This window comes from Actinomyces sp. HMSC075C01 (genome assembly GCF_001812965.1).
Classification (GTDB): domain Bacteria; phylum Actinomycetota; class Actinomycetes; order Actinomycetales; family Actinomycetaceae; genus Actinomyces; species Actinomyces acetigenes.
Genome location: NZ_KV811040.1, coordinates 57672 through 114419 on the forward strand (window position 1 = coordinate 57672; position 56748 = coordinate 114419).

Genomic DNA, 56748 nt, shown 5'->3' on the forward strand with positions numbered 1-56748 from the left:
CCGGCGATGACGGTCAGCGTGTGATCGCCCTTGCTCTCAGGATCGAGCAGTGCCTGGAGCGCGGAGCTGGCGGACATCTTCTTCTTGAGCTTGTAGGTGCCCGGCTGGATCGTCGTTCCCTTCGGGTTGTTCTTCGCCGCATTGGTGAAGGCCTTGCCGGAGGCGACGACGCCTTTGCTCTGGAGGATGTCGCCGATGTCCGCCCCGGAGGCCCCCTCCGGGATCGTCACGGTGACCTCGCCCTCGCCCTCGCCCTTGTAGTCCTCAGCGTGGGTCGCCTGGGCAGAGGCGTCGCGCATGATCCCGATGGCCTTGTAGCCCAGGACGCCGACAGCCATGAGGGTGATGATGATGACAAGGCTCGTCAGCCAGTGCCGGCGCCGCTTGCGCTGACGACGCTCGACCTTCTCCATACGCCGCTGCCTGCGGCTCTTGGGCTTGTCCTTGGCGTCACCAGCGTCCTCATCGCGCTGGATGCCGAGCTCGGCGAAGAAATCGTCGTGGCTCACGCTCTGCCTCTCTTGATCGGGTGGACTCGCTCACCGGCCGGAACCCCGGACATCCGCTCAGTTGTGATGGCCTGTTCGAGGATGACGACCGCCGCCGCTTGGTCGACGATACCGCGGAAGCTCCTCTCCTTCAGTCCGGCCGCGTGCAGATCCCGGTGAGCAGAGACGGTGGTGAGCCGCTCGTCGACCAGCCGGACGCACACCCGCCGCGGCAGGCGGCTCGCCAGATCTCGCGCCCACGCTCGGGCGTCCCTGGTCGAGCTCGAGCTGCCGCCGCCCATGTGCTTGGGCAGACCGACGATTACCTCGAAGGCACCGTACTCCTCGACGAGGTCAACGGCCTCGTCGAGGTCTGCACCATAGCGGTCCCGCCTGAGAGTTACCGCAGGAAACGACAGGATCGCGTCCTGATCGCAACGAGCGACACCAATACGTGCCTTACCAACGTCGAAGGCGATGCGCACACCGGGACGGAAGTCCGTCGAGGCCGGTTGAGCCGATGAGTCTGTCACGGGATCTGCCAGGCGGTACGGGGCGAGCCGGCTTACCGGATCAGGCCTGGATCTGCTGGGCGACGGCGCGCAGCGCCTCGTCCAGAGCATCTGGGTTCTGACCGCCCCCCTGGGCCAGGTCGTCCTTGCCGCCGCCACCGCCGCCCAGCACCTGAGCGGCGGTGCGCACGAGGGCACCGGCGCGTATGCCCTGGTCGCGGGCACCGGCATTGGTGGCCACCACCACGACCGGACGCGAGCCCACGACCGCGCCGGCGGCGACAACGGCCGGCTCCGCGTCACCGAGCCGGCTGCGGGCATCGAGGACCAGCGAGCGTACGGCGTCGGCCGAGCCGACGGTCCCGAGGTCGGCCGAGGCAAGACGGACGTCACCCAGCCGGACGGCTTCTGAGACGATTCCGGCGGTGCGCGCGGACAGCGCTGCCTGTTCAGCGGTGGCCAGGCGCTTCTCGGCGTTCTTCAGGCGCGTCATGAGGCTCTCGACGCGCTCGGGCAGGTCGTCGGGACGGCCCCCGACCATGGTGGACAGCTGGGAGACCAGGGCGTGCTCCTTGGCCTGGTAGCCGTAGGCGCCCTCGCCGACGAGGGCGTCAATGCGGCGCACCCCCGAACCGATCGAGGACTCGCCCAGTACCGCGATGCGGCCGATGTGGCCGGTGCTGGGGACGTGGGTGCCGGCGCACAGCTCCTTGGACCAGTCGCCTCCGATGGAGACGACGCGCACCTTCTTGCCGTACTTCTCCCCGAACAGGGCCATGGCGCCTGCGGCGCGGGCGGCGTCAATGTCCATGACCTCGTCGGTGACGGCCAGGTCCTCCGACAGCCTGGCGTTGACCCGTTCCTCAATGCCGGAGATCTGGTCCGAGGCCAGGGCGGAGCCATGGCGGAAGTCGAAACGCATGCGGGAGGGGGAGTTCTCGCTGCCTGCCTGGGTGGCGTTGTCGGAGACGATCTCGTGGAGCGCCTTGTGCACCATGTGGGTGGAGGTGTGGGCACGTGCGATCGCCAGGCGGCGCGCCGAGTCGATCTGGGCGAAGGCCTTCTCCCCCACCGCGATCGTGCCCTCGGTCAGGGTGCCGCGGTGGACGTGCAGCCCCTTGACGGGGGCCTGGACGTCGTTGACCTCGACGGTGCCGCCGTCGGCCAGTCGGATCGTACCCTGGTCGGCGAGCTGACCGCCCATCTCGGCATAGAAGGGGGTGCGGTCCAGGACGACCTCGACCTCGGCCGGGGCGGTGACGACGCTCTGCGGGACGCCGTCGACGAGGATCCCGGCGACGGTGGCATCGGCGGAGGACTCGGTGTAGCCCAGGAAGGTCGAGCCGCCGCCCATCTCCTTCTCCAGCTCGCGGAAGACGCGGATGTCGGCGTGCCCGGTCTTCTTGGCGCGCGCGTCGGCCCGAGCGCGCTCCTTCTGCTCGTTCATGAGGCTGCGGAAGGCGCTCTCATCGACGTCGACCCCTTGCTCGGCCGCCATCTCCAGGGTGAGGTCGATGGGGAAGCCGTAGGTGTCGTGCAGCTCGAAGGCGCTCTTGCCCGACACCAGCGGGCGCCCGGAGCGTCCCGCCTCCTTCTTGGCCGAGGCCACCGCGGTGTCCAGGATCGTGGTGCCGGCTGCCAGGGTTCGACGGAAGGCGTCCTCCTCGCCGTAGGCCACCTCGGAGATGGTGCTCCAGCCGGCCTCCAGCTCGGGGTAGGAGGCCTTCATGGCGTCCTTCGAGACAGTCAGCAGAGTGGGCATGGCGGCCTCGTCGAAGCCGAGCAAACGCATGGAGCGCACGGCCCTGCGGATGAGTCGGCGCAGGACGTAGCCGCGGCCGTCGTTGCCGGGACGCACGCCGTCGCAGATGAGCATGAGGGCGGAGCGCACGTGATCGGCGACGACCCGCATGCGCACGTCGTCGTGGTAGGCCTCGCCCGCCTCGGGGCCGGCCGAGCCGCGGCCGTAGACCTTTCCGGACAGCTCCTCGGCGGCCTTGATGACAGGGAAGACCTCGTCGATCTCATACATGTTGGGCTTGTCCTGCATGATGAAGGCCAGGCGCTCCAGACCGGCACCGGTATCGATGGCCGTCTGGTCGAGCTTGCCCAGGAGCTCGAAGTCGTGCCCCTTGCCCTCCCCACGCAGGAACTCGTCGAAGACGAGGTTCCAGATCTCCAGGAAGCGGTCGCCCTGGGTGTCAACGGCGGGACCGCCGTCGGGCCCGTAGGCGGGTCCGCGGTCGTAGTGGATCTCGCAGCACGAGCCGGCCGGGCCGGGCTGGCCCGTCGACCAGGAGATGTCCTTGAAGGGAAGGAGCTGGATTCGCTCGGAGGGGACCCCGATCTCGCGGGTCCAGTAGTCGAGGGAGACCTGGTCCTTCTCCCAGATCGTCATCCACAGCCGGTCCCCGTCCAGACCGTAGCCGCCCTCCTCACGGCTGCCTGTCAGCAGGCCCCAGGCGTAGGAGATGGCTCCCTCCTTGAAGTAGTCGCCGAAGGAGAAGTTGCCGTTCATCTGGAAGAAGGTGCCGTGGCGCGTCGTGATACCGACGTTGTCGATGTCATTGGTGCGGATGCACTTCTGCACCGAGGCGGCCCGGGGCCAGGGGGCCTCCTCGGTCCCCAGGATGTAGGGGATGAAGGGAACCATGCCGGCCACGGTGAACAGGATGGAGGGCTCGGGCGACACCAGGGAGACCGAGGGCCGGATCTCGTGGTCGTTCGCGGCGAAGTAGTCCAGCCAGCGGCTGCGGATCTCGGATGTGCGCATGGGGTCCTCATCCTGTTCGAGGTGTGCCCGGGCACTGCGGCTCTTGGGCCTGGTGCCGGGGCGTGTGGGCGGTGTGGTGTGGCCGACCGGCCGGCCCAGTGGACGGCGGAGACGGTGAAACCAGTCGCCTGTGGGCGCGGATCCGGTCGGGTTGCTCCATGGTGAGCGTACTCCCACGCCGGGGCGCCCCGAACCTCTCATGGGTCCGGGGCGCCCCGGCGTCAGGTGAGCGTGAGGGTCAGCGCGAGTAGTACTCGACGACCATCTGGACGTCACAGGTCACGGGGACCTCATCGCGCTTGGGGCGACGCACCAGCGTTGCCGAGAGCTTCTCGAGGTCCACGTTGAGGTACTCCGGAACGGGGGGCAGCACGTCGCGGTGCGCGCCGGCGGCGGCGACCTGGAAAGGCACCATCACCTGGGAGCGGGGACGGACCTGGATGGTCTGGCCGGGCTTGACGCGGTAGGAGGGGCGGTCCACGACCTTGCCGTCGACGAGGATGTGGCGGTGGACCACGTCCTGGCGGGCCTGGGCGATGGTGCGGGCGATCCCGGAGCGCAGAACGAGAGCGTCCAGACGCATCTCGAGCAGCTCGACGAGGGACTCACCGGTCAGGCCCTGACCGCGACGGGCCTCCTCGAAGACGCGCTGGAGCTGGGCCTCGCGGATGCCGTACTGGGCGCGCAGGCGCTGCTTCTCCTTGAGGCGGACGGCGTAGTCGGACTCGGTGCGGCGCCGGGCGCGGCCGTGCTCACCGGGGCCGTAGGGGCGGCGCTCGAAGTAGCGCACGGCCTTGGGGGTCAGCGGGATGCCCAGGGCGCGGGAGAGGCGCACCTGACGGCGGGAGCGTGAAGAGCTCATGTGTGTCATTCCTGTCGGATCGGTGGTCGCACGCCGTGGCTGGTGCCGACGGCGCGGGGTCAAGCCTCGGTTCGGGCCGGGACCCCAGGAGGTCCGCATCGTCGTCGGCCGGTGGCACCTGCAGGAGCCGCCAGTCGTCCCCGATGTGGACAACTCGAGAACTTTAGCGTGCTCACCGTCGAATACCTATGTCGGAACCGCCCGGTGTGAGACGGTCCTCAACCTCCGCTCGAGTCAGGACCCCGCGATGGGCACGCGCTATCGCTCATCGAGGATGCGCCGCACCGCGTCGAGGCGGGAGGCCAGCTGCTTCTCGAAGCCGTTGCCGGTGGGCCGGTAGTACCGAGTGCCCTCGAGCCCGTCGGGCAGGTACTGCTGGCCGACGACGGCGTGGGGGAAGTCATGGGGGTAGCGGTAGTCCTTGCCGTGCCCGAGCCCCTCGGCCCCGGCGTAGTGCGCGTCGCGCAGGTGAGCGGGCACGGCCGCAGCCTTGCCGGCTCTCACATCGGCCAGTGACTCGTTGAGCGCCATGGTGACCGCATTGGACTTGGGGGCGGTGGCCACGGCGAGCGCGGCCTCGGCCAGGATGAGGCCGGACTCCGGCATCCCGATCATGGCGACCGCCTGCTGGGCGGCCACGGCGGTGGACAGCACCGTGGGGTCGGCGAGCCCGACGTCCTCGGCTGCGTGGATGACGATGCGCCGGGCGATGTAACGGGGGTCCTCCCCGGCGGCAATCATGCGCGCCAGGTAGTGCATCGTGGCGTCGGGGTCCGAGCCGCGCATCGACTTGATGAAGGCGCTGATGACGTCGTAGTGCTGGTCTCCGGCGCGGTCGTAACGCACCGCGGCCACATCGGCTGCCCGCTCGACGTCGGCGACCTCGATGAGGGGCGACGTGCCGGAAGCCGGTGTCTGCGCCAGGACCGTGCCGGCGGCGGCCTCCAGCACCGTGAGCGCCTTGCGGGCGTCGGAACCGGCCATGCGCACGATCTGACTGCGCGCCTCCTCGCTGATGTCCACTGTGCCGGCCAGGCCCCGCTCGTCGCTCACGGCGCGATCAACCAGGCGCCCGATGTCATCGGCCCCCAGAGGCTGGAGCGTCAGGAGCAGGGAGCGGGACAGCAGCGGCGAGACGATGCTGAAGGACGGGTTCTCCGTGGTGGCCGCGATGAGTGTCACCCACCGGTTCTCCACGCTGGGCAGCAGGGCGTCCTGCTGCGAGCGGGAGAAGCGGTGCACCTCGTCAATGAACAGCACCGTCTCCTCCCCTGCTGCCAGACGGCGCCTGGCATCGGTCACGACGGCGCGCACGTCCTTGACACCGGCTGTGACCGCCGACAGCTCCACGAATCTGCGGCCGCTGCCCCGTGCCACCAGGTAGGCCAGCGTCGTCTTGCCGGTTCCGGGCGGTCCCCACAGGATGACTGAGGACAGGGAGGATCCGGAGGACCGTGCGGCGCCGCCCTGCTCGCCCGCACGGAAGCCCCGGTTCGCCTCGGCCGGCTCCACGAGGCGGCGCAGAGGCGATCCGGGGGTGAGCAGGTGCGTCTGCCCCTGAAGCTCGTCAAGTGTGCGCGGACGCATCCGTACTGCCAGCGGTGCGTGGGAGTCCACGGGAATCCCGGCGTCATCCGTGCCGGCCGACTCGAACAGGTCCATGAGCCGACCCTATCTCCCCGCCACCAGCACCGCGGGCGCACGATTTGCGGGTTCCTGCCAGACCTCACGTCGATGCGGACCCGGCGAGCAGCACGAGCGCGGCGATGGCCGAGTCGGTCACAGGAGGCTGATGTCTCCGGCCCCCTCACGCAGCACCTCGGGGACGTCGTCGGTCAGGTCGATGACGCTGGTGGGCTCGCCCTGCCCGACCGGCCCCTCGATCACGACGTCGATGAGGTGCCCCAGGGACTCCTGGATCTCCCAGCCGTTGGTCTCGGGCTCCTCCTGGCCGGGGCGGATGAAGGTGGAGGACAGGATGGGGGCGCCGAACTCGGCGACGAGGGACTGGGTGATGGCGTGGTCGGGAATGCGTACGCCCAGCGTGTGCTTCTTGGGGTTGAGCGTCATCCGGGGCACGTCCTTGGTGCCCTTGAGGATGAAGGTCCACGGCCCCGGGGTGAGTCGCTTGATGAGCCGGAAGGCGTTGTTGCCCACGATGGCCAGCGGCCCGACCTGGGCGAAGTCGGCGCACACGAAGGTGAAGTTGTGCTTGCCGTCGAGCTGGCGGATGGTGCGGATCCGGTCCAGCCCCTCCTTGTTGCCCGGTGCGCAGGCCAAGGCGTATCCGGAGTCGGTCGGGTAGGCGACCAGGCCGCCGTCGCGCAGCGTGTCGACGACCTTCTCAACCAGACGCGCCTGCGGGTTGACGGGGTGGAGCTCGATGTAACGTGCCATGCTCCAACCTTACCCTGGGTGACGGTTCTCACATAGCGTTCCGAGGGGAGGGGGCGTCAGCGGCGAGGGATCTGGTGGGCGACGTCGGAGAACACGCCGGTGACCCCCCAGTTGAAGAGCTCGTTGGCCCGGCTCGGCGAGTTGACGGTCCAGACGTTGACGCCGTAGCCCTCGGTTCGAAAGGCCTGAACCTGCTGCCGGGTCAAGCCGGAGTCCTCGGGATGGATGAAGTCGGCGCCCACGATCTCAAGGGTGCTCCTCCAGTCGTCAGACAGCGACCGGCTCTCGTAGAGACACCCCACGGGAACCTCCGGGGCGCGCTGCTTGAACAGGTGGAGCAGCAGGTGGCTGAAGGAGGAGACGATGACCTCGACGCCCGGACGCAGTCGCTCGAGCTGGGCGATGACGCCGTCGACGAGACGCAGGCTCGCCTCCTTGCCGGTCTCGTTGGGCTTGATCTCGATGTTGGCGTTGAGGCCGGTGTCGTTCATGAGGTCGATGAGATCCCTCAGGGTGGGCAGCGGCTCGCCCTCGAACCGAGGGGAGAACCAGCCTCCGGCATCGATGCCGCCCAGGTCGGCCACCGTCAGGTCGTCGTACCGACCGGCACGGTTCGTGGTTCGGTCCAGGGTGGAGTCGTGGCAGATGATGACCGTTCCGTCACCGATGACGTCGACGTCGGCCTCCACCCACGCCACCTGGTGGTCCACCGCGCAGCGGAAGGCGGCCATGGTGTTCTCCGGGGCGAGCGAGCTCAGGCCTCGGTGCCCGAAGATCATGCGCTCGTCACCACACGTGCGTCCACCACTGCTTGAGGTCACCGATGACATGGACGGAATGCTACACGGGCCGCACGAGCACGCTCCGCGGAAGGCCGCTTTGACATCAAGACACATTGATATAAAATCTTTTGCATGCGAAAGGTCGCCACACCCCCGGAGGCCCCTCTCGGAGAGGACTCGGCCGTGGTGCAGCTGTTCAAGGCGCTGGCTCACCCCATGAGGGCGAGCATCGTCCACCGCCTCATCAGCTCACCTGCTGACGTCACCGAGCTGGTGACGTTCCTCGGGGTGTCCCAGCCTCTGGTCTCCCACCACCTGCGAGTGCTGCGCAACGCCCACCTGGTCGAGTCGGTTCGCGAGGGAAAGCGCCAGAGCTACTCCCTCATTGACGACCATGTCGCATCCATCTTCATCGACACCCTTGAGCACACGAAGGAGTACGACCATGACTGCCACCATTGAGCACCGCCCCGCTGAGGCCCACCAGCACACCCACGGCCCGGACTGCGGGCCCCCCGCCGTCATCCATGGCGACCACGTGGACTACATTCACAACGGTCACGCCCACCACGAGGACAACGGTCACTACGACGAGTGCGACGTCTGCTCGTGCGAGCACTGCTCGGACTCCTGCGCCGTGTGCGAGTGTGAGGACTGCTCCTGCCCGACCTGCAACCACAACACCTGCTCGTGCGAGCACTGCTCGGACTCCTGTTCCTCGTGCACCTGCGAGGACTGCTCCTGCCCGACCTGCACGCACGCCGCCTGACGCGCTGCACCCGGCCCCCGCTCAGCGATACCGCGACGGCAACGCGCTCGCCCAGACTCTGACTCGGGTCGGAGACACTGATGACCAGATCGATACCGCAGGCGTCGGCCGGCGCCGACGTCAACAGGGAAGCCCCAGGGGCGGGTCACCGGCCGGTACCGGCGAAGACTTCCTCGATGAAGGGATCAACCAGCCCGTGGTAGGCCTCCGGGGCGTCCCGCCGCACGCAGTGGCCGACGCCGTCGAGCAGCACCAGGCGCACAAGCGGATTGGTCACCTCAGAGGGGTCAGGAGCCATGCTGCCGCGGCGGGGCGCCAGGTAGAGCGTCGGCATCCTCAGCCGGTTGACCGCGCTGATGAGGTCGGCCTCGCCGAGATAGGTACCCTCGCGGATGTAACGGCGGTCGACCTGCCTCTTGCACGCGGCCCAGCCCTCGATCTCGGATTCGCTCCATGAGGTCTCGAGCCTCATGCGTTCCCGCTCGGCAGCGCCGCCGTCGGCGAAGGCGTCCAGGAAGCGCTCCTGGTGCTCCACGAACCAGGGGGCCGGGGCCCAGTGCCCGGTGGGACGCGCGGCGTCCTCCAGGACCAGTGCCCGAACGAGCTCGGGCCGGGCGACGCTCACCCGCAGCGACATGAGCCCTCCCAGACTGTGCGCCACGACGACCGGCGGCTCCGAGAACAGGACCAGTGTCTTCTCAAGGTCCTCTTGCATGGTCTGCGGCGCCCGGGCCAGGGTCTCGTCGTCCCACCGCGGGGAAGCCCCGTGCCCCCGCTGATCGATCGCCAGGACGTGATACCGGGAGGACCAGCGGGCTACGGCGTCGGGCCAGGCGGTAGCCGATTCGGTCAGGCCGTGGACTAAGAGCAGCGGCGGATCCGCCGGATCGCCCCACTCGTGCAGCGCAAGCATCGTCACCTCATCGAGTGTAGGCGAAGAGCGGACGCGACCGGCGAACTCAGCTCTGCTTCATCCCGCCTTCTTTGCCCTGCGCCGCAGAGCCGGGCTCGTTGTCCGGGACGGCGTCGACCCCGGCCTCCTTGCGCTGCTCGGGCGTGATCGGGGCGGGCGCCTCGGTCAGCGGGTCGAAGCCGCCACCGGACTTGGGGAAGGCGATGACGTCGCGGATGGAGTCGGCCCGGGTCAGCAGGGAGACGATGCGGTCCCAGCCGAAGGCGATGCCGCCGTGCGGCGGAGCACCGAACTTGAAGGCGTCCAGCAGGAAGCCGAACTTCTCCTGGGCCTCCTGCTCGCCGATCCCCATGACGTTGAAGACACGCTCCTGGACATCGCGGCGGTGGATACGGATGGAGCCGCCACCGATCTCGTTGCCGTTGCACACGATGTCGTAGGCGTAGGCCAGGGCACTTCCCGGGTCGGTGTCAAAGGTCTCCAGGCACTCGGGCTTGGGCGAGGTGAAGGCGTGGTGGACCGCGGTCCAGGCGGACTTGCCCAGGGCCACGTCGCCGTCGGCCTTGGCCTCGGCGGAGGGCTTGAACAGGGGGGCGTCCACGACCCAGACGAAGGACCACTCGTCGTCGTCAATGAGGCCGCAGCGCTTGCCGATCTCCAGGCGGGCGGCGCCCAGCAGTGCGCGCGAGGAGTCCACGGGACCCGCGGCGAAGAAGATGCAGTCGCCGGGCTCGGCCCCGGCCGCCTGGGCCAGGCCCTCCCGCTCGGCATCGGTGATGTTCTTGGCGACGGGCCCGCCGAGGGTCCCGTCCTCGGCGACGGTGACATAGGCCAGGCCCTTGGCGCCGCGCTGCTTGGCCCACTCCTGCCAGGCGTCGAAGGTGCGTCGGGACTGGGAGGCCCCGCCGGGCATGACGACGGCGCCCACGTAGGGGTTCTGGAAGACTCGGAAGGTGGTGTCCTTGAAGTAGTCGGTCAGGTCCACCAGCTCGCAGCCGAAGCGCAGGTCGGGCTTGTCCGAGCCGTACCTCTCCATGGCGTCGCGGTAGGTCATGCGGGCGATGGGCGTGGGCAGCTCGTAGTCGATGAGGGCCCACACCTCGCGCAGCACGTCCTCGGCGACGGCGATGACGTCGTCCTGCTCGACGAAGCTCATCTCCACGTCGAGCTGGGTGAACTCGGGCTGGCGGTCGGCACGGAAGTCCTCGTCGCGGTAGCAGCGGGCGATCTGGTAGTAGCGCTCCATGCCGGCGACCATGAGGAGCTGCTTGAACAGCTGCGGGCTCTGCGGCAGGGCGTACCAGCAGCCCGGTGCCAGACGAGCCGGGACCAGGAAGTCACGGGCCCCCTCCGGGGTGGAGCGGGTCAGGGTGGGGGTCTCGATCTCCACGAAGTCGTGGGAGTCCAGGACCCTGCGGGCGGCCTGGCTGACCTTGGCGCGCAGGCGGATGGCGTGCTGCATGGCGCTGCGCCGCAGGTCGAGGTAGCGGTAGCGCAGTCGCGCCTCCTCGCCGACCTGCCCGGCGTCCTCGGCGTGGTCGGAGACCTGGAAGGGCAGCGGCGCGGAGGCGTTGAGGATGTCGACGTCGGAGACGACGACCTCGATCTCGCCGGTGGGCAGGTTCGGGTTGGCGTTGCCCTCGGGCCTGGCGCTCACCTCCCCGGTGACGGCCAGGACATACTCGGCGCGCAGGTCGTGGGCGACCTCCTCGCGGATGACGACCTGGGCGATCCCCGAAGCGTCCCGCAAGTCGATGAAGGCCACGCCTCCATGGTCACGACGTCGATCCACCCATCCGGTGAGGGTCACGACCTGGCCGATGTCTGAGGTGCGCAGAGAGCCTGCGGTACGGGTTCGCAGCACGGTGCTGGGTTCCTTCCGTGTGGGGCACTGAGCCGGTGCCCGTCGGGGCGCACCACGAGACGGGTGGGCGCCGGCGGCAGTTTACAAGGACCTCGGCTCTCAGGCCTCAGGCCATGGCCCGACGACGTTGATAGGCCGCCATCCTGCGACGGTTGATCGCTACAAGTACCGACAGCACCACCAGGATCACGCTGAGCGCGAGGACGGAGGCACCGATGATCGGAAACCCGGTCGACTCTCCAGCCGCCCCAGCGGCTTGGATGCCGGAGGCCGCGGCTGCGTTGGACTGCCCCATTGCCGCGACCTGACGGGGCGGCGGCGTGGGAGCCGGTGGAACGGTGGGAGGGGCGGACCCGCCAATGACCGTGACGCCCGATACTGTGAAGTAGGGGCTCTTGTTGGTGTAGTCCGCCGCGTTGCCCTCCTGGCCGCTCTCCCCCTGCGCCCCGAAGACCCGGAATCGCAGCCAGTGGTTTCCCTGCTCGACGTACTCGGGAAGCTCGAAGGAGCCTGCCGCAGTGCCGTCCTTCTTGACGGTGATCGTGGCGACCACCTCGGACTCCGAGGGGCGCGAGGCGACCAGCACGCCGTCGTCGATGAGGACCTGGACCGTCACACCACTGGGAAATCCTGAGAGCGTGTACATGATCGTTCCCCCGACGGCGACCGTCGAAGGGCTGACCGTTGAGGCGGTTCCTGTGGTGGAGGGACCGGTCTTGGTGTCCGCCCTGGCAGCGGGGCTCGTGGAGACCAGCGCCGCCAGGGAGGCCAGGAGGACAGAGCAGACGATGACGAGCACACGCGGTGACCCCTGGAGGCGCTGGAAGCCGGTCCGATACCGAGCCGGCGCAGGATGCCGCTCACGCCGTATGCGCTCAGCATTCCGGAACATCCGGATCATCTGCTCCCACCTCCTTTCCACGGCCGCGTGCTCCGGCCCCTTGACGATGTCATTGACGTTCTCCTACCACTCCGGCTCAGTGCCTGCGCGGGAGCCGCAGCTGCTGGGTGGTCCGTGGTGCGCGCAGCGGCATTCCGGAGAACGCGGCGACCAGCAGGCTCACGGCTCCGACGACCAGTAGTCCCCCAGCGGTCCCCAGGAGCATGTCGTTGGCGCTGAGGCCCTTGGTGGGCGCGGCCGCCGTGTCCGGGAAGGTCAGCAGCTGGGCCTGCGCCGGGTTGCGAGGATCGAAGGATGCAGAGGAGATCTCCAGCTTCGCCCACCCCAGGAGGCTGTTGTCTCGATCGGCCACCGCCAGCTCGTAGGAGCCGGAGTTGAATGTCGAGATATCGATGGAGACGCTGTTGGCATCATCAACCTGCACCCAGCCCTTGGTGGTGGCTCCGGGGAAGACGAACACCGAGACCCACTCGCCTGCCTGCACCTTGGACTTGGGCAGGACGAGGTTGACGATGTTGCCCTGGCGGGACCCGGACAGCGAGCCGGCGTTGTCCGCGCTCAGGTGCGCTGCACTGGTCACTGGGGCCACCGGGCTCCGGTCGGGACGGGTGGTGCGCTGAGAGGCCGCGTCGGCCTCAGGTGAGTCCTGCGCCGAGGCCGCGGAGTCTTCCGGGGCATGGGCGCCTTCGGCTCCTGAGTCTCCGGCGTTCGGAGCGGGCACCGCATCTGTGTCGGTCTGCTGGCGGGCAGAGCCGTCCTGCGAGGTCGAGGAGCGGGAGTCCGATCCGGCATCGGTTGTCTGTTGCTCCGAGGAGTCGTTCTGGCCTCCTGCGCCCGCGCCTGAACCTGAACCCGCGCCGGAGCCCGTGCCGCCACCTGGGTTGTTGCCAGGGGCATTGTCCGTTCCGGGGCGTCCGCCGCCATTGGGGTTCGGCCTCTGAGCGTTCTGATCGGGGCCGGTGGTGTGCGGCGCGGGGGACGGCTCCGGCTTGGGCTGCGGAGTGACGGCCTTGTTGAGGGCGAAGATGTTGGTGGCGGCCGTCAGCCCGGAATCGATGACCGAGAGCTGCAGGTAGTAGCGCCCCTTGTCAACGTTTCCCCCGGTGTAGAGGGCCGACAGGTTGAGCTGGGCCTCGAAGGACCCGTGCTGGAAGGTGACGGGAACCGAGAGCGTTCCCGGAACCACGTACCCGCCGTAGGCCGCGACCTTGATCTCGACCGGCTTCTCGCCGTCGAGCATCGTCCCCTGGGAGCACCAGCCCGTGCCGCGGACCTTGACTGCAGTATCCGGGTCGTAGGCGGGCTCTTCCCCCTGAAGGTCTGAGCCATCGGAGCTGAGCACCTGGACGGCGGGCTTGTCCTGGCACGTCTTAGCGGTGGCGCTCGGGGAGGCGCTCGGCTGAGCGGAAGCAGTCGGCTCGGGCTTGGGAGACTGGGAAGGCGAGGGCGATGAGCTGGGCGAGGCAGTCGTGGAAGGACTGGCCGACGGGCTGGGCGCCGCAGAGGGAGTCGGTGAAGGTGTTGGTGCAGGTTCCGGTGTGGGGGAAGCCGAAGGCGTCGCCGACGGTTCAGCCGTGGCTTGAGGAGTCGGTTCTGCGGTGGGTGCGGCCGTCGGCTCGGGTACGGGCGCAGCGCTCGGTTCTGAGGTGGGCTCCGCAGTCGGTTCGGGAGCCGGCTCCGGCGTGGGCTCGGGGGCCGGGGGGTTGATGATGTCCGGGTCCTGCTTGACGAAGGAGAACAGGCCCGTGGTCGCGCTCACCGTTCCGCTGGTGTAGGTGAGGCTGAAGACCTTCGTGCCGACCTCCCAGCCGCTGTCGCCAGTGACCTCACGCATACCCTTGACGAGGTAGTCAGTCGGGATGAACACGTCCTGCTCGCCGTTGTCGGGAGCCGGACGCTCGAGCTCGGCCTTGATGCCGGGGAGCAGGTAGGGGGTGACGGTCTTGCCCTCGACGACGTTGAGCGTGATGGTGGGGTCCTCCAGGACCTCCCTTGCGGTACTGCACCAGTCCGACAGGATCGATTCGACGCCGTACTTGGTCTCATAGACCGGCACCACGTACTCGGGTGCCGACTGCCCCTCGGGGTAGACCATTCTGGCTGCGGGGTGGCAGGCCGAGCTGTTCTCCGTGTCCTCAACGGCTTTGCCTTCATTCAGGAGGGGCATGGCGGCCACACCGGCAGTGGCCAGAACAATGCCGAAGGCTGTCAGAACAGCAAGAATCGCGCGCAGGCCGCCCCTGGTAGAAGGGAGGGCGGCGAGCAGCCGCTGAGCGTATTGCATGACGTGGTCTCGTTCACGGGCGGGGACAGGTGGACTTACTCGTACAGCACATGGTTGACAACCGAGATGCACGAGGAAAGGACGCGCCACGAAGCAGGCACGACGGCCTTTCGCGAACGATGATAGACGGACGCCTCCCTTCTAAGAATCCGCTATCACCCGAAAGCATCGTCCGCGTTGTCGATTCCGGGTTAAGTATACACAGCGGTAACCCGTCAACCGGTCGGGCTGAGACCGTTCAGAACCGGGAGCCTTGAGGAAACTCGAGCATTGGTAACGATAAATTGGGGTACGTGATCTCTTTGTAGCCAAGATTTCTTTTGTGTCACGGTTTTATTTGCGCAGTAGATCCGGCCCCCACAGCGCGCTCTCGCCGACGGCGTCGCGCACGAAGCACCTCAGGTGGCTCAGCCGCAGGACCCCAGGTCCTGCTCGTGAGCATCGAGCCCCCACGATCCGCTGCGCACACCATGGAGACTGACCGGCACCGTCCGAAGGCGAGCCGGTCACGCAGCCCGCTACCAGTTCTGCAGCGATCCGGCGATGGGACGCTCCCATCATGAGACGAATGGCAGGCTTGCATTGTTCCGGGGAGGGTGGCGTAGGGTGGCCTTCATGACGCACATCGTTCTGACGACCACAACCGCTCGAGGCGCACAGGCGCTCGCGGTCATGTGTGGTGCGCAGATGTGTTGTTGTCGGGCCTGTTGATCCCTTCCCCTCCCCCAGTGCTGAACCTGCCCGGGGATCGCGACGACGCCTCACTACAGCTCTGACATCGGCCGAGAACGATGACCGGCCCTGACTTCCCAGGCTCCCGTGCCGCGTATTCCGCTCGTCAGAGTACGGGGACGCCCTTCCACAAGCCCTGATGGCCTGAGGCTGCGTCCGCTCCTACCCAGCTCACTCTGCTCGGGCTTCTCGTGCTCCTCCTCCACCGTTTTCATAGGGACGCCTCAGCGTCTTACGCATCGCGGTCCGTTCCCACCACCACAGGAGAAACCATGTCCACGTCCTCGTCGTCCTCTTCTTCCTCCCATCCGCCCCAGTACTCCGACTCCTTGACCTCCGGTCCATCGGACGCCGAGGTCGTGGAGTCTCAGGAGGTCACAGCTGACAACGCCGCCGCGATTCTGGCAGCCGATGACGACATCGACGACCTTGACACCAACGAGGCGGACCGGTCGCATCACGGCAAGCCGTCACGGCGCACGCTGCTCACGTTTGGGGGGCTCGCAGCCGCTGCCGTGGTCGGCACCGGCGCGTACCTGACGATTCGGCGCACCAACCAAGGAGTCATCGGGGCCCACGAGGCACTCCCCCTGGTGATTGGCGGCGACATCTGCGCCGCACCACTGTACGCCGCCTACCACCAGGGTTTCTTCGACGACGCGGGACTGAAGGTCACGCTGGCGCGCACCCAGCAGACCGAGGACACCAAGGACGGCGTGGGCGCCGGCAAGTACATTGGCGCTCCTGGGATCTTCTTCTCCTGGCTGGAGCCGATCTACAACGGCCTCAATGCCAGACTCACCGCAGGGCTCCACGCCGGCTGCCTGCGCCTGGTGGTGCGCAAGGACTCTCCATATCAAAAGCTGGCTGACCTGAAAGGCACCACCATCGGCGTGCCGTCACTGTCATCATCCGCCTTCGCCTACTTCGCGATCGGGCTGTCGGAGGCCGGCATCAACGTCAAGCCGGATGGAGGCGACATCACATGGCGCACAGTCGATGCGGACTCCTTGGGGACCGCGCTGACCGACGGTCGGGTGGACGCCATCATGGGCTCCGACCCCGGACCGCTGCTTCCCGTCTTCAACGGGACGGCCCGTGAGCTGGCCAACAACGACGCTGAGGAGTTCTGCTGCTCGGTGGCACTCAACGGGGACTTCGTACGTCGGCAGCCCAAGGAGGCGAAGGCTCTGACCGAGGCCTGGCTGAAGGGCTCGGCCTACGTACCGGACCACATCGAGGAGATCGCCAAGATCGAGGTCGACAACGACTACGTCGCCGCGGACCAGGACGTCGTCGTCCGGGTGCTCAAGACATACGGGTTCAAGGCCTCGGCCTCCAGGTTCCGGGCCGCGATCGAGCCCGGCATCGAGAAGTTCAAGGGGACCGGTTTCATTGCATCCGACGTCTCCGCCCGGAAGCTGACCGACACCGTCGTCGCCGACCTCGGCATCAAGGACTGATTGACGATGCCCACTGAGGTGAGCCCCACGACCGCATCGACCACATCCTCCAAGCCCATCGACGACGGGCATCCACAACCGCCCTCCTCCACAACCAGGCAGAGCGCACCAAACGATCACCGTCCCAGCGCAGGCCCTCTTGTGAGCACCACGGCACTGTTTCTGTGGCTGGCCTACCTGGTCATCGTCGTTGCCTTGCCGCAGGCAGACCTTCTCCGCAAGGAGTCAACCGCTCCAGTCGCAGTCCTTGCCGGGACATGGCTGATCATCCTGATCGCGTGGACACTCACGGCACGGGTCCGACCGGCCTCTCCGGCAGCGAGGTCACTGGCGCACTTCCTGCCCTGGATCAACGCCGCCGGCGCATGGTTCATCGTCTGGCAGCTGACAACATCCAAGCTCGGACTGCTCACGCCCCCGTACTTCGCCGCCCCAGAGGTACTCATCGCCTCCTTCCTCGGTGACTGGAGGCTGCTGCTCAGCTGCCTGGGCGCCTCGGCGCTGCTGTTCATCATCGGGTACACGGCAGGATCGGTGCTGGGGTTCTTCACAGGCCTGCTCATGGGCTGGTCGAGGCGCGCCGACTACTGGCTCCATCCGCTCCTGCAGACCATCGGCCCAGTTCCAGCGGCCTCGCTCCTTCCGCTGGCGCTGCTGCTGCTTCCGACGACGTACGCCTCAGCAGCCTTCATCGTCGGCTTCGGCGCCTGGTTCCCCATGGCGACCATGACCCGCGCGGGCGTACGCTCCGTGCGCCGCGACTACATCGACATGGCCCGCACGCTGGGAGCCGACGAGCTCTTCCTCATCAGGCGGGTGGCCGTGCCCTCAGCGCTACCGGACATGCTCACCGGCCTGTTCACAGGCCTGGGCACCTCGCTCGCCGCCCTCATGACCGCCGAGCTGACCGGCGTCGACAAGGGCCTGGCCTGGTACATCAACTGGGTCAAGGGCTGGGCGGACTACCCCCGGATGTACGTGGGCCTCATCATTCTGGTGACCTTCTGCCGCACGCTCATGGTCATGCTGTTCAAGATCCGCTCCTCGCTGCTGGCATGGCAGCAGAACCTTGTGAGGTGGTGAACCGATGTCTGCTAGTTCTCCAACGGCTGCTGGCGCGCCGCAGGTCTCAACTCCGTCCGCCCCCCGTGGCGCACAGGTCGATCTCGTTGGCGTCTCCCACAGCTACCCCTTGTCCCATGACCTGGAGCACGGGTGGCTCCATCTGCTGCTGCGCCAGTTCTCCCCCGCTGCGAGGGCTCGCTATGAGGCAGAGGCTGCCAAGCCGGATCAGCTTGCCGTCCTCAATGACATCGACTTGACGGTCGCACCCGGCGAGTTCGTCTCGCTCGTGGGGCCCTCCGGGTGCGGCAAGTCCACGATCCTGAGACTGCTGGCCGGGCTGGAGCAGCCCGTCGAGGGCGGCGTCACCGTCGACTCCAAGCAGGTGACCGGGCCCTCGCCTCTGCGCGCGCTCGCGTTCCAGGACGCCACGCTGCTGCCATGGAGGACCGTGCGGGACAACGTCGCCCTGGGCCCCGAGGCGAGAGACCGTATGGAGCGCGACCGGCGCCGGGTGGAGGCCGCCCTGCAGATCGTGGGGCTGCGGGACTTCGCCGATTCCTACCCCGCCACGCTCTCAGGCGGTATGGCTCAACGAGCCTCGCTGGCCCGAGCCCTGGTCAACCGGCCCCGGCTCTTCCTCCTGGATGAGCCCCTGGGCAAGCTCGACGCCCTGACACGCCTGCAGCTCCAGGACGAGATCCTCAAGCTGTGGGAGTCCCAACGCTTCACCGCCGTCCTGGTCACCCACGACGTGGACGAGGCCCTGCGCCTGTCCAACCGAGTGGTCGTCCTGTCCGAGCGCCCCGCGCACATCGTCGCCGACATCGAGGTGCCCGAGCACGACGACTCAAGTGAGGAGGTCCGCGAGCTGCGTCGGGAGATCCTCAGCCTACTGGGCCGGTGATCGGGCCACGAGACCGACCTCACCTGTGATCCAGCCCGTGGAGCGCGGAGTTCCGCCGATTCTCCCGTAGCCTGGATACAGGAGCGATCCGTGCCCTGTTGACCCCGTTCGGGTTCTGCCGCACCCGGTGTGCGGCACGAGCATCCCGTGAGTCTGTGCGTGTTAGCCCATGAGTCACCCGGCCAGTCCGGGTGCGGGGCGAGTGTGGTGGGCCAGGTACGGCAAAGAGCGGAGGACAAAAGGTCCTCCCCCACACTCCGCCGCGGTCCCCACCATCTTCATGGGGACAGATATGGGAAAACTTCATGACTTACTCCAGCAGCACTGCGCCCGGCACCTCCGACGCTCAGAGCACCGACAGCAACGGCCCTCTCAGCCTTGACGCGCTCTTCTCCGCCGAGCTCTCCGGCGGCGAGCCGGCCGACCCGGCTAAGAACGGCGAGAACGGCGCCGTTGCCGCGCCGCACCAGTCCGACGACACCACCTCCTCCCCCGCGGACTTCGCCACTCCCGCCTCCTCCGACTCCCCCGAGGACCCTGAGGACGTCGACCACGACGACGAGGCGGACGACGTCGACCGAAACCGCCCCGAGGCCGACCCGGAGGACGGGATCGACAACTCCGACGAGGACGACGGCGTCGACATTGATGAGGATGAGGTCGACGGCCATGCCCCCTTCATCGACACCGACGCCGATTCCGACACTGATTCTGACGGCCACCGGCACGACGCCGAGCACACCGCCTCCCCGCGCAACCGGGACAAGATCGAGGTGAGGACCGCTCAGGAGGACGAGGAGATCACCTTCGCCGACCTGGGTCTTCCTTCGGACCTGCTCAAGGCCGTCACCGACATGGGCTTCGTGACCCCCACCGCGATCCAGAAGGAGGCGATCCCGGTCCTGCTGGCCGGCCGCGATGTCGTCGGCGTCGCCCAGACCGGTACCGGCAAGACGGCGGCCTTCGGGTTGCCGCTGCTCGACGCCGTCGACTCGCGCGACAGCGTGGTTCAGGCACTCGTCCTGGCCCCCACCCGCGAGCTCGCGCTCCAGAGCGCCGAGGCCATCACCGACATGGCCGCCCGCTCCCGCGGCCTGGAGGTGGTGGCCGTCTACGGCGGTGCCCCCTACGGCCCCCAGATCGGCGCGCTCAAGGGCGGTGCCCAGGTCGTCGTCGGCACTCCCGGCCGCGTCATCGACCTCATTGACAAGGGCGCGCTCCAGCTCGACGACGTGCGCTACTTCGTCCTGGACGAGGCCGACGAGATGCTGCGCATGGGTTTCGCCGAGGACGTCGAGACGATTGCGCAGTCCCTCCCCGCCGATCGACGCACCGCCCTGTTCTCAGCGACAATGCCTCCGGCCATCCAGGCCGTGGCACGCCAGCACCTTCACGAGCCCGTTCAGGTCGAGGTCTCCAGGCCGGCCTCCACGGTCGCCACCGTCCACCAGACCTACGCGGTGGTTCCGTTCCGCCACAAGATCGGCGCCGTGTCCCGAGTCCTGGCCGTCACCGACGCCGAGGCCGCCATCGTCTTCGTGCGGACCAAGTCCACGGCCGAGGACGTCGCCATCGAGCTGGCGGGCCGGGGCATCCAGGCCGCTGCGATCTCCGGTGACGTACCCCAGCGCGAGCGCGAGCGCCTGGTGGAGCGGCTGCGCGCCGGCACCCTTGACGTGCTGGTGGCCACGGACGTCGCCGCCCGGGGTCTGGACGTGGACCGCATCGGCCTGGTCGTCAACTTCGACGTGCCCCGTGAGGCCGAGGCTTATGTGCACCGTATCGGTCGCACGGGCCGCGCCGGCCGCCATGGTGAGGCCGTCACCTTCCTGACCCCCAAGGAGAAGGGCAAGCTCCGCCAGATCGAGCGCCTCACCGGGACCCGTCTGGAGGAGATCACCCTGCCCTCCCCCGCGGACGTCTCCGAGCACCGCGCCCGCAAGCTCCTGTCCAAGGCGGCGGCCCGCCATGAGCGCGGTCGGCTAGACATGTACCTTCCGCTGGTCGCCGACTCCGCCCGGCAGCTGGATATCGACATCGAGGAGCTGGCGGCCACGCTGCTGGCTCTGGCCGTGGGTGATGAGGGACCGCGCAGGCGCGAGGAGCGTGGCGGTGAGCGCCCCCAGCGCGCCCGCCGGGAGGAGAACCTCGACTCCGAGGGGACCTTCCTGTCGGCGTCCTTCGAAGGCGGGCGTGAGAAGAACCGTCGCGGCGAACGGGGCGACCGAGGGGAGGGACGCCGCTCGGCCACCCGTTCCGGGCGCCGCGAGCACGAGGGGCCGGGGACCGTCTACCGCGTGGAGGTGGGGCACCGGGACCGGGTCCTTCCCGGCGCGATCGTTGGTGCACTGGCCAACGAGGGCGGTATCGAGGGCTCCGACATCGGCAAGATCGACATCCTTCAGTCCTTCTCCCTGGTCACGATCTACGCCGACCTCAGCCCCGAGCAGCTGAGCGTCATGGGGCGGGCGACCTTTGGGGGCCGCGAGCTGCGGATCCGCCCCGACGAGGGCCCGGGTCACGGCTGGTCCGGCCCCAACGGCGCAGAGCGTCGTCCCAAGCGCCGTGACTGGGAGGACCGTAAGGATCGCGGTGAGCGCGGCTTCCGTCCCCGCCGTGATGACGGCGAGCGCGGTTGGAAGGACCGTGATGGGCGCGGCGGCAGAGGCGGTTACGACCGCTCGGAGCGCCGTGACAACCGTCGGTGGGACGAGCGTCGTGGCGACCGGGACGGCTTCCGCGGCCGACGCGAGGACCGGGGCGGTCGCGGTTATGACCGCGACGGTTACCGGGATGACCGCCGCGGCTACGGCGAGCGCAACCAGAACCGCTTCGGCGGCAACCGGGGTGGCTTCCGCGGCCGACGCGGCGACCGCTGAGTCCAGAGGACTCCACTGATGCGGCTGGGGGCGGCAACGTGTGTTGCCGCCCCCAGTATTTTGCCGGCTGGCCGCCGCATTGGTGGGCGCTCAGCCCCTGCGCACCCGCACAGTTCCCATCTGCGCGCGAGCCCTCAGCTCGAGGCGCCTCTCGAACAGCTCGGGGTGGTCCTGACGGGGAAGGTCGATCGTGACTCGGCCGAAGTCGGAATGGCAGTCTGCCAGGACCGCAGTTCCCTCAGGCACCCCCACCGACACGGTTCCCATCTCACTGGACAGATCCAAGGATCCTTCATACGCCTCAACGATCTTGACCGAGCCGGCCTCCGTGTGGGCCAACACGGTGCCGGAGGTGGAGCGGATACGCACCGAACCGGCTTGGGCTCGCACGTTCCCGTCATGCAGGGCGCCGATGACGATGGAGCCGGCGTCGGCGTGCACCTGCGCACTCGTACAATCGCCCAGCCGGATCGATCCCGCCGAGGTCCGTATCTGCACCTGCTCCCAGGAGTGCTCAGCGCTGATCGATCCGGCATCGAGGCGGGCATCCAGGCGCGTACCGTGCGGCACCGTGACCCGAACCCGAGATGTCTGCGGGCCCCATGGCCAGATGCCCGCAAATCGCTCACGTCCCACGAGAGCGATCTGACGGATGCTCACCTTGGCTCCGTCGGCGGTGACATCCAGGAGGGGTTCCAGGATCTCGTCGGCCTCGACGGTGATCGTGCTGCTCACCCCCGGCGCGGTCACCACACTCAGGGTGGACAGGTCCAGGACGAGGTTCGGCTGAACGTCGTCGGGAAGGTCAAAGGTCCATATCGGCATGGGTGGTCTCCTCAGGTTTCAGGTATCTGCGCGGACTGCCGCAATGGTCAGGCAGCGGAGAAGTGATTGGGCTCGGACCAAGTCGGTGGCACGACGGCGCGGTGGCACGGATCAGCCGAACCACCCAGTGAGCTTCACCCCCGAGGTCCGCCGCCCTGTCGGTCCAGTGGGCCGGCCGGAGTGGTTTCCGGCGCCGTCGAGCTCACTGCCACCACGAGCGGCCCCACTGCCAACGCTCCAGGTACCCGCTGAGCCCCAAGAGCCTGACGGCGACTCATGTCCTGCCAGCGCGCTGCGAGCCGCCTCGACGAGCCAGGCATTGACCGAGCGTCCCTGGCTCCGGGCTGCGGCGTCAATCTGCTGCTTGAGCGACTCGGGCAGGCGCAGCGTTGTGCGGACCTCCGGTCCCTCCTGCACCTCAGGTGCCGCGTGCGCCGGAGTATCGGTATAGCGTTCCGGCCCCGTCACGTAGCCCTGATCCTGCTCATCAGACCGATCAGCCTGGGTAACCAGAAGATGGGGCGTCGAGCCGTCCATCACCACGGTGACATGTGCTCCGTCGAGCTCGCTGTTGAGCTCATCAGCGGTGTCCGTCAGCATCTGCAGGGCCACGAGGCGCAGAGCCGGATCGAGTGCCGCCGTCAGGGAGCGGGCCACCTCCTGGGTCCGTTCGTCGCCCAGGGACGAGGTCTCCACAAGGGTCCGGCGCAAGGTCTCGGTGTAGGCATTCACACGCATGGCACCATTTTGACACCATCAGTCATGCCCGTCCAGAGAACATGACGCCATAATGGTGTCAATCAACGTGAGTAGATCGTGAGTAGATGGCGTCATTCGAGATGATTCGATCCAGAGTCCGTGCGAGCTCCACCCATCCGTGCGTCTCGGCCTTGAGCGGCTCGATGAGCTCGGCGTTCACGACCTCGTCGGTGGTCCGGCGCAAGCGCTCAATGATCCGTCTGCTGTGGCGTCTGGCCTGAAGGCGGGCCAGGAACGTTCCCAGCCCTGCCAGGACCAGTCCGGTCAGCAGGCCTCCGAGCAGGAGGATGGTGGGCCAGGGGACTGCCCCCCAGCGCGGAACGTCGATGCTGATGAGCAGGAGGTAGTCCTCCAGGACGTGAATGGCCACCAGCCACAGCCCGCCGATCAGTGCCGTCAGCGCGGTCACCCACTGCAGCACGTTGGCGAGCCTCCACCAGACCGGGCGCTTCCACGTTCCGTAGTCCACCTGGGCCACAGCCAGTTCCAGAGGCTCGGCAAGCCTCTCGGCACGCTCGTCACTGCGCAGGACGGCCTGGGCGGCCAGGTCGCCGGGCAGAGCGGAACAGGCCGCCGCGGCATAGACGTGAGCGCAGCTGCGCAGCCTGCCCGTTGCCGCAGGCCCTGCGGGGGGCAGGGAGGTCAGGTCGATGACGCCGGGGCCCGTGGCGCCGTCGGATTGTTCGGCGTCTGCGGACTTCGGGGCCGGTGGTCGCCCGGTTCCCAGGTGAAGGGCTCGAAGCGGGTCGCACCGCAGGTGCTCGATCCACCGCAGCCAGAACCAACCGACTCGGGTATGGGCCCGGTGACGGTCCGATCCTTCAACCGCCTGCGAGACGACGTCGACTCCGGCGAGGCTCGCGGCCGCCAGCCGAAGCGCATCGAGGGACTGACGTACCTGCGGCGCCTGCCGAGCAGCCGGGTCCGGTGTTAGCGCACCAAGGCCTAATGGAGTGATGAGCCCCGTGCGTTCCCCCAGCTCACTGGCTGCGCGCCTGGCGTGGGCGACGAGACTTCGAGCGCTGGCCAGCCTGCTGGAGGCGACGGCAGCCACGGCGTGCGCCAGGGTCTCAACGCCCTGTCCGGTGCGGGCACTGACGGGAATCACTGAGACGGTTCCAAGACCTTCCCGGTCCAGAATCCTCCTGAGGTCGCTGAGCACCGCGTCCCGGCTCTCAGGGTCGAGCCGATCCACCTGGTTGAGGGCGACCACCATGACCTCGGCGTGCGCCGCCATGGGAATGAGGAAATCACGATGAACGACGCCATCGGCGTACTTCTCCGGATCGAGGACCCACACCAGGACATCGACCTTGCCCGCCATGCGCTGGGCGATGACCCGGTGCGCGGGTTCGTCGGAGTCGATGTCGGGCAGATCGACCAGCACCGTGGACCCGCCCAGGGCCCAGTCACCGTCGACGCGCGCCCTGTGGCTGATGGAGAGCCAGTCCAGCAGTTCAGTGGCCTCGACAGCCGTGTCTGGGACGACGGCGAGGGGCTGGGTGGTCGTCGGACGGGTGCGGGCGGTTCGGGACACCTCGGAGCCGGCCATGGCGTTGGCGAGGCTGGACTTGCCCGACCCGGTCGCCCCGAGAAGGGCCGCCACGGTGGTCTGCGGCGCCAGACGCCGTCGGTGGGAGGCCTGCGTGAGGACATCCCGGGCCTGGGTGAGCTCTTCGCCCAGACCGAGCCGCTCGCCCAGGTCGACGGCCCTGTCCAGGTCCTCAAGAACCTGCGGCAGGTCTAATGCGCCGGGGCCGTCGGTCGTCACCTGGCCCTCCTGCCGGCCGTCCGACGGCCGCGGGCCGCCGGCAGGGCGCGCAACGACGTGGCCGCCTCCTGGCAGGCCTGAAGCTGTTCTCGCAGCGTGTCGGCGCTGGGGGTGGGCAGCGGAAGAACATCAGTGAAGCACTTCGCCTGGTTGGCGAACAGGGCCGTGGCACGCTCGCAGAGGTCCTCCCGGGCCCGCTTGGTCATGCCGCGCATCGCCTGGTCTCCAAAGACGGCCTCCAGAACGCGCTGAGCCAGGATGGCAGTGCCGCCCGCGATCCCCACCTCTCCCCCGGACAGTCCGCCGGTGTGGGCGAAGACGAGGATCATGAGAACGACTCCGGCGCCGTTGATCCCCAGGGACAGCAGGCGGGCGGTGAGCCGCTTGTCAGAGCCCTCGGCTCGAACGAGCGTGAGAACCTGACGCTGCCAGTCGTGGACGAGGGCAGCGGCGACGACCTCCAGCCCGGTCTGACTGGGCACCTCAGCCAGGGCCCGGTTCAGGGCCTGCTGGGAGGTGCCGGCCCGTCTCCAGGAGCGTTCCGTGGCCAGACAGGCCCGTTGGGACTCGGCGACCAGGAGCTCGACCAGGGAGGAGCCGATCGCCTGCTCAACGCGCTTGGCCGGGGCCGGACGTCCCCGCAGGAGCGACGTGACGCGGTCGCGGACCCTCCCCACCTGCGCCTCCAAGGACCGGAACAGGTCCCCGGTTCCCACGAACTCCTGCCAGCGGGCCAGCACCTCACCGTGCAGCATGGAACCGTCCTCGGTGGCCTCGATGACGCGTTCCAGAGCGTCATCGTGCTCGGAGGTGGCTGCTCGACGCAGCTCGGCGTGCTCGGCCTCCTGGGAGGCCAGCTCGACGGCGAGCAGCTCGCTCTGCGCCAGGAGGGAACCGATGGCGCCGGTCAGGCTGCGGTGCGCGACGTCCTGGCGGGCGGCCGCATCGGAGGCCAGTGCCCCCAGCCACTGGCGCAGCGGCGACACGTAGGACTCAGGCAGGAAGCCGTCATCGTCCAGAGCGGTCTCGGGAATCGTGAAGACGGGCGCCTCAGCCAAGTTCGCCTCCGCGAGCCGGCGCCGCAGGTCGGCCTCCACCTCGATCTGCGCGCCCTGCGGTACGCGGTCCAGGACGATGGCGGCCGTGATGTGCCGCTCGGCCGCGGCCCGCAGGTGCTCCCAGGGGACGGCGTCGGCGTAGCGCGCCGCCGTGGTGACGAAGATCCACAGGTCTGCCCCGGCCAGGAGCGTCGCGGCCAGGTCCCGGTTGTCCTCGACCACGGAGTCGACATCGGGTGCGTCCACGATCGCCAGTCCCTCGGGCAGCCCCTCGCAGGCCCGCAGCTCGAGCTCTCTGGGGGTGTGGTCGGTGGCAGGGCTCGCCGGAGCGTCGGCGTCCACGCGCATGCGCGACAGGGAGCCCAGGACCCGGTCGGTGTCGAACCAGGCGGCGTCGGTCGGTGCGTGCAGCAGCAGGGGGCGACGCGTGGTGGGGCGGATCGCCGAGGCCCTGGCCACGTGCCTGCGAACGAGTGAGGACACGAGGGTCGACTTGCCGGCCCCGGTCGAGCCGCCGACCACGGCCAGCAGCGGGGCGTCCAGGCTGGCCAGGCGGGGAAGGATGTAGTCGCCGAGCTGGTCGCGGATGAGCGTGGCCTTGTCGGCGGCGGCGGCGGTTCCCTGAAGGACGTAGGGCATGGACAGGGCCGTCAGGCTGTCCCGGAGGGCGGACAGCGCCATGGTCGCCTGCTGGACGTGGTGCGTGCTGCTGGACTCGCTCCGGCTGGGGGTCATGAGGCTGAGTCGCCCTCGCGGCCGTCCTGGCCACCGGCCGGGGAACAGGCTGCGGCCGGGCTGACGGTGATCCGTGGGGCGACGTCGTCGGTGGGCGGCCGCCAGGTGGCGGCGTCGGCCTCGACCTGCTCGCCGGAGCGGATGTCCTTGACCGAGTCGGGGGCTCCGTCACCGCCGGGGAACCACACGAAGGGGATGGACCGTTTGTCCGCGGCCTTGATCTGCTTGCCGAACTTGGCGGCGCTGGGGGCCACGTCGGCGCTGATGCCGCGGGCGCGCAGCGCATCGGCGATGGCGTCGGAGGCGCAGCGGTGGGCCTCGTCGGTGACGGCCACGAGCACCGCCGTGGGCACGGAGCGGCTGACCTGCACCAGGCCCTCACCGATGACGCGGGCCAGGAGCCGGGACAGGCCGATGGAGATGCCCACACCGGGGAAGGTGCGCTTGCCGTTGGTGGCCAGGGAGTCGTAGCGGCCTCCGGAGCACACCGAGCCGAGGTCCTCGTGGCCGGCCATGAAGGACTCGTAGACCGTGCCGGTGTAGTAGTCCAGCCCGCGAGCGATCTTGAGGTCGGCGATGACGGCGCCGGGGCGGCGTCGTCCGGTGGCCTCGAGCAGGGCGGTCAGCTCGGCCAGGCCCTCGTTGAGGAGCTCGGTGGGCTCGGCACCGGCCAGCGCCCGCAGGACCTCATCGGAGACGTCCTGGCCATCGGTGCCGGTGATGGTGGCGAGCCTGAGGGCCTGCGCCGCCTGCTGCGCGCTGATGCCGACGCTCTGGGTGAGCTCGGCGGCCACCTTCTCGGGGCCGATCTTGTCGAGCTTGTCGACCACGCGCAGGACCTCGATGAGCCGGTCCGTGTCGATGCCGATCGACTGGTAGAAGCCCTGGGCGACCTTGCGGTTGGAGACGTGGATGGTGACCGCGGGCACCGGCAGGGCACTGAGCGCCTCGTGCATGATGAGGGGGACCTCGACGTCGTGGTGGAGCGGCAGGGTGCCGTCACCGACGATGTCGATATCGGCCTGGATGAACTCGCGGAAGCGCCCCTCCTGGGGGCGTTCCCCACGCCAGACCTTCTGGATCTGGTAGCGCTTGAACGGGAAGGTCAGCAGCCCAGCATTGTCCACGACGTAGCGGGCGAAGGGGACGGTCAGGTCGAAGTGGAGCCCCAGCTGCTTGCGCGGATCCGTCTCGGACTCGGCGTCGGCGGGATCGGCCTGCAGGCGGCTGAGCAGGTAGACCTCCTTGGAGGTCTCCCCCTTCTTCGTCAGCTCGCTCAGTGGCTCGACGGCGCGGGTCTGGATGCCGCTGAAGCCGTGGAGCTCGAAGGTGCGGCGCAGGATGTCGACGAAGTGCTGCTCGACGATGTGGCCCGCGGGGAGCCACTCGGGGAAGCCGGACAGTGAGGAGAGAGCTTGTCGTACCTGTGCCATGGTCCGCATTGTGTCATGACGAGCAGTGAGGCTGCGCGTCGCCGTCGGGCCCTGCCGCCATCAGGCCTTGAGGTCTCCCCCACGGATTTTTGCCTCGGCGAGGTAGGGGTTGCCGTGGTGCTCGTGCTCCATGGTGGTCACTGCACCGTGCCCGGGCAGCAGGATGGTGGCCGGGTCGACGGCGTTGGCCAGGAGGCGCAGGGTGGCGAGCATCTGCACCTGGTCCCCGCCGGGCAAATCGGTGCGTCCCACGGATCCCTTGAAGATGACGTCGCCGTCGAGGGCCATGAGGTAGGTGTGCTCCTCGTCGGCGGCGGAGGGGTCGTCATCGATGACCTCGGCCTCGTAGAGCAGGGCGTTGTCGGCCAGGCGGGCCTCGAAGAAGAACAGCGTGGAGCCCTCCGAGTGGCCCGGAGCGGGGACCGCGCGCAGCGCGATGCCGGGGACCAGCTCGATGGCCTGGGAGAAGCCGTCTGCCGGGAAGAGACGGATATCGGCGGGCTGCTTCCACTCGCTGCCGGCCATGTCGGTGAAGCTCATGCCGTTGGCGCTGATACCGGTGGTGATGTCGGGCTCCTCGAGCCGGTAGCGGTCGCGCTCAGGGATGTAGACCGGCACGTCGACGGCGTCGTCACTGGTGAGCAGGCCCTCAGCGTGGGCGGCCTCGATGAGCGCCTGGCTGTCCCACACGTGGTCGGCGTGACCGTGGGTGAGCAGGATGGCGCTCAGGGTCAGGTGGTTGGACCGTAGGAGGGCCATGGCGCCCCGCACGGAGCCGGCTCCGGGGTCGACGACGAGGGCGGGCTCGCCCGGGCCTGCGGCCAGGACATAGCAGTTGGCGGCGAACACGGGTGCGATGGTGCGCTCCAAGATCATGCCTCCAGCCTACTTGGGTCACCTGGGAGCAGTGTCAATTCGGTAAAAGCGCTGCCCAGGTCCACAGGACCCGGCTGGCTCACCGAAGGTGAAGCCGCCGCCCCCACCAGTGCTCAATGAGCCAGTGGTCGTGGCTGGCGACGATGAGCGTGCCCGTCCATGTCCTCACAGCGGCCTCGAGCATCTCGAGGGCGTCCAGGTCCAGGTAGTTTGTGGGCTCGTCGACGACAAGCACCTCAGGCCCAGCAGCAGCGGCAAGGGCCAGTTGAACGCGGCGCTGGTTGCCGTCGGAGAGCTCGCTGATGGGACGGTTCCACAGGCGCGGGTGCAGTGCGCCCCGGCCGCGGTCCCCGATCCCCTCGGTCCACACGTTCTCATCCACCCCAGGGTCGCCGAGTTTCGGCAGGTGCTGGGGTATCCGGAGCACCGAACCGGATACCGTGAGGCTGCCGACGGAGTCCTCCGTGGGTGCTGACCGCCTACCCATCCAGGTCAGAAGCGTGGACTTGCCGCTGCCATTGGCGCCGGTGACCAGCAGGTGCTCGCCTGCCATGACGTCGACCGTGACTGGTGCAAGGCGCCCGGGTACGGCAGCTGACCGGGCCGAGACCGCCATCCCTGTTCGCGGCGCCGGTTCACTCAGGCCCAGCTGCAGGTCGTAGGAGCGGGGCCTGCGCACCTCGGTACTGGCGAGCGCCTCCAGCCGGCGGTCGTCCTGCGTCTGGCGCCGGGTGGAGACCCGCTGGGCGCGGTCGGCGTAGAACTTCCGGGCTATGCGGGCCTCGGTCCGGGGCGCTGCCCCGCTGTGCCCAACGATCTCGGAGTCGCGACGGTGACGCACGAGCTTGCGCCGCTGGTCCTGCTGACGCTGGTGAAGACTGCGGTGGGACGACCTGGCGTGCGCCTTGTCCACGAGGTAGTCGCTGTATCGCCCCGCGCACCGGTAGGCACCCATGGGGCCGCTGTTCCCGGAGGCGGTGGCCAGTGCCTGCCACGGCGCCGTGTCGAGGTCGACGACGGCGGTGGCCACCTCGTCAATGAAGGCACGATCATGAGAGGTGAACAGGACCGGTCCGGGCCATGACACCATCATCTCGCTCAGGTAGCTACTGCTACCGGCATCCAGGTGGTTGGTGGGCTCGTCGAGCACCAGCGCCTGACCGGCTGAAAGAAGCAGAGCCGCGATCTCCAGCCTCCCCCATTGGCCCAGCGACAGGGAGGAGACGAGGCGGCCTGTATCCACGCGCCCCAGTCCCAGCCCAGCGAGCGCCTCAGCCCGTCGAGCCGGCAGGTTCCAGGCGTCGAGAGACTCAAGCCGGGTCAGTAACGAGTCGTACTCCTCGGCGAGGGAGCCGGCTTCAGCTCCGGCCTGGGCAATGGCCTCGCTCATGCACTCGAAACGATCAAGCGCGTCCAGGGTCTCAGCGCAGACGGCGTCGAGGTAGCCCGCGATCGACGTTGCAGTCGACTCCTCCGAGTCGGCCGCCGGCGGGCCATGCTGCCCGGGCACGCTGACAGTCCCGTGATCAGGGGACAGCTCACCGGTGGCCAGGCGCAGGAGCGTGGACTTCCCCGATCCGTTGGGGCCGACGACGCAGACGCGTTCGTCGTCGGAGACCGTAAGGTTGATGTTCTCCAGCAAGGGGGCGGAGGTGTAGGAGAAGCTGACATGGGAGAAACTGATCGCAGGCATGACTCGTCCTTGGCATGAGGCGGTGGGGGCACAGGGGCAAGTCACGCGAGCATGGTCACATGCTAACAGCGCCAGCCGTCGACAAGGCCTGGGGAACCGACACCGGCCCGCTTGTGAGGGGCATCGGCGCTCAACGAATCAACGGAAATCAGTGGGGCGAAGGATGGTGAATGCTGCCGGCGGGAACGTAGACTTTCGGCACTGCCGTCCTCCGACGGCACCTCACCACCACCCGGCTTGACAGCCGGGCGCGAACGGAACGGAGCGGTCACGCCGCTCCCTCCCCGTCAACCCATGAAGGAGCATCCCGTGACTGAGCGGATCCAGCCCGACAACCGGTCTGACAACCAGCCCGAGGCTGAGCAGACCATCCAGCCGACCGGTCTTGACGAGTCGGCAGCGCCCGCCCCCACGGAGCCGGCGCCCGACACCGACTCCTCCCCCGTCGCCGACGTAGCGGCCGACACCACGGCCGACGTCGCCGCCCCGAAGGAGTCCGAGCTCAGCGAGCCTTCGGACCTGCCCACCGAGGGGCCTACGCAGGCCGCCTCTGACGAGTCGGTCTCTTCGGCTTCTGAGGATCCCGCGCCGACCGAGCATCCTGCCAAGGACGCTCAACAGCCCGAGGCCGCTGAGGCCACCCAGGAGGACGCCACACCGACTCCCGCCGAGGTTCCCGCCCCGGCTGCGGCTCCCACGGTGCCTGCAGAGCCGGCCGTCGACCCGCAGGAGGCCATGGACGCAGCCAAGTGGGGGCGCGTGGACGGCGAGGGCCGGGTCTACGTCCAGGACGGCGGCGCCGAGCGCGAGGTCGGCCAGTTCCCCGATGCCCCGATCGCCGAGGCGATGGCCTTCTATGTGCGCCGCTACCTGGACCTCAAGGCGACCATCGACCTGTTCGCCACCCGTCTGCCCCAGCTCAGCGTCCGAGAGATCGACTCGACTCTGTCCTCGATCTCCGAGTCCCTCACCGAGCCGGCCGCCGTTGGCGACCTGGAGGGACTGCGGGCCCGTTTCGCCGCGCTCAAGACCGTGGCCGCCGAGCGACGCGAGGCCGTGTCCGCCGAGCGCGCGGCCGCCAAGGAGCAGGCCCTCAAGGAGCGCACGGCGATCGTCGAGCGCGCTGAGGCCATCGCCGAGCAGGACCCGGCTCGCACGCAGTGGAAGAACTCCGGCGCCGAGCTGCGTGAGCTGCTCGAGTCCTGGAAGGCCGCGCAGCGGCGCGGGCCGCGCCTGGACCGTCCCACCGAGGACGGGCTGTGGAAGCGCTTCTCCCACGCGCGCACCACCTTCGACCGTCACCGCCGCCAGTTCTTCAGCGAGCTGGACGCCAAGCAGGCGCAGGTGCGGGCCGCCAAGGAGGCGCTCATCAAGCGTGCCGAGGAGATGCAGACCTCCACCGACTGGGCCGGCACCTCCGCGAAGTACCGTGACCTGCTGGCCGAGTGGAAGAAGGCCGGACGCGCCTCCCGCAAGGAGGATGACGCCCTGTGGGCCCGCTTCCGGGCCGCCCAGCAGGTCTTCTACGACGCCCGCCGCGCCAAGGACGAGGCCGTCGACGCCGAGTTCGCCGAGAACCTCAAGGTCAAGGAGGCCCTGGTGGCCAAGGCCGAGGCGCTCCTGCCCATCAAGGACATCAAGGCCGCCAAGAAGGCACTGCGCCCCATTCAGGACGCCTGGGAGGAGGCCGGGCGGGTCCCCCGCGGCGCGGTGCGTCGCATTGAGGGCCGCATGCGCGCCGTCGAGGACGCGATCCGTGAGGCCGAGAACGCCGAGTGGCGCCGCACCGACCCCGAGACCAAGGCCCGCGCCGAAGGCCTGGCCGGTCAGCTCCAGGACGCGATCGCCGGTCTGGAGAAGGACCTGGCTGCTGCCCAGGCCACTGGTGACGCCAAGAAGATCGCCGAGACCGAGGCCGCGCTGACGGCTCGCCGGGCCTGGCTCGAGCAGGTGCTGCGCTCGGCCAAGGCCTGACCCGAGCACCTTCCGCTCAGCTCTGAGACTGAAGGAACACCTGAGGCGGGGCCGACGCCACCCACCGGTGTCGACCCCGCCTCACGTCTCGTCCTGGCATCCCTGATGAGCCTCGTCGGGATCTTGACGTCGATCGCTAATATGTGCATAGTCATGTTTATGCCAACACGAAACGTCTATGTTTCAGAGGATGATGTGAGCCTTTTCGCTGAGGCGGGGGAGATCGCCGGTAGTCTCTCGTCTGCCATCGTTGAGGCCCTCCGTGACTATGTCAAGAAGCGTGGCCACTCGGCCGAGGGCTATCAGGAGATCGAACTGAAGCTGTCTACGGGCGACGTGGATCGTCGGGTCACGTTCGTCGGTCGACGCCTGGTGCGCCTGACGAGACCGGATCCTGAGGGGACCCGCATCGACACGGTCTACCTCACAGCCAAGGGCCAGCTGGCTGTAGCGACAAAGGTTCAGAGGAGGCTGCCGGACTGGACTGCTGGCCAGGACGACCTTTGGTCCAACCCGGAAACATGGAGTCGGAACTTCTGGATCGCCGGGGACAGAACTCTGAGTGTCTTCCCAGACATTGATCACCTTCAAAAGGAGGATTCGGTTATGGCAGAGCAAGCCCGGGCGGCGCTGGCCGCTCCGGCTCTCGAGGTCTTGGACATCTGACATGCAACCTTCAACCCCAAAACAGTACGTCCAGGCTCCTACTTTATCTGTCCTAGATGTTGTAAAAATATACAATCGGAAGTTGCTACGAGGTGCCAGCGCTTAATGGAGTATTCTGGCTCTTCAGTACCCAATGGAGTGGGTAACACAACTCTCGTCAGAATCGAGATTCATCCCTCTCCCTAGCCTCATCGACCGATGTGGCGACGAGTCATTTCTCCCCCATCCCATGGGAGGTCACCCCTCCACTAGCAGCATCGAGGCTGCCAACTACCAGCTATGTAAGGATCATCGACGAACCGGGGACACTTCTCCTCTGATAAGCCGGAGGACAAACCACTGAAGACTGGTGATCTGCGACACCTGTGGGCAAAAGAGTCCGAGAACGCGACAAGGAGAAAAGGCTATCCCCGTCCAAGCGCAAGGCCAAGAGCAAACTCGTCGACGGACAGGTCACCACCGACTGGAACAAGACCCTGACCCAGTTCACCACCGCCTACCTCAACCGAATCAATCTAAACCTTACACAAAACACTGGACAGGCTCGTGAGGGACTCACCGACTACCTCGTCGATATTATTTCAGACCTTGAGACGGTGGACTGGGGGATACCGGACTCATTGCCCAACGTCTGCATGAGGTCACCAGACCTTACGGGTGGAAATCCCTCGATTCAGGCCTGGCAGATCATGGCGGTGGTACCAGCGTCGCTCAGGTCCTGCAGACCGACCTGAAGCAGACAGTAGATGCGTCATCATAGCCAGGTCCGGATCAGTCAGGACTTCCTGGGTCAGCGTGGACACAGCAGACTGGTGAGGAGGCATCATAGGAGTACCTCCTAGTGAATCTTGATCGAGAAACCGGGTCCTATGATGCCTCCCTGACTCTCTTCTCAGCCAGGAACCTCGCAGGAACTACCACCACACTAAGAGACTCACCCCGCGTCTCGTCCTGGTGTCGCTGGTCGAGCGATCTGCTACTCCCAGGTGGCGGTCGCGGGGTCCACTCCCTCAGACCTGGCGCATGCGTCGATGACGTCCTTGAGCCAGGCCGCCAGACCAGGCGCGCGCTTGTCGTAGTAGCGGGCATAGCGTTCGTCCGCCACATAGCCGCGGGCGATGATAACCTGCTTGGAGGTGGAGACCTCGAACCACCGGTTGAAGTCCTTGCGGTGCCACCGCGCCAGGGCATTGGCCTCGGGGCTGCCCGGCTCAACGCCGCTACGCATCGCCTCGGCAAGCGCGGTCTCCAGAGCGACGGTCTCCTCGTGCGCCTGCTCCCAGTCGGCGCGAGACATCCGGGCCTTGCGCCGGTAGGACTCGGCCCACTCCGGTGTATCACCCCACTGCGCGCGGGCCTCCTCGACATAGACGGGGTCCCAGTCGGTCCCCCAGATCTCCGCCATCTCAGCCACGGAGATCCTCGCCCCCAGCTGCTGTATATCTATCACCATGTCGATGGAGCTGAGCTTGTGCTGCAGGTGGGAGATCTGTCCTTGCACCAGCTCGCGCTGACGGCGCAGGTGCGTGAGCGCGTCAGTGCCCGGCTCGTCGAGGACCGTCTTGATGTCGGCCAGGCTCATGCCGGTCTGCCGGTAGACGAGAACCTGCTGGATGCGCATGATGTCCGCCTCGCTGTAGAGCCGGTAGCCGGCGGCACTGCGCCGGGAGGGATGCACCAGACCGGACTCGTCCCAGTGATGCAGCGCCCTGACGCTGACGCCCAGAAGCGTTGAGACCTCACCGACCGTCATAGCGATGTCCGCGTCGTCGGGCACGGCGCTCATTGCGGTGTCGGCCGCTGTGTCATGTCTCCCGGTTCCGTCATGACGCTGTTGAGAGTCCTTCACCCTGTGTCCTTCCTCAGTACTCGCTCCGGCTGGCAGGTGTCCTGGCACGTGCCGTCCACCGTGATGCCTCCCGCTGCGTGAGGGTCAACTCCTCACGGTCGCCACGAGGTTATCCACAGGCGGCCGATTCACTGTGGCGCCGACGGCCGGAAAAGTTCACGATGGCGTATGGCTCGTTTCGTCCCGGTTCCCGGTCACGCCGCCGTGGCCCACCTGTCCGCCCGCCCACTCTCCCCCGTTCTAGGCACGCTTCCACCCCAGGATATGCAGGTACTCAGGTGCGCCGGGCTCGACCCCCGGCTGCTGGTCAACATCCTGGGCAACCTGCAACCGGCCGACACTCTGCGCTCGGCCGAGGGACGTATGCGGGCCATTGCCGCTGCGCTGCCCTGCCGGGGTGTGCTTCTGGCGAGTACCGCCCTGTGGGTGCACGTCGGCGGGCCAGCTCCCGACGCCCTGGAGGTGAGCCTGCCCGGAGGCCGTCGAAGTCGACTGCCCTACCTGGTGACCAGACGAGGCCGGCTGCCCCACTGCGACACGACCGTGATCAGTGGTATCACCTGCGCCACGATCGCCCGAGCCGCCGTCGACATCGCCCGCCTGGGGCCGCCGGTGCAGGCAGTGCAAGCCATTATGGCGGCCCGCGACCATGGAGTGAGCCGAGTCCGTCTCCTGCTCACGCTCAACCACTGCCGTGGGGCTGCCAGCAGAGGCTGCCCGCGGGCGCAGCACATCATCGAGGAGGTCATGGCCGGCGCGTCGTAGCCGGCGCCCAGGATCTGCTCAGCTGGAGCGGCGCGCGGCGGACAGGCTTCTGCGCGCCTCGAAGACGCCGTCGATGCGCCGCAGGGCCGCCAGCGTGTGGTCCAGGTGCCCGGCCTCAGCCAGCTCGACGACGAACCGCCCGGTGACAACCCGGTCCCGGCTCGTGCCGATGCTGGCACTGACAAGGTTGACGTGGCTGTCCGCCAGTGCCCGGGTGATATCGGCGAGAAGGCCCCCACGGTCCAGGGCCTCAACCTCCACCTGGACCAGGTAGGCCGACTGGGCGTGATCCGCCCAGGAGACGGTGATGAGACGCTCGGGCTCGCGCTGGAGCTGATCGACGTTCTGGCAGTCGGCCCGGTGTACTGAAACACCCGAGCCCCTGGTGATGAAGCCGACGATGGGGTCGCCCGGCATGGGGGTGCAGCAGCGCGCCAGCTTGACGTAGACGTCGCCCTCATCCATTCCTGCGACGACGACTCCGGCATCGGCCGTTCGTGGACGCCGGTGCGCCGTGGCCCGAGTGGGCAGGACTCCCTCCGCGAGAGTCTCCTCGGCGCCGTCCTCCCCGCCCATGGTGGACACCAGGGTGTCGACGACGTGCTGGGCCGACACGTGCCCCTCACCCACCGCGGCGTACAGGCCGTCGATGTCGACCTTGTCGAGGGTCTTGGCCACGTTCATGAGGGTCTCATGGCTCATGAGGCGCTGAAGGGGCAGGTTCTGCTTACGCAGGGTGCGGGCAATGGCGCCCTTGCCCTCCTCGATGGCCTCCTCACGGCGCTCCTTGGAGAACCACGAACGGATCTTGTTACGCGCGCGGGTGGAGGCGACGAAGGAGAGCCAGTCGCGCGAGGGACCGGCGTTAATGGCCTTGGAGGTGAAGACCTCCACCGTGTCGCCGTTCTCCAGGCGCGTGTCCAGGGGCACCAGTCGGCTGTTGACGCGCGCCCCCACGGTACGGTGGCCGACCTCGGTGTGGACGGCGTAGGCGAAGTCCACCGGGGTGGCTCCCGCAGGCAGGGCTAGGACATCGCCCCGGGGGGTGAAGACGTAGACCTGGTCCCCGGCCATCTCGTAGCGCAGGGCGTCGAGGAACTCGGTGGGGTCCTGGGTCTCCTTCTGCCAGTCCACGAGCTGACGCAGCCAGCCCATGTCGCCCTGGTCGGAGTCTCCGGGTCTGCCTCCCAGGGCGCTGGGGCCCGAGGCGTTGGGGTCCTCCTTGTAGCGCCAGTGCGCCGCCACGCCGTACTCGGCCATGCGGTGCATCTCGTGGGTGCGGATCTGGATCTCCACCGGCTTGCCACCCGGCCCCACGACAGTGGTGTGCAGCGACTGGTAGAGGTTGAACTTGGGGACGGCGATGTAGTCCTTGAAGCGCCCGCTCATGGGGGTCCAGCGCGAGTGCAGGGAACCGAGCACCGCGTAGCAGTCCTGGACGGTGTCGACGATGACCCGCACCGCCACCAGGTCGTAGATGTCGTCGAACTCCTTCCCCCGCACGATCATCTTCTGGTAGATCGAGTAGTAGTGCTTGGGCCGCCCGGTCACGGCGCCCTTGATCTTGTTGACCCTCAGGTCCTCCTCGATCTGGAGGCGAACCTGGCGCAGGTACTCCTCGCGAGCCGGGGCCCGCTCCGCCACCATGTGCTCGATCTCCTCGTACACGCCCGGGTAGAGGGCCTTGAAAGACCGATCCTCCAGCTCCCACTTGATCGTGTTCATCCCCAGGCGGTGGGCCAGGGGCGCATAGATCTCCAGGGTCTCCTTGGCCTTGCGGGCGGCGTTCTCCGCAGAGACGTACTTCCAGGTGCGGGCGTTGTGAAGCCGGTCGCCGAGCTTGATGACCAGGACCCGGATGTCCTTGGACATCGCGATGATCATCTTGCGCACCGTCTCGGCCTGGGCGGCCTCCCCGTACTGGAGCTTGTCGAGCTTGGTGACGCCGTCGACGAGCAGGCTGATCTCGTCACCGAAGTCGGCGCGCAGGCGCTCGAGGGTGTAGTCGGTGTCCTCCACGGTATCGTGCAGGACGGCTGCCGCCAGGGTCTGGGCCGTCATCCCCAGCTCGGCCAGGATGGTCGCCACTGCCACCGGGTGGGTGATGTAGGGCTCCCCGGACTTGCGTCGCTGGCCGGAGTGAGCCTTCTCCGCCACCTCGTAGGCGCGCACGATGAGGCTCGTGTCGGCCTTGGGGTGGTTGGCGCGCACCGCGCGCAGCAGCGGCTCGATGGCCGCTGGCGTGGAGTGCCCCCGGGAACCGAACCACGCCAGACGGCTGCGCACGCGCGAGCCGGGGACAACACTGTCACCTGACGTGTCCGGGGTGTTCTTCGTCTCCGTCATTAACGCATCATATAGCGGCCGGCACACCGAGGCGTGCCGGCCGCTGGCGATGGCCGTGTGGTGTCGCGTCCTTCAGGGTCACGACACCACACCGGAATCAGCAGTGGCAGAGGACAGGGCGAAGCGGAGGCGCCGCCCGATCCTCGTGTCAGAAGATGACGATCGAGTCGACTTCACGCCCCTGGAGCCGGCCGCGACCGCCGAGGTCCGACAGCTCTAGAAGCATGCAGATGGCCTCCACCGAGGCGCCGGCCTGCTCAATGAGGGAAATGGAGGCGGCGGCGGTCCCACCTGTGGCCAGAACGTCGTCGATGACCAGGACGCGCGCGCCCTTGGTGACGGTCTCGGGCCTCAGCTCCATCCTGGCCGTGCCGTACTCGAGTGCGTAGTCCACGCCAATGACCGGGCCGGGCAGCTTGCCGCCCTTGCGCACCGTGATCATGCCGACCCCGAGCCGAACCGCCAAGGGCGCCGCCAGGATGAAGCCGCGCGACTCAAGCCCCGCGATCGCATCGATCCGCCCCCGGTAGTGATCGGCCAGCCCCTCGACGAGACCGGCGAAGGCCTGTCCATCGGCCAGGAGCGGAGTGATGTCCCGGAAGAGGACCCCCGGCTCGGGGAAGTCGGGAATCTCGCGCAGGTGGCTCAAGACCAGCCTGGTCAGAGACTCGGGCACCGAATCGGAATGGGCCACGGGAGCGGTCATCTGCGCTTCTTCTTCCTTTTTGGCTGAGCCGCCACGCCGAGGTGGTGGCCGGGAGTGACTGGTGAGGCGGCCGGAACCGCGTCAATCTTAGCCAGTTCCTCGACGTCGTCACCGGCCTCCTCACGACGGTGCTGGCGCGCTGCGGCAACCTTGGCGGCCTGCTCCTTGACGCGCTTCTCACGTGAGCGCAGGTCCACCAGGAGCGGGGTGGCCAGGAAGATCGAGGACAAGGTCCCGGCGATCATGCCGATGAACAGCGTCAGGGCGATGTCACGCAGCGTTCCCGCACCCAGGATGAAAGCGCCGACGAACAGCAGCGAGGCCACCGGGAGCACACCGACCACGGAGGTGTTGATCGAGCGGATGAAGGTCTGGTTGACCGCCAGGTTGGCGAGCTCGGCGTAGGTGGAACGACTCTGGGACTCAAAGCCCTCGGTGTTCTCCCGGATCTTGTCGAAGACCACCACCGTGTCGTAGAGGGAGTACCCCAGGATCGTCAGTACACCGATGATCGTGGCCGGGGTGACCTCGAATCCGGACAGGGCGTAGATGCCCACGGTGACGATGATGTCGTGGCACAGGGCGAGCAGGGCTGCAGCCGCCATCTTCCAGGTGCGGAAGTACGCCCAGATGAGCAGTCCGACGAAGATGAAGAACAGGACCAGCCCTCGAACCGCCTTCTTCGTGACGTCGGAGGACCAGGTCGGTCCCACGGTCGTCGCTGAGACGTTGGAGGCGTCGGTCTTGTAGGCGGTGGCAATCTGACCGGCCAACGAGTCGAGGCGCTGCTTGCTCAGCTGAGTGGTCTGCACCCTGACCGACGACGACCCCATGGTAGTCACCGAGGAGCCGGCCGCCAGGTCGCTCTTGGAGAGGACCTCGTTGGCGGGACGCTCTGAGGGGGAGGACAGCCCGGTGACCGTGATCTCCGAACCGCCCTTGAAGTCGATGCCCGGAGTGAGTCCCACGGTGCTCAGGAGCGTGGCCGAGCCCAGGATGATGACGACGGCGATGAGGTACCAGACTTTCCGTTTGCCGACGAAGGCGATGGATGTCTTAGCCGAGTAGAGCTCGTTACCGAGCGTGGCGAGAGACTTCACTTCGTCTCACCGTCCTTTCCCTTGTCGGCCGCGACATCGACCGCGTCGCCCTCCTGCTGCTCAGCCTCATCGTCAGCGGCCTCACCGTCGGACTCTTCAGCTGCGCGCTGCGGGCTCTCGGCGTTCCTGCGGGCCTCGGCCTTTCGGCGCGCCAGCGACCCGGCCACGCGGTCGGCGACGGCCTCGCGCCCCCTGCCGTAGGTCGAGGACGTCGCCCCGAGGTGCTCGGGGTCAAGGCCGGAGAGGCGGTGCCCCTCACCGAAGAAACGGAATCGGACGATCCACTCCATCATCGGGTGGGTGAAGAAGATGATGATGGCCAGGTCCACGCACGTGGTCACCCCCAGGGTGAAGGCGAATCCCTGGACCCCGCCGACGGCCAGGAAGTACAGGACGATCGCGGCCACGAGGTTGACGGCGTCGGACACGAGGATCGTGCGCCTGGCGTGCTTCCATCCCTCATCAATCGCAGTCCTCAGGGTCCGTCCCTGACGCACCTCGTCACGGATGCGCTCGAAGTAGATGATGAAGGAGTCGACTGTGATGCCGATGGAGATGATGAGTCCGGCGACCCCCGCCAGGGACAGGCGGTAGCCCATGGTCGCGCTCAGGGTCGCGATGACCAGGTAGGTGCCGGCTGCTGCCACCACCAGGGAGGCCACGGCCACCACCGCCAGGCCACGGTACTGCCAGGCCAGGTAGAGGATGATGAGAGCGAAGCCGATGAGCCCGGCGATCAGGCCGTTGCGCAGCTGCTCGGTTCCCAAGGTGGCGGAGATCTGCTGCTCGGACTGCACCGTGAAGCTCAGCGGCAGCGAGCCGAAGGAGAGCTGGTTGGCCAGCGTGTTGGCCTGGTTCTGGGTGAAGCCACCGGTGATCTGGACCCGCCCGTCGGTGATGGGCGAGTGGACGGTCTCGTTGAAGCCGGAGGCCATGATGGTCAGGCCGTCCAGGACGATGGCGAACTGGGCCTTGTCACCACTGCTCTGAGCCTGCTGGTTCTGAGCGCCCTGCGCGCCGGCTGCGCTCGCCTGGTCGCGGTAGGCCAGCAGCCGCTTGGACAGCTCGGCGAACTTCTTGGTGCCGTCAGCGTTGAAGGCCAGCGAGACGACCCACTGGTTGGTGGCCTGCCCTCGGGAGTCGGTTTCCAGGCCCGAGTTGGCGCTCTTGAGCTCGGTCCCGGTGATCTCGGCCGGGCCGAGGATGTAGGCGCCGTGTTGCCGGGAGCCGGCCTCCTTGGAGCAGGAGATGACGGCGACCTTGGGGTCCTGCGTCTGCCCCGTGAGGTTCTTCGGGTCGGAGCAGTCGGTCATGTAGCCGTCGTAGAGGAGCTTCTCGGTGATCCAGGAGTCCGACGAGTTCGTCTTGTCCTGAGCGGGAAGCGGGTCGGAGGAGATGACGCCGTCCTGGTTGACATCCGCCAGCTGCTTGGCGATCTCCTCGGGAGTCCTGGGCTGTGCCGTCGACTGAGCCGTGGGCTGCGCGGTGGGGGCCGGGGTTGCGGCCGGCTGCTCGCCTTCGCCTGCGCCCTCCTCCTCGGCGCCCTCCGAGTCCGCTGCCGGCTCAGTAGCCTCGCTGCTGGCGCTCGGGCTGGGCTGAGCCGTCGGCGCCGGGGTCGCCGCACCGGAGGGGTTCTGGCTGGCGATGTTCTTGGCGGCCTGCTGGGCGCTGCCCGGCAGGATGCGAAGGACCGGTCGGAAGTACATGACGGCGGAGGTCCGCACCAGCTCCAGGGTGGCCTGGCTGGGCTTGCCGGGCAGCGAGACCACGATGTTCTGTCCGCCCTGGCGGGAGATCTGCGCCTCGGAGACGCCGGAGGCGTCCACGCGCTGGCGGATGACCTCGATGGCCTGCTCGACGTCCTCGTCGCTGATGGCCGAGCCGTCGGAGGTGGTGGGCGTCAGAATGAGCTGGGTACCACCCTCGAGATCGAGGGCGAGTCCGGGGGTGAGCGAGGCCTTGTGCCTCATGCTTCCCGCCACGAGCGCACCGAAACCGATGACGAGGACGAGGATGAACATCAGGAGGCGGCGCCCTGGGCGCTTTCGCTGCTTACTGGACACGTGGTCCCTTCCTGGGGTGGAGTGTGCTCGAGCGCATGGCCCGAAGGCTGAGGTGAGTGTGGGGGTTGGGATGCTAGGCGGGCACCACCATGAGACGCACCGTTTCCGGTGGACTCAGCGAGTCGGGTCGCCAAGCACGAGTGGGGTCTGCGGGGCTCCGCTGGGAGCCGCCGCGCTCACATCGTGGGAGAACGGTCGTTTCGCGATGTCAGGACTGCGGCTCGGCCGCGTCCTGCTCGGGCTCACGGCTGTCGTCGTCAGCCTGCTCGACGTCTGAACCGGGCTCCTCATGGGCGGAGGCGGAACCGAAGGGCGGCTCCTCGATAGCAGCGATCGCCCGTTTGCTCCACAGGGTCTCGTCGCCCAGCGGTGTGGCCAGGGTGACCACATCGCCGTCGACCTCAACGACCGTGCCGTAGAAGCCTCCGATGGTGCGAACCCAGTTGCCGGGCACCAGGCCCTTCTCAGTACGGCGCTTCTGCTCCTCCTGCACCGCGCGCTGCCTGCGGCTGACGAACCACATCATCAGGAGCATCCCGATGAGCATGATCCAGAGGAAATACGACGACATGGAGGCCTCTTCCGTTTCGACTAGGCAGTCTCGGCTGATGCAGACCTACGACTGTCACAGGCCGGCAGTGGCGAGTCTATGGCACGTGGGCCAGAGCTTTACCTACCGTTGGCGAGTGGTCGGGCACAACTGGGTACCAGCCGGTTACAAAGTGATCACATTACCCGGTTGTCGCTCAGGAGAACAATGATCCCTCGGCAGGGGGCTCAAGTCCCAGGTGACTGTAGGCCGCCGGCGTGGCCGCCCGCCCCCGCGGGGTGCGCACCACCAGCCCCTCGCGCACCAGGTAGGGCTCGGCCACGGTCTCCACCGTCTCGGGCTCCTCCCCCACGCTGACCGCCAGCGTCGTCAGCCCCACCGGGCCACCGCCGAACCGCGTGCACAGGGCCTCGAGCACCTGGCGGTCCAGACGATCCAGGCCCAGGGCGTCGACCTCGAAGATGTCCAGGGCGCCGCGGGCCGCCGCCAGGTCGAGCCGGCCGGGCTGACCGTGCACCTCCGCCCAGTCCTGGACGCGGCGCAGCAGCCGGTTGGCGATACGAGGTGTGCCGCGGGAGCGTGAGGCCAGCTCCTTGGCGGCGTCAGCCTCCAGGCTCACGCCCAGCAGACCTGCACTGCGCGTGAGGATCCGGGTGAGCTCGCCCGGCCCGTAGTAGTCGAGGTGCCCGGTGAAACCGAAGCGGTCACGCAGCGGCGCGGGCAGCAGACCCGCCCTTGTGGTGGCTCCGACGACGGTGAAGGGAGGCAGGGACAGGGGGATGGAGGTCGCCCCGGGACCCTTTCCCACGACGATGTCGACGCGGAAGTCCTCCATCGCCAGGTAGAGCATCTCCTCGGCGGTCCGTGCCAGGCGGTGGATCTCATCGATGAACAGCACGTCTCCCTCCTCCAGGGAGGACAGGATGGCCGCGAGGTCTCCGGCGTGCTGGATGGCCGGTCCCGAGGTCAGGCGCAGGGAGCCGTCCACCTCTGCGGCGATGATCATGGCCAGGGTGGTCTTGCCCAGCCCGGGCGGCCCCGAGAGCAGGACGTGGTCAGCCGTCACCCCGCGGGCCAGAGCCGAGCGCAGCACCACCGAGAGCTGGCCTCGCACCACCTCCTGCCCGGTGAAGTCCTCCAAGCGCTTGGGCCGCAGGGCTGCCTCTGCGGCACGCTCGGTGGCATCGGCGCCGCCACCGACCAGGCGCTGCCGGTCGAGCTCATCGGACTCAGCCACGGCGCCCACCCCCCAACCACCTCAGGGAGGCCCGCAGCAGTGCCGCCATGTCCGGTTCCTGGTCGGCCTGGACGGTATCAGCCGTCACGGAGGTGACGGCCTGGCGCGCACTGGCCTCGTTCCAGCCGAGCTGCACCAGGGCGGCGACGACGTCGGCGTGGGGCTCGGGACCGCCTGCGGTCATCGTCTCCGTCCCCCCGACTGTCTGCACAGCGGTCCGCGTGGTCCCGAGATCATCCCCGGTGACAGGGCCCAGCTTGTCGGCCACGTCCAGGATGACGCGCTGAGCACCCTTGGGGCCGAGGCCTGGCACCCGCGTCAGGGCGGCGACGTCCTGCGAGGCGATGGCCCGCCTGAGCGCGTTAGGTGTGTGGACGGCCAGCATCGCCAGCGCCAGCTTGGCCCCGACCCCTTTGGCGCTCATCAGGGTGCGGAAGCTGTCCCTCTCATCGGTGTCGGCGAAGCCGAACAGCGTCAGCGAGTCCTCACGGACCACCATCTCGGTGTGGACGAGGGTCTCCTCACCGACCTTGAGGCCGGACAGCGTGGTGGGCGTGGCCTGGATACTCATGCCGACGCCGCCGGCCTCAATGACGGCACTGGTGAGGCCGACACTGAGGACAGTGCCGCGCAGGGAGGCGATCATGGGCGACTTCTCCTGGGGTTCTCAGCGGGTTGAGCGCCCTCAGGCCGGCTGGACGGACGCCGACGGGGCTCGAACAGACGTTCGGATCCTAGCAGCCTGAGTCCGGCGGGGCCTTCAGCGCCGCACCCGTCGCGGGTCAACGGCACCGGTGCGCCGGGCCGCGGCCTGGGCGGCGGCCCACTGGCGCTGTGCCGGCGTGCGGGCTGAGACACGCACCGCTCCCCCGGCGGAGACCATCTCGGTGGCATCGTCCGTCCCCGTTCCGCCGCCGCGCCAGCCGTGGCAGATCGCCTGGGCCAGGGCGTCGGCGGCGTCGGCCGGCCGGGGCGGGGCGTCGAGGCCGAGGATGCGGGTGACCATGGCCTGGACCTGGGTCTTGTCAGCCGTACCCGAGCCGGTGACGGCGGCCTTGGCCTCGCTGGGCGTGTGCTGAGCGACCTCCAGGCCTGCGCGCGCCGCCGTGGCCATCGCCGTGCCCATGACCTGGGCGACCCCGATGACGGAGCGCAGGTTGTCCTGCGCGAAGACCCGCTCGATGGACACCACGGAGGGGCCCAGGCGGGCGATCCAGTCCTCAATGGCCTCGGTGATGGTCAGCAGCCTCAGCTCGGGGCTTTGGGAAGGCGGCGTGCGAACCACGCCGACCTCCACCAGGCGGACCTGACGGCGAGGGTCGACGTCCACGCATCCCAGACCGCAGCGGGTCAGCCCGGGATCGATTCCCAGGACCCGCTGCTGGGCGACGACGGCGCGAGCCGAGCGCGGCCGGGAGTCGGCGAGGTCCAGGGGGCTCAGTCCTCGTCGCCTGCGAACTCGGCGGCCACCTCCGGGCTGAGGTCCACCGAGGTGTAGACGTTCTGGACGTCGTCGGAGTCCTCCAGGGCGTCGATGAGGCGGAAGACCTTCCGGGCTCCTTCGATGTCGACCTCCACCTTGGTGCCGGCGACGAACTGGACCTCGGCGGAGTCGTAGTCCATCCCCGCCTCCGTCAGGGCGGTACGCACGGCGACGATGTCGCCGGGCTCGGAGTAGATCTCGAAGGACTCGCCCATGTCCTCGACCTCCTCGGCGCCGGCTTCCAGGACGGCCATGAGGATGGAGTCCTCGTCCACGCCGTCGGCCTTGGCGACCTCGACGACGCCCTTGCGGGTGAAGTTGTAGGCCACCGAGCCGGGGTCGGCCAGGTTCCCGCCGTTGCGGGAGAAGGCCACGCGCACGTCGGAGGCGGCCCGGTTACGGTTGTCGGTGAGGCACTCGACGAGGAAGGCGACCCCTCCGGGGCCGTAGCCCTCGTACATGATGGTCTGCCAGTCGGCGCCACCGGCCTCTTCGCCACTGCCGCGCTTGACGGCGCGGGTGATGTTGTCCGCCGGCACGGAGTTCTTCTTGGCCTTCTGGATGGCGTCGAACAGAGTGGGGTTACCGGTGGGGTCACCGCCGCCGGTGCGGGCGGCGACCTCGATGTTCTTGATGAGGCGCGCGAAGAGCTTGCCGCGCTTGGCGTCAATGGCGGCCTTCTTGTGCTTGGTGGTGGCCCACTTGGAGTGACCCGACATTAATGCTCCTTGGGAGTCGATGCTGAGGGCGCGGCCGAACGTACTCAGGCCCGGCGCGTCACCATGGAGACGAAGACGTCGTGGACCCGGTGGTCGCTTCCGACCTCCGGGTGGAAGGACGTGGCGAGCAGGGCCCCTTGACGAACCGCGACGATCCTACCGCCGTCGGCCCTACCGACCCCAGCCGCACGTCCAGCACGGGTCGTGGCGAGGATCTCGACGCCCGGGCCCACCTCCTCCACCCAGGGCGCCCGGATGAAGACGGCGCGCAGCGGTCGGTCCCGTTCCGCCCCCAGTGCAGGGGCGATGAGGTCCTCCTCGTAGGAGTCCACCTGACGGCCGAAGGCGTTGCGGCGCACCGTCATGTCGATGCCCCCCAGGAAGACCTGGCCCTCCTGCGCCCCCTCGACGCGGTCGGCCAGCATGATCATCCCGGCGCAGGACCCGTAGGCGGGCAGGCCCGCACCGATGAGCTCACGCAGGGGCGCGAGCATGTCGAAGGCGACCAGCAGCGTGCTCATGGTGGTCGACTCCCCACCGGGGATCACCAGGCCGTCAAGCCGGTCGCCGGGGGCGTCGCCCAGATCGGCGGCGCAGCGTACGACGACGGGTCGCGCTCCGGCCGCCTCGAGGGCCAAGGAGTGCTCACGCACGTCGCCCTGAAGGGCCAGGATCCCGATCGTGGGGCGGGAGTCGGGTGCTGCGAGCGCGGGGAACAGCGCCCGGGGGTGGTGGGCGTCCATCGTCTGGACCGGGCGGTGGGCATGGCTCTGGTCGGTCATCGGGCTCCTTCAAGTGCTGGGGTCGAAGTGACGGGCCGGGTTCATCGCGAGCTCGGCCAGGACCTCGGCGTCCACCGGATCGGTGAAGTCGATCGGCTCACCGCTCCACCCGGCGGCGAGCTCGCGTGCAAGCACCGGCAGGCGCGCCGGGTAGATCTCCCGACCTCGTTCCTGGGCGACCCGCAGGTCATGGGGGCTCCACCAGGAGATCGAGTCGACGACATCGCGTTCCAGATCGGTCCAGCCCTCCTTGCCAACAGGGCGCCGGGTCGGCAGGTGCAGGAGGAAGAAGATCTCGTCCTGACGGCAGGTGACGGAGGCGAAGCGGAAGATCGCCTCCCGGTGGGCGACGGGGCCTTCGAGATCGACGGGGGCGACGTCGATCCCGGACTCCTCAGCCAGCTCGCGCACGGCTCCGGCGCGCGGGTCCTCGCCGGGACGGAGCCCTCCTCCCGGGGTGAAGACCCAGGTGTGATCCGGGTTGGCGGCGTCGTGCCCCACCAGGAGCAGCATGTCGGCGTCCCGGGTGACGACCAGGACCCGGGCGGCCGTCCTGAAGGGCAGACCGTCGTCGCCCAGGCTCCACTCGGTGGCGTCGAGGTGCTGGTCCCAGTCCTCGGGGACCAGCACCGGGTGGCGCCCGTCAACCAGGGGGCCGGTCACCAGCCGCGTTCCGCCAGGCGGTGGGGCTCGGGGATCTCGTCGACGTTGATCCCCACCATCGCCTCGCCCAGTCCGCGCGAGACCTCGGCGATGACGTCGGGGGCGTCGAACTGAGCGGTGGCGCGCACGATGGCGGCGGCCCGCTTGGCGGGGTCACCGGACTTGAAGATGCCCGAGCCCACGAACACGCCCTCGGCCCCCATCTGCATCATCATGGCGGCGTCGGCCGGGGTGGCGATGCCACCGGCGGTGAACAGCACGACCGGCAGGTGACCGGTGCGGGCAACCTCGGCGACGAGCTCGTAGGGGGCGGCCAGCTCCTTGGCGGCCACATAGAGCTCGTCCTCAGGCAGCGAGGTCAGGCGACGGATCTCATCGCGGATCGTGCGCATGTGGGTCACTGCGTTGGAGACGTCCCCGGTTCCGGCCTCCCCCTTGGAGCGGATCATGGCCGCGCCCTCGGTGATGCGGCGCAGCGCCTCGCCCAGGTTGGTGGCTCCGCACACGAAAGGAACGGTGAAGGACAGCTTGTCGATGTGGTGGGTGTAGTCGGCCGGGGTCAGGACCTCGGACTCATCGATGTAGTCCACGCCGAGGCTCTGGAGGACCTGGGCCTCCACGAAGTGGCCGATACGGGCCTTGGCCATCACTGGGATGGAGACCGCCTCGATGATGCCAGTGATGAGGTCGGGGTCGCTCATGCGGGCAACGCCGCCCTGGGCTCGGATGTCGGCGGGGACGCGCTCGAGCGCCATGACGGCGACGGCTCCCGCGTCCTGAGCGATACGGGCCTGCTCGGGCGTGACGACGTCCATGATGACTCCACCCTTGAGCATGTCCGCCATGCCGCGTTTGACGGTGAGGGTGCCGGTGCTGGGTGTGATCTGCTCTGTGCTCAATCGTGGTCCTCTGGCCGTGAGCCGTGGCTGCCGCTCGGGGGCGACAGCAACGTCTCCGTGAAAATGCTGACGCCGCGCATGCTACTCCGTGCCTGCGCAACAGTCCCCGGTACTCGCGCAGCAAGACCTGAACCGTCGCAGGACATTCGGCTCCTGACGCCTCCTAGCCGGCCCCGAGGAAGGATCGGCGCGCCGAGCTGATTCGGGTGAGCAGCTCGGTCTCCTTGACCGACAGCTCTCCCTGAACATGGCTGTCCACCGCCTGCTGGCGCAGCTGAGCGAGCTCCGCAGCGCCTTTCTGGAACGTGTTCATGGCCGCTGCGGCCTGCGGCCCCCTGGTGACGGCCCACCGTCTGCCCGCCCGACGCCCCCCACCGGTGGTGAGCATCTGAACCTCGGCCGGGGAGAACCAGCCGGCGTGGGCGTAGTCCTCTATCCCCCGGCGCATGGACCGGCGCTCACTCCAACGCAACCACGAGACCAGCCCGGCGCACAGAGCGTAGAAGGGGAACTGAAGCAGCAGATACACCCCGAAGTTCTCGGCGACGAACCCGTTCCAGGTCGCGTGAAGCACAATGGCACCGACCAGGCCCACAGGAGCCATCCACGCCCAAGCGTACTGGGACCGCCGGCGAGAGGAGACGCCGATGGCCACCCCCGTGCAAGCCGTGAACGTCAGGTGAGCGAATGGAGACAGCAGTGCGCGCATGACGAAAATGGTCCTCACGTACTCCCATCCCTGAACGAAGTAGAGAATATTCTCAACGAAGGCGAATCCGGCGGCAGTGAACGCCGCATACACGACCCCGTCAATCGTCCCATTGATCGCGCGGCGCCAGATGAGGAAGACGAACAGGACGCCCAGCCCCTTGGTCAGCTCCTCAACCAGAGGCGCTGAAATCACACCGGCCGCACCCGGGTCCCCCATGGCCTCGGTGATGACCCGAGCCACCCAGCCATTGACCACCATGGAGCACAGGGTGGACACGCTCGTCCCCCACAGGAATGCCACTATGAGAGTGACCGCTGTGAACACCCCGGGAGGCCTGGGCTCCCAGCGAACGTACCAGAACACTCCCGCGAGCAGCATCGTGACCGCCAGCACACCGCATAGCGGGATGAGCGCCAACAGAAACGACGGGAGCACGACCGGCCCGAAGTCCTTATGAAGCCCTGAGAAGAAATACAGGGTGTACAGGGAGAAGAGAACGATCGCGGTCAGCATGACGAGTGCCCCGACCTTCGCCGGAATACCAGGTGGGATGAGGGAGGCCACCTGCGCGTGCTGCTGCCGGCCATCCTCAGGATCCGTGGCCCGCGAAGGAGGCGTGCCCTGAGAGTCACGATGAACCTGGTAACGCTGCCCGACTCCGGTCAGGGGACCGGAATCGGCTGAGATCTGCGGCAGGGCGCTAGAGCGCTGGTATCCGGGGCGGGGGGCCCAGGGACTGGGGGGCATGCTCATGGATTCACCTCGGTTGCACCTCGTCGTCGCGCTCGGGCTGCGTCTCGGGGGTAGTGTCGTCGTCGGCGTCGAAGGTCTGGGGCATGGGCGCGTGCCCAGCCAGGTGGAACATCCGGACGAGTAGCCGTCCCCTGAGCGCCTGGGCCTCACTGACGTGGGTGTTGTGGAACCTGCGGGCCAGGACCAGGCGGGAGCAGGCCCGGTCCAGGCGGTTGAGCGCGGGCACGCTCAGTGGGTCGGCGGACAGCTCGCGGCGTGCGGGCTCGCAGACCACTGTCCGCAGAACCCTGCTGAGATCGGACTCGATGAGGGCCCGGCTGCGGGTGGTTGGCGCCGGGAGCGCTGCACCGCCTGAAGCAGGATGAGAAGAAGGGGTGCCCTCAAGAGGCGTGGAGGTGTCCAGACCGTCGTCGACGAGAGGCCCCTCGGCATCCAGTGCCTCGCGGGCGGCCCGGCTGAGCAGCAGTCCGGAGGCCGGATCCAGGGCCGGGACGGTGGCCAGCTCCGCCGCGGCCTCAGCCCGGTGCACGAGCTGGGCCTCAAGCGTGGCTCGGGCTCCCAGCACCTGCCGGTGCAGCCGGTCGACTCGCACCGCCCTGGCATAGAGGGCCCACCCGGTGGCCACGGCCAGCCCGATCAGCAGCACGACGATGCTCCACATCGGCGCAGTCGTCACACCGGTCCCCGCGGAGGAGAGCGCTGGTAGGGCAGTAGTCGCACCGGCCGGGATATCAACGGGCTGCGTCATGGCCGTCGTCATGGTTGCTGCCATGGTCGGTTCCTCATCACTCCTGAGATCAGCTGTTAGTCATCCAGGGCATCGCGCAGCCGGCCCAGCATGGTGCGCGAACCGGGGGCGGGCTCCACCCGGGTGTGGGCGGTGGACAGGGCCATGTCGTAGACGTCAAGGACCTCGTCGGTGACCGCGGACCAGTCGTAGCGGCCGACCACCTGACTGGCCGCTTGGACGCGGGCCTGGGCGGCGGTGGCGTCCTGCAGGGTATCGATGATGACTCGGGCCAGGTCACCGCCGTCCTCGTTGTGGAACAGCGCCCCGTAACGGCCCTCGCCGAGCACGTCGGAGAAGGCCTTGAGGTCGGAGGCGATGACCCGGGTACCGGCGGCCATGGCCTCCACCAGGACGATGCCGAAGGACTCCCCTCCGGTCTGCGGGGCCACGTAGCAGCTGGCCGAGGCCAGCATGGCGGCCTTGTCCTCGTCGCTGACCCCTCCCAGGAAGACCACGGAGTCACCGAAGCGGGCCAGCTCCTCACGGATCTCCTGGGCCTGCCCTCGTCCTGCGACGAGGAAGCGCGCTCCCGGCACCGATTCCAGCACCGTCGGGATGGCGTCGGCCAGGACCCGCAGTCCCTTGCGGGGCTCGTCCAGGCGCCCCAGGAAGGAGATGGTGGGGGCCTCGTCCGTGCCCCGGAACCGGGGGTCGTCCTTGGGCGCGTCGGCGAAGGGCCCCACATTGACACCGTTGGGAATGACGACGGCGTCACCGCCGTGGTACTGGATGAGGGTGCGGCGGGCCTCCTCGGAGACGGCGATGCGCGCCGAGAGCTTCTCCATGAGCGGCACCGTCGCCGGACTCAACAGCTCACGGGCCAGCGAACGGTCCATGGCGGCGTGGAAGGTGCCCACAACCGGTCCGGTGGCGGCCTGCAGGGCCAGCATCCCGACACTGGGGGTGATGGGCTCGTGGATGTGAAGGATGTCGAAGTCCCCGGCATCGAGCCAGCGTCGGGCCCGCCTGGCCACGAGGGCACCGAAGTTGAGCCGCGCCACCGAGCCGTTGTAGGGAATGGCGATGGAGTCGCCGGCGCTGGTGACCCAGTCCGGCAGGTCGGTGTCCTGGGAGGCCGGCGCCAGGACCTGGACCTCGTGGCCACGGCGGAAGAGCTCACTGGCCAGGTCCATGACGTGGACCTGGACTCCTCCGTGAGCGTCAAAGGAGTAGGGGCAGACGATACCGATCCTCATGCGTCCTCCTCGTGGGCGACCTGCTGGTCACGGGCGTGGCTGCGAGCCAGGCGCTCCTGGTCCAGGTCGGCGTCGAAGACGGGCTGGAGCATGTGCCAGTCCTCAGCGTGCTCAGCGATCAGGGGCTCCAGCGCGGCGACCCAGGCGCGAGTGTGCGCTACGACCTGCTCGCGTCCCTCCAGTTGCCGGGGCGCCGGAACCCTGCGGGCGGTCAGCACGAGCCCCCAGGGCGATCCGGCCAGGCGGCGTCGCTGGCCGCTCAGTGGCTCGTAGTGGATCGAGGCGGCGTACAGGGGGCGTCCCAGGCGCTGGGCGATCGCCGCGGGACCGGCGGCCACCCGGGCGGTGGCGCCGCCCAGCTGCGCGGTGATGCCGGCCGAGGACAGGTCCCGATCGGCCAGGAGCGCGACGACGTAGTGCCCCTGGCTCGCCGTTTGCAGGAGGCGGTCGAAGACCTTCTCCCCGTGGGCCTGGCCGATGATGCGCATGCCTAGCAACTGACGGAAGGACACGAACTGTTCGAAGAGGTCCTCGGGCTCCAGGCGCTCGGCGACGGTCAGGACGGTGGCCAGCTCACGGCAGGCCCAGGCCCCGATGAGGTCCCAGTTGCCCATGTGCGGCAGGGCCATGACGACGCTACCGGCGCGCACGTCCTCATGGAGCTGGGGGTCGATGTCGGTGCGCACGCGCGCGAGGACCTGTTCCGGGGTGATTCCGGGCAGGGCGAAGGCCTCGTAGAAGTAGCGCATGTAGGAGCGCATGCCGGCTCGGGTGGCCTGGCGCAGAGCACGTGGCGGAGTCCCCGGGGGGAGGATGCGCGCCAGGTTGCGCTCGAGCTGTCCCACCCCGGTGGCGGAGCGCCTGAGGCGCTGCCAGGCCCACAGCGCGTCCGCGACGGTGTGCGCCAGGCCGTAGCCCACCGGCGCGGGCAGGTGGCGGGTACCGCGCCAGGCCAGGCGGTAGGCGTCGGAGACGGCGGGCAGGCGCAGCCTCATGCCGGATCATCCGCCTGACGGACCTGCTGGGAGACGGCGCGCACGCGCTGGATCACGGTGATGAAGGAGGCGATCGCCACATAGAGCAGACCGATGGTGAGCACCCACTGGGGAGCCCCGAGCCCCACGATGAAGGTGGCGCCGAGCGCTACGAGGAGCCGGTCGGTGCGCTCGGCGATCCCCACGGAGGCGGTGGCGCCGATGGACTCGGCCCGGGCGCGGGCGTAAGGAACCGTGGCCGCCATGACGACGGCGACCAGGGCCGCTGCGACAGTCACGGTGCGCAGCAAGCCGGTGGGCATGGACAGGGCCGCCCAGGCCGCGAGGGAGCCCAGGACGGCCCCGTCGGCGAGACGGTCCATGGTGGAGTCCAGGAAGGCTCCGAAGACTGAGCTCTTCCCGGTGGCTCGGGCCAGAATGCCGTCGAAGGAGTCGGCCACCAGAACCACGAGCAGGACGAGGGGCCCGGCCACGAAGTGCCCCTGCGGCAGCAGGGTGACCGCTGCCGTCACGGACAGGACCGTTCCGGTGACAGTGAGCATGTTGGGGGTCACCCCGAGCCGCCCGAGCGCGAGGGCGGGACGGGTGAACAGGGCCTTGGTCAGGCCGCGGCCGTGGTTGCCGAGCATGAGATCCTTAGGTCTCGGGTGAAGCAGTCAGAGAGACGAGCCGTGATGGCACGGGATGGACTGGGACGGAGGGGGTTGCCCTCATCCTGGCGGAGTGCGTCAAGAAGGGCCAAGGGAATCAGTCCCCGCTCTGCCCGGTCCGGGCGGACCAGGCGGCGGCGAGCATGTCCCGCTGCTCGCCGAGCAGCTGGGGCACGGGCTTGGTCCGGCCGATGATGGGCATGAAGTTCGCGTCCCCTTTCCAGCGCGGCACGATGTGCTGGTGGAGGTGAGCGGCGATCCCCGCACCGGCGACCTCGCCTTGGTTCATCCCCAGGTTGAATCCGTGGGGATGGCTCACCGAGCGCACGACACTCATGGCCGTGGCGGTCAGCTCACCGATCTCCTGACGCTCGGGCGCGGTGGCCTCGGTCCAGTCGGAGATGTGCCGGTAGGGGCACACCAGCAGGTGACCGGTGTTGTACGGGTACAGGTTCATGATGACGTAGCTGGTCTGGCCCCGGTGGACGATGAGGGCCTCCTCATCATCGCGTTCCGGCCCGGCGCAGAACGGGCACTGTGCGGGGGTGTCGTCCGAGGGCTTGTTCTGCCCCCCGATGTAGACCATGCGGTGCGGGGTCCACAGACGCTGAAAGGCCTGCGGAGCGCCCTCGTGGTAGAAGGGCGCCTCCACCTCGACGTGGTCACCGGCTCCGGGGGCGCTGATCGTCGCTCCAGTCGCTTCCTCAGTCACTGTGCAGCTTCTCCCCTGCCGGGTCGTTGATACGGGCGTTGATGACACTGACGATGTGGCTCACGGCCTCCTTGACGGGCACGCCGTTGGTCTGCTGACCGTCACGGAACCGGAAGGAGACGGCGCCGGCCTCGGCGTCCTCTCCCCCGGCGATGAGGGTGAAGGGGATCTTGTCCTTCGAGGCGTTGCGGATCTTCTTGCCGAAGCGGTCATCGGAGTGGTCCACCTCGACGCGCACTCCCTGAGCGCGCAGCTGGGCGGCGACGTCGTCGACGTAGGCGTCGAAGGCCTCGGCCACGGGAATGAGGCGGACCTGCACCGGGGAGAGCCAGGTGGGGAAGGCCCCCGCGTAGTGCTCGGTGAGCACCCCGATGAAGCGCTCCACACTGCCCAGCTTGGCCGAGTGGATCATGATGGGACGCTGGTGGGTGCCGTCGGCGGCCGTGTACTCCAGGTCGAAGCGCTCGGGCTGGTTGAAGTCGTACTGGATGGTGGACATCTGCCAGGTCCGGCCGATGGCGTCCTTGACCTGGACCGAGACCTTGGGGCCGTAGAAGGCGGCGCCGCCCGGGTCGGGAACGACCTTCAGGCCGGAGGCGTCGCAGGCGTTCTGGAGGGCCTGCGTGGCGGCGGCCCAGTCGGCGTCGGAGCCGATGAACTTGTCCTTCTTGGCTCCGTCCTCATCGCGGGTGGACAGCTCGAGGTAGAAGTCGGTCAGTCCGAAGGCCTGGAGGATGGACAGGAAGAAGTCGATCTGGGCGCGGATCTCCTCACCGGCCTGCTCCGGGGTGCAGTAGGTGTGGGAGTCGTCCTGGGTGAAGCCGCGCATGCGGGTGAGCCCGTGGACGACGCCGGACTTCTCGTAGCGGTAGTCGTGGCCCATCTCGAAGAAGCGCAGCGGCAGCTCGCGGTAGGAGCGCCCGCGGGAGCGGAAGATGAGGTTGTGCATCGGGCAGTTCATGGCCTTGAGGTAGTACTCCTGGCCGGCCTTGGTGATGTTGCCCTCGGCGTCGCGCTCCTCGTCGGCGAGCATGGGCGGGAACATGGTGTCGGCGTAGTAGGGCAGGTGGCCCGAGGTGTGGAAGAGCCCGCCCTTGGAGATCTCGGGGGTGTGGACGAAGTCGAAGCCGTAGTCCAGGTGTCGCTCGACGACGTACTGCTCGATCTGGTGGCGCAGCATGGCGCCCTTGGGGTGGAAGACCACCAGGCCGGGGCCGATCTCCTCGGGGAAGGAGTAGAGGTCGAGCTCGGCGCCGAGCCTGCGGTGGTCACGCTTGGCGGCCTCGGCCAGGCGGGTCTGGTAGGCCTTGAGCTCGTCCCTGGTCGCCCAGGCAGTGCCGTAGATGCGCTGGAGGGAGTCGCCGGACTGGTCGCCCTTCCAGTAGGCCGAGGAGGACTTGGTCAGCGCGAAGCCCTGCCCGATGAGGCGGGTCGAGGGCAGGTGCGGGCCACGGCACAGGTCGGTCCAGGCGACGCTGCCGTCGCGTCGGACGTTGTCGTACATGGTCAGCCCGCCGGCGCCGACCTCGACCGAGGCGCCCTCGGCACCCGCGCCCTTGGTGGTGATGAGCTCGAGCTTGTAGGGCTGGTCGGCCAGCTCCTCACGCCCCTCGGCCTCGGTGATGTCGCGGCGCACGAAGCGCTGCCCCTCCTTGACGATGCGCTTCATGCGCTTCTCGATCTCGCGCAGCATCTCGGGGGTGACGGCGTCGATGGCTCCGAAGTCGTAGTAGAAGCCGTCAGTGATGAAGGGGCCGATACCCAGGTTGACGCCCGGGAACATCTCCTGGACGGCCTGGGCCATGACGTGGGTGGCGCTGTGGCGCAGGATGTTGAGTCCGTCCTCACTGGACAGGGTGATCGGCTCGACGACGGCGCCGGCCGGGATCTGGCGCTCCAGATCCCAGGGCTCGCCGTTGACGCGCATCGCGACGACGCCGTCCTTCTTGACGGCGTCCTGCAGGAGGAGCGCCCCCGTGCTGCCCGCCTCAATGGTGCAGGGCGCGCCGTCGAGGGTGATCTCAATCTTGGGCTGGTCTGACACGGGCTCGTCTCCTCTACTGCATCGGTGCGGGGCGCTGTACTGGTGCACCCCGGCTCGGCCGCGAGTCTACGTCGTGGTCGCGCGGGCTCAGTCCTCCCGTGAGCCGCGCCGCGCGCGCAGTGCGTCACGCAGGCGCTTGGCGACGGACATCCCGGAGTAGATGACGCGGGAGACGGGGACGTCCCAGGCCCCGTCCACCTCAGTGACGTGCTGGGCATAGCGCTTCTTGTACTGGCCCACCGTGTAGAGCGCGGGGACGCGGGTGGAGCCGGCGCCCATGAGGTCGAGGCCGCGGTAGCCCTCCTGGGCCAGGGTGCAGGCGGCCCACCAGTCCAGGGCCTCGGCCCCGCGGAAGG

47 protein-coding genes and 1 pseudogene (1 of these 48 cut by a window edge) are annotated in these 56748 nt (G+C 68.3%); 9 read left to right on the forward strand and 39 right to left on the reverse strand.

Features of this window, described 5'->3' with window-relative positions:
* The 7 genes from mltG to HMPREF2883_RS13020 form a co-directional block, all read right to left on the reverse strand.
* Positions 1-509, reverse strand: partial view of an endolytic transglycosylase MltG gene (mltG, locus tag HMPREF2883_RS12990; RefSeq protein WP_070663023.1) — the start only. 709 nt of this gene lie to the left of the window's left edge; the window shows 509 of its 1218 coding nt (coding positions 1-509); it begins with the start codon at positions 507-509; its stop codon lies beyond the left edge, outside the window.
* Positions 506-1021 (reverse strand): Holliday junction resolvase RuvX, encoded by a 516-nt coding sequence (gene ruvX / locus HMPREF2883_RS12995; protein ID WP_070663106.1) that lies wholly within the window; start codon positions 1019-1021, stop codon positions 506-508. The genes mltG and ruvX overlap by 4 nt, the downstream gene beginning before the upstream one ends.
* Positions 1022-1061: 40 nt before the next feature.
* Entirely contained in the window at positions 1062-3773 is a 2712-nt protein-coding gene (gene alaS / locus HMPREF2883_RS13000) for an alanine--tRNA ligase (RefSeq protein WP_070663024.1), read from the reverse strand.
* Between the two features lie 238 nt (positions 3774-4011).
* Entirely contained in the window at positions 4012-4635 is a 624-nt protein-coding gene (gene rpsD / locus HMPREF2883_RS13005; protein ID WP_009747225.1) for a 30S ribosomal protein S4, read from the reverse strand.
* A 258-nt stretch (positions 4636-4893) separates the two neighbouring features.
* A complete protein-coding gene (locus HMPREF2883_RS13010; RefSeq protein ID WP_070663025.1) occupies positions 4894-6297 on the reverse strand; it encodes a replication-associated recombination protein A in 1404 nt (467 codons plus the stop codon).
* A gap of 117 nt (positions 6298-6414) precedes the next feature.
* A complete protein-coding gene (locus tag HMPREF2883_RS13015; RefSeq protein WP_070663026.1) occupies positions 6415-7032 on the reverse strand; it encodes an L-threonylcarbamoyladenylate synthase in 618 nt (205 codons plus the stop codon).
* A gap of 56 nt (positions 7033-7088) precedes the next feature.
* On the reverse strand, positions 7089-7862 hold the full coding sequence (locus HMPREF2883_RS13020; RefSeq protein WP_070663027.1) for a glycerophosphoryl diester phosphodiesterase: 774 nt from the start codon (positions 7860-7862) through the stop codon (positions 7089-7091).
* A gap of 84 nt (positions 7863-7946) precedes the next feature.
* On the opposite strand from HMPREF2883_RS13020, the gene HMPREF2883_RS13025 reads away from it, so the two are divergent.
* Both HMPREF2883_RS13025 and HMPREF2883_RS13030 read left to right on the forward strand, forming a co-directional pair.
* Positions 7947-8276 (forward strand): ArsR/SmtB family transcription factor, encoded by a 330-nt coding sequence (locus HMPREF2883_RS13025; RefSeq protein ID WP_070663028.1) that lies wholly within the window; start codon positions 7947-7949, stop codon positions 8274-8276.
* Positions 8260-8583 (forward strand): hypothetical protein, encoded by a 324-nt coding sequence (locus tag HMPREF2883_RS13030; protein ID WP_070663029.1) that lies wholly within the window; start codon positions 8260-8262, stop codon positions 8581-8583. Before HMPREF2883_RS13025 ends, HMPREF2883_RS13030 begins: the two co-directional genes overlap by 17 nt.
* A gap of 145 nt (positions 8584-8728) precedes the next feature.
* On the opposite strand, the gene HMPREF2883_RS13035 is transcribed toward HMPREF2883_RS13030, so the two are convergent.
* The 4 genes from HMPREF2883_RS13035 to HMPREF2883_RS13050 form a co-directional block, all read right to left on the reverse strand.
* Complete coding sequence (locus tag HMPREF2883_RS13035) at positions 8729-9496, reverse strand: alpha/beta fold hydrolase (RefSeq protein ID WP_070663030.1); 768 nt, start codon at positions 9494-9496, stop codon at positions 8729-8731.
* Positions 9497-9542: 46 nt separating this feature from the next.
* A complete protein-coding gene (gene aspS, locus HMPREF2883_RS13040; RefSeq protein WP_070663031.1) occupies positions 9543-11360 on the reverse strand; it encodes an aspartate--tRNA ligase in 1818 nt (605 codons plus the stop codon).
* A 106-nt stretch (positions 11361-11466) separates the two neighbouring features.
* Complete coding sequence (locus HMPREF2883_RS13045; protein ID WP_256277489.1) at positions 11467-12159, reverse strand: DNA-directed RNA polymerase II; 693 nt, start codon at positions 12157-12159, stop codon at positions 11467-11469.
* A gap of 178 nt (positions 12160-12337) precedes the next feature.
* Positions 12338-14545, reverse strand: a complete 2208-nt coding sequence (locus tag HMPREF2883_RS13050; RefSeq protein WP_070663033.1) for a hypothetical protein — start codon at positions 14543-14545, stop codon at positions 12338-12340.
* Positions 14546-15549: 1004 nt separating this feature from the next.
* Here HMPREF2883_RS13050 and HMPREF2883_RS13055 point away from each other — a divergent pair.
* The 4 genes from HMPREF2883_RS13055 (at position 15550) to HMPREF2883_RS13070 (ending at position 21588) form a co-directional block, all read left to right on the forward strand.
* Positions 15550-16740 carry an ABC transporter substrate-binding protein gene (locus tag HMPREF2883_RS13055; RefSeq protein WP_070663034.1) on the forward strand — a complete coding sequence of 397 codons (1191 nt, stop codon included), beginning with the start codon at positions 15550-15552 and terminating at the stop codon, positions 16738-16740.
* A 6-nt stretch (positions 16741-16746) separates the two neighbouring features.
* Positions 16747-17823: an ABC transporter permease gene (locus tag HMPREF2883_RS13060; protein ID WP_070663035.1), complete on the forward strand. Its 1077-nt coding sequence runs from the start codon at positions 16747-16749 to the stop codon at positions 17821-17823.
* 4 nt (positions 17824-17827) lie between these two features.
* Positions 17828-18709 carry an ABC transporter ATP-binding protein gene (locus tag HMPREF2883_RS13065; RefSeq protein ID WP_070663036.1) on the forward strand — a complete coding sequence of 294 codons (882 nt, stop codon included), beginning with the start codon at positions 17828-17830 and terminating at the stop codon, positions 18707-18709.
* A 305-nt stretch (positions 18710-19014) separates the two neighbouring features.
* Positions 19015-21588, forward strand: coding sequence for a DEAD/DEAH box helicase (locus tag HMPREF2883_RS13070; protein WP_070663037.1), 2574 nt, complete (start codon positions 19015-19017; stop codon positions 21586-21588).
* Positions 21589-21678: 90 nt separating this feature from the next.
* On the opposite strand, the gene HMPREF2883_RS13075 is transcribed toward HMPREF2883_RS13070, so the two are convergent.
* The 7 genes from HMPREF2883_RS13075 to HMPREF2883_RS13105 all read right to left on the reverse strand — a co-directional run bounded on the left by HMPREF2883_RS13075 (position 21679) and on the right by HMPREF2883_RS13105 (position 30738).
* Positions 21679-22413: a DUF4097 family beta strand repeat-containing protein gene (locus tag HMPREF2883_RS13075; protein ID WP_070663038.1), complete on the reverse strand. Its 735-nt coding sequence runs from the start codon at positions 22411-22413 to the stop codon at positions 21679-21681.
* Between the two features lie 111 nt (positions 22414-22524).
* Positions 22525-23151, reverse strand: a complete 627-nt coding sequence (locus HMPREF2883_RS13080; RefSeq protein ID WP_070663039.1) for an Arc family DNA-binding protein — start codon at positions 23149-23151, stop codon at positions 22525-22527.
* A 58-nt stretch (positions 23152-23209) separates the two neighbouring features.
* Positions 23210-24943 carry a GTPase gene (locus HMPREF2883_RS13085; protein WP_070663040.1) on the reverse strand — a complete coding sequence of 578 codons (1734 nt, stop codon included), beginning with the start codon at positions 24941-24943 and terminating at the stop codon, positions 23210-23212.
* Positions 24940-26736: a dynamin family protein gene (locus tag HMPREF2883_RS13090; protein WP_070663041.1), complete on the reverse strand. Its 1797-nt coding sequence runs from the start codon at positions 26734-26736 to the stop codon at positions 24940-24942. The genes HMPREF2883_RS13085 and HMPREF2883_RS13090 overlap by 4 nt, the downstream gene beginning before the upstream one ends.
* Positions 26733-28178: a histidine--tRNA ligase gene (gene hisS, locus HMPREF2883_RS13095; protein WP_070663042.1), complete on the reverse strand. Its 1446-nt coding sequence runs from the start codon at positions 28176-28178 to the stop codon at positions 26733-26735. The genes HMPREF2883_RS13090 and hisS overlap by 4 nt, the downstream gene beginning before the upstream one ends.
* A gap of 51 nt (positions 28179-28229) precedes the next feature.
* Positions 28230-29045 (reverse strand): MBL fold metallo-hydrolase, encoded by an 816-nt coding sequence (locus HMPREF2883_RS13100; protein WP_070663043.1) that lies wholly within the window; start codon positions 29043-29045, stop codon positions 28230-28232.
* Between the two features lie 79 nt (positions 29046-29124).
* Positions 29125-30738 (reverse strand): ABC-F family ATP-binding cassette domain-containing protein, encoded by a 1614-nt coding sequence (locus HMPREF2883_RS13105; protein WP_070663044.1) that lies wholly within the window; start codon positions 30736-30738, stop codon positions 29125-29127.
* Positions 30739-31032: 294 nt separating this feature from the next.
* On the opposite strand from HMPREF2883_RS13105, the gene HMPREF2883_RS13110 reads away from it, so the two are divergent.
* Entirely contained in the window at positions 31033-32712 is a 1680-nt protein-coding gene (locus HMPREF2883_RS13110; RefSeq protein ID WP_081384527.1) for a DUF349 domain-containing protein, read from the forward strand.
* A gap of 153 nt (positions 32713-32865) precedes the next feature.
* The gene (locus HMPREF2883_RS13115; protein ID WP_256277491.1) at positions 32866-33378 is read left to right on the forward strand and encodes an EXLDI protein; all 513 of its coding nucleotides are present in this window, start codon (positions 32866-32868) and stop codon (positions 33376-33378) included.
* A 976-nt stretch (positions 33379-34354) separates the two neighbouring features.
* Here the strand turns inward: HMPREF2883_RS13115 and HMPREF2883_RS13120 are convergent.
* Complete coding sequence (locus HMPREF2883_RS13120; RefSeq protein ID WP_081381218.1) at positions 34355-35227, reverse strand: MerR family transcriptional regulator; 873 nt, start codon at positions 35225-35227, stop codon at positions 34355-34357.
* A 168-nt stretch (positions 35228-35395) separates the two neighbouring features.
* Between HMPREF2883_RS13120 and HMPREF2883_RS13125 the strand changes: the two genes are divergently transcribed.
* The gene (locus HMPREF2883_RS13125; RefSeq protein WP_070663046.1) at positions 35396-35992 is read left to right on the forward strand and encodes a hypothetical protein; all 597 of its coding nucleotides are present in this window, start codon (positions 35396-35398) and stop codon (positions 35990-35992) included.
* Positions 35993-36010: 18 nt separating this feature from the next.
* Here HMPREF2883_RS13125 and HMPREF2883_RS13130 read toward each other — a convergent pair whose 3' ends face one another.
* The 20 genes and pseudogenes from HMPREF2883_RS13130 to HMPREF2883_RS13225 form a co-directional block, all read right to left on the reverse strand.
* The gene (locus HMPREF2883_RS13130; protein ID WP_070663047.1) at positions 36011-38338 is read right to left on the reverse strand and encodes a RelA/SpoT family protein; all 2328 of its coding nucleotides are present in this window, start codon (positions 38336-38338) and stop codon (positions 36011-36013) included.
* A gap of 148 nt (positions 38339-38486) precedes the next feature.
* Entirely contained in the window at positions 38487-39044 is a 558-nt protein-coding gene (locus HMPREF2883_RS13135) for an adenine phosphoribosyltransferase (RefSeq protein ID WP_081381219.1), read from the reverse strand.
* Positions 39041-40144 carry a protein translocase subunit SecF gene (gene secF / locus HMPREF2883_RS13140; protein ID WP_070663048.1) on the reverse strand — a complete coding sequence of 368 codons (1104 nt, stop codon included), beginning with the start codon at positions 40142-40144 and terminating at the stop codon, positions 39041-39043. The genes HMPREF2883_RS13135 and secF overlap by 4 nt, the downstream gene beginning before the upstream one ends.
* A complete protein-coding gene (gene secD / locus HMPREF2883_RS13145; RefSeq protein WP_070663049.1) occupies positions 40141-42207 on the reverse strand; it encodes a protein translocase subunit SecD in 2067 nt (688 codons plus the stop codon). Before secD ends, secF begins: the two co-directional genes overlap by 4 nt.
* Positions 42208-42415: 208 nt before the next feature.
* Positions 42416-42778, reverse strand: coding sequence for a preprotein translocase subunit YajC (gene yajC, locus HMPREF2883_RS13150; RefSeq protein WP_070663050.1), 363 nt, complete (start codon positions 42776-42778; stop codon positions 42416-42418).
* A 175-nt stretch (positions 42779-42953) separates the two neighbouring features.
* Complete coding sequence (gene ruvB, locus HMPREF2883_RS13155; RefSeq protein WP_070663110.1) at positions 42954-43994, reverse strand: Holliday junction branch migration DNA helicase RuvB; 1041 nt, start codon at positions 43992-43994, stop codon at positions 42954-42956.
* Positions 43987-44640 carry a Holliday junction branch migration protein RuvA gene (ruvA, locus tag HMPREF2883_RS13160; RefSeq protein WP_070663051.1) on the reverse strand — a complete coding sequence of 218 codons (654 nt, stop codon included), beginning with the start codon at positions 44638-44640 and terminating at the stop codon, positions 43987-43989. The genes ruvB and ruvA overlap by 8 nt, the downstream gene beginning before the upstream one ends.
* A gap of 114 nt (positions 44641-44754) precedes the next feature.
* Complete coding sequence (locus tag HMPREF2883_RS13165; RefSeq protein ID WP_256277504.1) at positions 44755-45360, reverse strand: crossover junction endodeoxyribonuclease RuvC; 606 nt, start codon at positions 45358-45360, stop codon at positions 44755-44757.
* Positions 45361-45431: 71 nt separating this feature from the next.
* Complete coding sequence (locus HMPREF2883_RS13170) at positions 45432-46196, reverse strand: YebC/PmpR family DNA-binding transcriptional regulator (RefSeq protein WP_070663053.1); 765 nt, start codon at positions 46194-46196, stop codon at positions 45432-45434.
* Between the two features lie 44 nt (positions 46197-46240).
* A complete protein-coding gene (gene pdxT / locus HMPREF2883_RS13175; protein WP_218079151.1) occupies positions 46241-46939 on the reverse strand; it encodes a pyridoxal 5'-phosphate synthase glutaminase subunit PdxT in 699 nt (232 codons plus the stop codon).
* A 48-nt stretch (positions 46940-46987) separates the two neighbouring features.
* Entirely contained in the window at positions 46988-47641 is a 654-nt protein-coding gene (locus HMPREF2883_RS13180) for an NUDIX hydrolase (RefSeq protein WP_256277492.1), read from the reverse strand.
* Positions 47638-48540, reverse strand: coding sequence for a pyridoxal 5'-phosphate synthase lyase subunit PdxS (gene pdxS / locus HMPREF2883_RS13185; protein ID WP_070663055.1), 903 nt, complete (start codon positions 48538-48540; stop codon positions 47638-47640). The genes HMPREF2883_RS13180 and pdxS overlap by 4 nt, the downstream gene beginning before the upstream one ends.
* A 163-nt stretch (positions 48541-48703) precedes the next feature.
* Positions 48704-50005 (reverse strand): PrsW family intramembrane metalloprotease, encoded by a 1302-nt coding sequence (locus tag HMPREF2883_RS13190; protein ID WP_070663056.1) that lies wholly within the window; start codon positions 50003-50005, stop codon positions 48704-48706.
* A 4-nt stretch (positions 50006-50009) separates the two neighbouring features.
* Positions 50010-50777 carry a hypothetical protein gene (locus HMPREF2883_RS13195; RefSeq protein WP_081379596.1) on the reverse strand — a complete coding sequence of 256 codons (768 nt, stop codon included), beginning with the start codon at positions 50775-50777 and terminating at the stop codon, positions 50010-50012.
* Positions 50778-50809: 32 nt separating this feature from the next.
* Complete coding sequence (locus HMPREF2883_RS13200; RefSeq protein ID WP_070663058.1) at positions 50810-51991, reverse strand: glycosyltransferase family 4 protein; 1182 nt, start codon at positions 51989-51991, stop codon at positions 50810-50812.
* Positions 51988-52986 (reverse strand): phosphatidylinositol mannoside acyltransferase, encoded by a 999-nt coding sequence (locus tag HMPREF2883_RS13205; protein ID WP_070663059.1) that lies wholly within the window; start codon positions 52984-52986, stop codon positions 51988-51990. The genes HMPREF2883_RS13200 and HMPREF2883_RS13205 overlap by 4 nt, the downstream gene beginning before the upstream one ends.
* Positions 52983-53615 carry a phosphatidylinositol phosphate synthase gene (pgsA, locus tag HMPREF2883_RS13210; RefSeq protein ID WP_070663060.1) on the reverse strand — a complete coding sequence of 211 codons (633 nt, stop codon included), beginning with the start codon at positions 53613-53615 and terminating at the stop codon, positions 52983-52985. The genes HMPREF2883_RS13205 and pgsA overlap by 4 nt, the downstream gene beginning before the upstream one ends.
* A gap of 118 nt (positions 53616-53733) precedes the next feature.
* Positions 53734-54348, reverse strand: coding sequence for an HIT family protein (locus HMPREF2883_RS13215; protein WP_070663061.1), 615 nt, complete (start codon positions 54346-54348; stop codon positions 53734-53736).
* Complete coding sequence (thrS, locus tag HMPREF2883_RS13220) at positions 54341-56392, reverse strand: threonine--tRNA ligase (RefSeq protein ID WP_070663062.1); 2052 nt, start codon at positions 56390-56392, stop codon at positions 54341-54343. The genes HMPREF2883_RS13215 and thrS overlap by 8 nt, the downstream gene beginning before the upstream one ends.
* Positions 56393-56479: 87 nt before the next feature.
* Positions 56480-56748, reverse strand: a pseudogene (locus HMPREF2883_RS13225) (FemAB family protein); the annotation flags it as partial.

What these genes read in the sequence shown, in the direction of transcription:
- HMPREF2883_RS13125 (WP_070663046.1), top strand. Translation starts at nt 35,396, where the DNA reads ATGGCTCGTTTCGTCCCGGTTCCCGGTCACGCCGCCGTGGCCCACCTG.
- HMPREF2883_RS13075 (WP_070663038.1), bottom strand. Translation starts at nt 22,413, where the DNA reads ATGCCGATATGGACCTTTGACCTTCCCGACGACGTTCAGCCGAACCTC.
- pgsA (WP_070663060.1), bottom strand. Translation starts at nt 53,615, where the DNA reads ATGCTCGGCAACCACGGCCGCGGCCTGACCAAGGCCCTGTTCACCCGT.
- HMPREF2883_RS13065 (WP_070663036.1), top strand. Translation starts at nt 17,828, where the DNA reads ATGTCTGCTAGTTCTCCAACGGCTGCTGGCGCGCCGCAGGTCTCAACT.
- HMPREF2883_RS13030 (WP_070663029.1), top strand. Translation starts at nt 8,260, where the DNA reads ATGACTGCCACCATTGAGCACCGCCCCGCTGAGGCCCACCAGCACACC.
- HMPREF2883_RS13205 (WP_070663059.1), bottom strand. Translation starts at nt 52,986, where the DNA reads ATGAGGCTGCGCCTGCCCGCCGTCTCCGACGCCTACCGCCTGGCCTGG.
- HMPREF2883_RS13050 (WP_070663033.1), bottom strand. Translation starts at nt 14,545, where the DNA reads ATGCAATACGCTCAGCGGCTGCTCGCCGCCCTCCCTTCTACCAGGGGC.
- HMPREF2883_RS13195 (WP_081379596.1), bottom strand. Translation starts at nt 50,777, where the DNA reads ATGGCAGCAACCATGACGACGGCCATGACGCAGCCCGTTGATATCCCG.
- HMPREF2883_RS13055 (WP_070663034.1), top strand. Translation starts at nt 15,550, where the DNA reads ATGTCCACGTCCTCGTCGTCCTCTTCTTCCTCCCATCCGCCCCAGTAC.
- yajC (WP_070663050.1), bottom strand. Translation starts at nt 42,778, where the DNA reads ATGTCGTCGTATTTCCTCTGGATCATGCTCATCGGGATGCTCCTGATG.
- rpsD (WP_009747225.1), bottom strand. Translation starts at nt 4,635, where the DNA reads ATGAGCTCTTCACGCTCCCGCCGTCAGGTGCGCCTCTCCCGCGCCCTG.
- HMPREF2883_RS13020 (WP_070663027.1), bottom strand. Translation starts at nt 7,862, where the DNA reads ATGTCATCGGTGACCTCAAGCAGTGGTGGACGCACGTGTGGTGACGAG.
- HMPREF2883_RS13035 (WP_070663030.1), bottom strand. Translation starts at nt 9,496, where the DNA reads ATGCTTGCGCTGCACGAGTGGGGCGATCCGGCGGATCCGCCGCTGCTC.
- hisS (WP_070663042.1), bottom strand. Translation starts at nt 28,178, where the DNA reads ATGCGGACCATGGCACAGGTACGACAAGCTCTCTCCTCACTGTCCGGC.
- HMPREF2883_RS13015 (WP_070663026.1), bottom strand. Translation starts at nt 7,032, where the DNA reads ATGGCACGTTACATCGAGCTCCACCCCGTCAACCCGCAGGCGCGTCTG.
- HMPREF2883_RS13200 (WP_070663058.1), bottom strand. Translation starts at nt 51,991, where the DNA reads ATGAGGATCGGTATCGTCTGCCCCTACTCCTTTGACGCTCACGGAGGA.
- pdxT (WP_218079151.1), bottom strand. Translation starts at nt 46,939, where the DNA reads ATGGACGCCCACCACCCCCGGGCGCTGTTCCCCGCGCTCGCAGCACCC.
- HMPREF2883_RS13135 (WP_081381219.1), bottom strand. Translation starts at nt 39,044, where the DNA reads ATGACCGCTCCCGTGGCCCATTCCGATTCGGTGCCCGAGTCTCTGACC.
- HMPREF2883_RS13100 (WP_070663043.1), bottom strand. Translation starts at nt 29,045, where the DNA reads ATGATCTTGGAGCGCACCATCGCACCCGTGTTCGCCGCCAACTGCTAT.
- HMPREF2883_RS13105 (WP_070663044.1), bottom strand. Translation starts at nt 30,738, where the DNA reads ATGCCTGCGATCAGTTTCTCCCATGTCAGCTTCTCCTACACCTCCGCC.
- HMPREF2883_RS13080 (WP_070663039.1), bottom strand. Translation starts at nt 23,151, where the DNA reads ATGCGTGTGAATGCCTACACCGAGACCTTGCGCCGGACCCTTGTGGAG.
- HMPREF2883_RS13110 (WP_081384527.1), top strand. Translation starts at nt 31,033, where the DNA reads ATGAAGGAGCATCCCGTGACTGAGCGGATCCAGCCCGACAACCGGTCT.
- HMPREF2883_RS13010 (WP_070663025.1), bottom strand. Translation starts at nt 6,297, where the DNA reads ATGGACCTGTTCGAGTCGGCCGGCACGGATGACGCCGGGATTCCCGTG.
- HMPREF2883_RS13090 (WP_070663041.1), bottom strand. Translation starts at nt 26,736, where the DNA reads ATGACCCCCAGCCGGAGCGAGTCCAGCAGCACGCACCACGTCCAGCAG.
- HMPREF2883_RS13170 (WP_070663053.1), bottom strand. Translation starts at nt 46,196, where the DNA reads ATGTCGGGTCACTCCAAGTGGGCCACCACCAAGCACAAGAAGGCCGCC.
- HMPREF2883_RS13070 (WP_070663037.1), top strand. Translation starts at nt 19,015, where the DNA reads ATGACTTACTCCAGCAGCACTGCGCCCGGCACCTCCGACGCTCAGAGC.
- HMPREF2883_RS13130 (WP_070663047.1), bottom strand. Translation starts at nt 38,338, where the DNA reads ATGACGGAGACGAAGAACACCCCGGACACGTCAGGTGACAGTGTTGTC.
- HMPREF2883_RS13190 (WP_070663056.1), bottom strand. Translation starts at nt 50,005, where the DNA reads ATGAGCATGCCCCCCAGTCCCTGGGCCCCCCGCCCCGGATACCAGCGC.
- HMPREF2883_RS13115 (WP_256277491.1), top strand. Translation starts at nt 32,866, where the DNA reads ATGTTTATGCCAACACGAAACGTCTATGTTTCAGAGGATGATGTGAGC.
- alaS (WP_070663024.1), bottom strand. Translation starts at nt 3,773, where the DNA reads ATGCGCACATCCGAGATCCGCAGCCGCTGGCTGGACTACTTCGCCGCG.
- ruvA (WP_070663051.1), bottom strand. Translation starts at nt 44,640, where the DNA reads ATGATCGCCTCCCTGCGCGGCACTGTCCTCAGTGTCGGCCTCACCAGT.
- HMPREF2883_RS13025 (WP_070663028.1), top strand. Translation starts at nt 7,947, where the DNA reads ATGCGAAAGGTCGCCACACCCCCGGAGGCCCCTCTCGGAGAGGACTCG.
- HMPREF2883_RS13060 (WP_070663035.1), top strand. Translation starts at nt 16,747, where the DNA reads ATGCCCACTGAGGTGAGCCCCACGACCGCATCGACCACATCCTCCAAG.